The sequence below is a fragment of the Cellulosimicrobium sp. 22598 genome (genome assembly GCF_052044445.1).
Lineage (GTDB): Bacteria > Actinomycetota > Actinomycetes > Actinomycetales > Cellulomonadaceae > Cellulosimicrobium > Cellulosimicrobium cellulans_G.
Genome location: NZ_JBQEMZ010000003.1, coordinates 172229 through 229899, shown reverse-complemented (window position 1 = coordinate 229899; position 57671 = coordinate 172229). Strand labels below are relative to the sequence as shown.

Annotated in this window: 47 protein-coding genes (2 of these 47 running past the window's edge); 14 read left to right on the top strand and 33 right to left on the bottom strand. The window is 72.5% G+C overall.

From position 1 onward, the window contains the following. The 4 genes from ACTJIY_RS05285 to ACTJIY_RS05270 all read left to right on the top strand — a co-directional run. Positions 1–865, top strand: partial view of an MFS transporter gene (locus ACTJIY_RS05285; protein WP_440673800.1) — the 3' portion only. 518 nt of this gene lie to the left of the window's left edge; the window shows 865 of its 1383 coding nt (coding positions 519–1383); the start codon falls outside the window, past its left edge; it ends in the stop codon at positions 863–865. Between the two features lie 217 nt (positions 866–1082). Then, positions 1083–2030, top strand: coding sequence for an ATP-binding cassette domain-containing protein (locus ACTJIY_RS05280; RefSeq protein ID WP_353708572.1), 948 nt, complete (start codon positions 1083–1085; stop codon positions 2028–2030). Beyond that, positions 2027–2854, top strand: a complete 828-nt coding sequence (locus ACTJIY_RS05275) for an ABC transporter permease (protein WP_253052869.1) — start codon at positions 2027–2029, stop codon at positions 2852–2854. Before ACTJIY_RS05280 ends, ACTJIY_RS05275 begins: the two co-directional genes overlap by 4 nt. Before the next feature lie 136 nt (positions 2855–2990). Then, positions 2991–4010, top strand: coding sequence for a TetR/AcrR family transcriptional regulator (locus tag ACTJIY_RS05270; protein WP_440673799.1), 1020 nt, complete (start codon positions 2991–2993; stop codon positions 4008–4010). Between the two features lie 111 nt (positions 4011–4121). Here ACTJIY_RS05270 and ACTJIY_RS05265 read toward each other — a convergent pair whose 3' ends face one another. After that, the gene (locus ACTJIY_RS05265; protein ID WP_440673798.1) at positions 4122–4724 is read right to left on the bottom strand and encodes an NADPH-dependent F420 reductase; all 603 of its coding nucleotides are present in this window, start codon (positions 4722–4724) and stop codon (positions 4122–4124) included. A 118-nt stretch (positions 4725–4842) separates the two neighbouring features. Here ACTJIY_RS05265 and ACTJIY_RS05260 point away from each other — a divergent pair, with 118 nt between their 5' ends. Beyond that, on the top strand, positions 4843–5328 hold the full coding sequence (locus tag ACTJIY_RS05260; RefSeq protein WP_253052863.1) for a MarR family winged helix-turn-helix transcriptional regulator: 486 nt from the start codon (positions 4843–4845) through the stop codon (positions 5326–5328). Between the two features lie 19 nt (positions 5329–5347). On the opposite strand, the gene ACTJIY_RS05255 is transcribed toward ACTJIY_RS05260, so the two are convergent. Next, entirely contained in the window at positions 5348–7222 is a 1875-nt protein-coding gene (locus ACTJIY_RS05255) for an ABC-F family ATP-binding cassette domain-containing protein (protein WP_440673797.1), read from the bottom strand. A gap of 130 nt (positions 7223–7352) precedes the next feature. On the opposite strand from ACTJIY_RS05255, the gene ACTJIY_RS05250 reads away from it, so the two are divergent. Further along, positions 7353–8525 (top strand): WXG100 family type VII secretion target, encoded by a 1173-nt coding sequence (locus ACTJIY_RS05250; RefSeq protein WP_253052859.1) that lies wholly within the window; start codon positions 7353–7355, stop codon positions 8523–8525. A gap of 10 nt (positions 8526–8535) precedes the next feature. On the opposite strand, the gene ACTJIY_RS05245 is transcribed toward ACTJIY_RS05250, so the two are convergent. The 6 genes from ACTJIY_RS05245 to ACTJIY_RS05220 all read right to left on the bottom strand — a co-directional run bounded on the left by ACTJIY_RS05245 (position 8536) and on the right by ACTJIY_RS05220 (position 16806). Next, positions 8536–9507, bottom strand: a complete 972-nt coding sequence (locus ACTJIY_RS05245) for a carbohydrate ABC transporter permease (RefSeq protein ID WP_253052857.1) — start codon at positions 9505–9507, stop codon at positions 8536–8538. Beyond that, on the bottom strand, positions 9497–10384 hold the full coding sequence (locus ACTJIY_RS05240) for a carbohydrate ABC transporter permease (protein ID WP_253052855.1): 888 nt from the start codon (positions 10382–10384) through the stop codon (positions 9497–9499). Before ACTJIY_RS05240 ends, ACTJIY_RS05245 begins: the two co-directional genes overlap by 11 nt. A 2-nt stretch (positions 10385–10386) precedes the next feature. Continuing rightward, entirely contained in the window at positions 10387–11733 is a 1347-nt protein-coding gene (locus ACTJIY_RS05235) for an ABC transporter substrate-binding protein (RefSeq protein WP_440673796.1), read from the bottom strand. A 51-nt stretch (positions 11734–11784) separates the two neighbouring features. Next, on the bottom strand, positions 11785–13416 hold the full coding sequence (locus ACTJIY_RS05230) for an FAD-dependent oxidoreductase (protein WP_439159094.1): 1632 nt from the start codon (positions 13414–13416) through the stop codon (positions 11785–11787). Further along, positions 13413–14555, bottom strand: a complete 1143-nt coding sequence (locus ACTJIY_RS05225) for a LacI family DNA-binding transcriptional regulator (protein ID WP_253052849.1) — start codon at positions 14553–14555, stop codon at positions 13413–13415. Before ACTJIY_RS05225 ends, ACTJIY_RS05230 begins: the two co-directional genes overlap by 4 nt. Positions 14556–14814: 259 nt before the next feature. Continuing rightward, a complete protein-coding gene (locus tag ACTJIY_RS05220; RefSeq protein ID WP_439159093.1) occupies positions 14815–16806 on the bottom strand; it encodes a DUF1349 domain-containing protein in 1992 nt (663 codons plus the stop codon). A 258-nt stretch (positions 16807–17064) separates the two neighbouring features. Here ACTJIY_RS05220 and ACTJIY_RS05215 point away from each other — a divergent pair, with 258 nt between their 5' ends. Then, a complete protein-coding gene (locus ACTJIY_RS05215; RefSeq protein ID WP_439159092.1) occupies positions 17065–18087 on the top strand; it encodes an acetylxylan esterase in 1023 nt (340 codons plus the stop codon). On the opposite strand, the gene ACTJIY_RS05210 is transcribed toward ACTJIY_RS05215, so the two are convergent. From ACTJIY_RS05210 to ACTJIY_RS05190, 5 genes are all read right to left on the bottom strand, one after another. Further along, entirely contained in the window at positions 18084–18497 is a 414-nt protein-coding gene (locus ACTJIY_RS05210; RefSeq protein WP_439159091.1) for a hypothetical protein, read from the bottom strand. The two genes, ACTJIY_RS05215 and ACTJIY_RS05210, sit on opposite strands and share 4 nt — an antisense overlap. Before the next feature lie 60 nt (positions 18498–18557). Next, a complete protein-coding gene (locus ACTJIY_RS05205; RefSeq protein ID WP_353708561.1) occupies positions 18558–19508 on the bottom strand; it encodes a 4-(cytidine 5'-diphospho)-2-C-methyl-D-erythritol kinase in 951 nt (316 codons plus the stop codon). After that, positions 19505–20443, bottom strand: coding sequence for a 16S rRNA (adenine(1518)-N(6)/adenine(1519)-N(6))-dimethyltransferase RsmA (gene rsmA, locus ACTJIY_RS05200; protein WP_253052839.1), 939 nt, complete (start codon positions 20441–20443; stop codon positions 19505–19507). Before rsmA ends, ACTJIY_RS05205 begins: the two co-directional genes overlap by 4 nt. Before the next feature lie 115 nt (positions 20444–20558). Next, entirely contained in the window at positions 20559–21968 is a 1410-nt protein-coding gene (locus tag ACTJIY_RS05195) for a transglycosylase family protein (protein WP_353708560.1), read from the bottom strand. Between the two features lie 332 nt (positions 21969–22300). Continuing rightward, positions 22301–23311 (bottom strand): helix-turn-helix transcriptional regulator, encoded by a 1011-nt coding sequence (locus ACTJIY_RS05190; protein WP_253052837.1) that lies wholly within the window; start codon positions 23309–23311, stop codon positions 22301–22303. Between the two features lie 142 nt (positions 23312–23453). Here ACTJIY_RS05190 and ACTJIY_RS05185 point away from each other — a divergent pair, with 142 nt between their 5' ends. Next, positions 23454–23840, top strand: coding sequence for a VOC family protein (locus ACTJIY_RS05185; RefSeq protein WP_253052835.1), 387 nt, complete (start codon positions 23454–23456; stop codon positions 23838–23840). 65 nt (positions 23841–23905) lie between these two features. Here ACTJIY_RS05185 and ACTJIY_RS05180 read toward each other — a convergent pair whose 3' ends face one another. The 6 genes from ACTJIY_RS05180 to ACTJIY_RS05155 form a co-directional block, all read right to left on the bottom strand. After that, positions 23906–25072 carry a ubiquitin-like domain-containing protein gene (locus tag ACTJIY_RS05180; RefSeq protein ID WP_353708558.1) on the bottom strand — a complete coding sequence of 389 codons (1167 nt, stop codon included), beginning with the start codon at positions 25070–25072 and terminating at the stop codon, positions 23906–23908. Between the two features lie 186 nt (positions 25073–25258). Beyond that, positions 25259–26320 (bottom strand): TatD family hydrolase, encoded by a 1062-nt coding sequence (locus ACTJIY_RS05175; RefSeq protein WP_440673795.1) that lies wholly within the window; start codon positions 26318–26320, stop codon positions 25259–25261. A 2-nt stretch (positions 26321–26322) separates the two neighbouring features. After that, a complete protein-coding gene (gene metG, locus ACTJIY_RS05170; protein WP_440673794.1) occupies positions 26323–28116 on the bottom strand; it encodes a methionine--tRNA ligase in 1794 nt (597 codons plus the stop codon). 95 nt (positions 28117–28211) lie between these two features. Then, entirely contained in the window at positions 28212–28748 is a 537-nt protein-coding gene (locus ACTJIY_RS05165) for a hypothetical protein (protein ID WP_440673793.1), read from the bottom strand. A 135-nt stretch (positions 28749–28883) separates the two neighbouring features. Further along, positions 28884–30155 carry a G5 domain-containing protein gene (locus ACTJIY_RS05160; RefSeq protein WP_440673792.1) on the bottom strand — a complete coding sequence of 424 codons (1272 nt, stop codon included), beginning with the start codon at positions 30153–30155 and terminating at the stop codon, positions 28884–28886. Between the two features lie 372 nt (positions 30156–30527). Next, on the bottom strand, positions 30528–31796 hold the full coding sequence (locus tag ACTJIY_RS05155) for a PQQ-dependent sugar dehydrogenase (protein ID WP_440673791.1): 1269 nt from the start codon (positions 31794–31796) through the stop codon (positions 30528–30530). 276 nt (positions 31797–32072) lie between these two features. Here ACTJIY_RS05155 and ACTJIY_RS05150 point away from each other — a divergent pair, with 276 nt between their 5' ends. Then, positions 32073–32882, top strand: coding sequence for an SDR family oxidoreductase (locus ACTJIY_RS05150; RefSeq protein ID WP_253052821.1), 810 nt, complete (start codon positions 32073–32075; stop codon positions 32880–32882). Here the strand turns inward: ACTJIY_RS05150 and ACTJIY_RS05145 are convergent. From ACTJIY_RS05145 to ACTJIY_RS05120, 6 genes are all read right to left on the bottom strand, one after another. Next, entirely contained in the window at positions 32866–34050 is a 1185-nt protein-coding gene (locus ACTJIY_RS05145) for an aminotransferase class I/II-fold pyridoxal phosphate-dependent enzyme (RefSeq protein WP_047232459.1), read from the bottom strand. The genes ACTJIY_RS05150 and ACTJIY_RS05145 overlap by 17 nt on opposite strands. Positions 34051–34188: 138 nt before the next feature. After that, positions 34189–34653: a MarR family winged helix-turn-helix transcriptional regulator gene (locus tag ACTJIY_RS05140; RefSeq protein ID WP_440673790.1), complete on the bottom strand. Its 465-nt coding sequence runs from the start codon at positions 34651–34653 to the stop codon at positions 34189–34191. A gap of 78 nt (positions 34654–34731) precedes the next feature. Further along, positions 34732–35358 (bottom strand): ScbR family autoregulator-binding transcription factor, encoded by a 627-nt coding sequence (locus tag ACTJIY_RS05135; protein ID WP_440673789.1) that lies wholly within the window; start codon positions 35356–35358, stop codon positions 34732–34734. 68 nt (positions 35359–35426) lie between these two features. Next, on the bottom strand, positions 35427–36104 hold the full coding sequence (locus ACTJIY_RS05130) for an ATP-binding cassette domain-containing protein (RefSeq protein ID WP_440673788.1): 678 nt from the start codon (positions 36102–36104) through the stop codon (positions 35427–35429). 2 nt (positions 36105–36106) lie between these two features. After that, positions 36107–38164: a hypothetical protein gene (locus ACTJIY_RS05125; RefSeq protein WP_440673787.1), complete on the bottom strand. Its 2058-nt coding sequence runs from the start codon at positions 38162–38164 to the stop codon at positions 36107–36109. A gap of 101 nt (positions 38165–38265) precedes the next feature. Next, positions 38266–38646 (bottom strand): lactococcin 972 family bacteriocin, encoded by a 381-nt coding sequence (locus ACTJIY_RS05120; RefSeq protein ID WP_440673786.1) that lies wholly within the window; start codon positions 38644–38646, stop codon positions 38266–38268. 131 nt (positions 38647–38777) lie between these two features. On the opposite strand from ACTJIY_RS05120, the gene ACTJIY_RS05115 reads away from it, so the two are divergent. Next, on the top strand, positions 38778–39377 hold the full coding sequence (locus ACTJIY_RS05115) for an isochorismatase family protein (RefSeq protein WP_253052809.1): 600 nt from the start codon (positions 38778–38780) through the stop codon (positions 39375–39377). 19 nt (positions 39378–39396) lie between these two features. On the opposite strand, the gene rsmI is transcribed toward ACTJIY_RS05115, so the two are convergent. Beyond that, the gene (gene rsmI, locus ACTJIY_RS05110) at positions 39397–40287 is read right to left on the bottom strand and encodes a 16S rRNA (cytidine(1402)-2'-O)-methyltransferase (protein WP_440673785.1); all 891 of its coding nucleotides are present in this window, start codon (positions 40285–40287) and stop codon (positions 39397–39399) included. Between the two features lie 34 nt (positions 40288–40321). Between rsmI and ACTJIY_RS05105 the strand changes: the two genes are divergently transcribed. Continuing rightward, positions 40322–42124 carry a phospholipid carrier-dependent glycosyltransferase gene (locus ACTJIY_RS05105; protein ID WP_440673784.1) on the top strand — a complete coding sequence of 601 codons (1803 nt, stop codon included), beginning with the start codon at positions 40322–40324 and terminating at the stop codon, positions 42122–42124. A gap of 4 nt (positions 42125–42128) precedes the next feature. Here the strand turns inward: ACTJIY_RS05105 and ACTJIY_RS05100 are convergent, their stop codons facing one another. After that, positions 42129–43649, bottom strand: a complete 1521-nt coding sequence (locus ACTJIY_RS05100) for a family 20 glycosylhydrolase (protein WP_440673783.1) — start codon at positions 43647–43649, stop codon at positions 42129–42131. 109 nt (positions 43650–43758) lie between these two features. Continuing rightward, entirely contained in the window at positions 43759–45387 is a 1629-nt protein-coding gene (locus ACTJIY_RS05095; protein WP_353708545.1) for a hypothetical protein, read from the bottom strand. A 189-nt stretch (positions 45388–45576) separates the two neighbouring features. On the opposite strand from ACTJIY_RS05095, the gene ACTJIY_RS05090 reads away from it, so the two are divergent. Beyond that, positions 45577–46074 (top strand): DUF4190 domain-containing protein, encoded by a 498-nt coding sequence (locus ACTJIY_RS05090; protein ID WP_440673782.1) that lies wholly within the window; start codon positions 45577–45579, stop codon positions 46072–46074. 82 nt (positions 46075–46156) lie between these two features. On the opposite strand, the gene ACTJIY_RS05085 is transcribed toward ACTJIY_RS05090, so the two are convergent. After that, the gene (locus tag ACTJIY_RS05085; protein ID WP_440673805.1) at positions 46157–47014 is read right to left on the bottom strand and encodes a formylglycine-generating enzyme family protein; all 858 of its coding nucleotides are present in this window, start codon (positions 47012–47014) and stop codon (positions 46157–46159) included. A gap of 70 nt (positions 47015–47084) precedes the next feature. On the opposite strand from ACTJIY_RS05085, the gene ACTJIY_RS05080 reads away from it, so the two are divergent. Both ACTJIY_RS05080 and ACTJIY_RS05075 read left to right on the top strand, forming a co-directional pair. Beyond that, positions 47085–47315, top strand: coding sequence for a DUF4253 domain-containing protein (locus ACTJIY_RS05080; RefSeq protein ID WP_440673781.1), 231 nt, complete (start codon positions 47085–47087; stop codon positions 47313–47315). A gap of 1293 nt (positions 47316–48608) precedes the next feature. Further along, on the top strand, positions 48609–50681 hold the full coding sequence (locus ACTJIY_RS05075) for an ATP-binding protein (RefSeq protein ID WP_440673780.1): 2073 nt from the start codon (positions 48609–48611) through the stop codon (positions 50679–50681). On the opposite strand, the gene ACTJIY_RS05070 is transcribed toward ACTJIY_RS05075, so the two are convergent. The 4 genes from ACTJIY_RS05070 to ACTJIY_RS05055 all read right to left on the bottom strand — a co-directional run. Beyond that, positions 50678–52087, bottom strand: a complete 1410-nt coding sequence (locus ACTJIY_RS05070; RefSeq protein WP_440673779.1) for a DNA cytosine methyltransferase — start codon at positions 52085–52087, stop codon at positions 50678–50680. The genes ACTJIY_RS05075 and ACTJIY_RS05070 overlap by 4 nt on opposite strands. Before the next feature lie 474 nt (positions 52088–52561). Continuing rightward, positions 52562–53365 carry an HNH endonuclease gene (locus ACTJIY_RS05065; protein ID WP_440673778.1) on the bottom strand — a complete coding sequence of 268 codons (804 nt, stop codon included), beginning with the start codon at positions 53363–53365 and terminating at the stop codon, positions 52562–52564. After that, positions 53331–53600 (bottom strand): hypothetical protein, encoded by a 270-nt coding sequence (locus ACTJIY_RS05060; RefSeq protein WP_440673777.1) that lies wholly within the window; start codon positions 53598–53600, stop codon positions 53331–53333. Before ACTJIY_RS05060 ends, ACTJIY_RS05065 begins: the two co-directional genes overlap by 35 nt. Positions 53601–53686: 86 nt before the next feature. Beyond that, positions 53687–57671, bottom strand: partial view of a DEAD/DEAH box helicase gene (locus ACTJIY_RS05055; RefSeq protein WP_440673776.1) — the 3' portion only. 1385 nt of this gene lie beyond the right edge of the window; the window shows 3985 of its 5370 coding nt (coding positions 1386–5370); its start codon lies off the right edge, out of view — the gene reads right to left on this strand; it ends in the stop codon at positions 53687–53689.

The following is a 57671-nucleotide window of genomic DNA, read 5'->3' as shown; positions in this document are numbered from 1 at the left end:
GGCCGACGCCGTCGGGTGGCGCTGGGCGCTCGCGTCCTGGTCCGTCCTCGCGGTCGTCGCGCTCGCGTGGTGGCTGCGCGCGGTCCCGCGCGAACCGAGCGGGCCCGGGCGGGCGACGACCACCCCGGCGAGCCGGCCGGCGTCGGGCACGACGGCACCCGACCCCGGAGAGCGGCCCGCACCGCACGACGCGGGTGGTGGGGACGACGGCGCCTCCCCCGACCCGGGCAGGCTCGCCTCCGCGGCCGCGGAGGGCGTCACGGGCACCGACCCCGCCGCCGCCCGCGAGCGCCACGTCCTCGCGACGCCGTTCACGTGGTGGCTGTGCGCGATGTTCGCGCTCCAGTCGTCGAGCTTCTACGCGCTCACGGCGTGGCTGCCGCTCATCCTGGAGGACCTGGCGGGGATCCCCCGCGCGGCGTCGGGCGGGGCGGCGTCGCTGTTCCAGGGGTTCGCGATCGTCGGCGGGCTCGCCGTGCCGCTCGCGGTGCGGCGATGGTCGTTGCGTCAGAGCTTCGCCGTGATCGCGGTGCTGTGGCTGACGCTGCCGGTCGGTCTGCTCGTCGCGCCGGACCTGTGGGCGGTGTGGGCGTCGATGGCCGGGATCGCACAGGCGGCGAACTTCGTGGTCATCTTCACGCTCGTCGCGCAACGCTTCCCGACCGTCCGCCGGGGACGTCAGGCCTCGGCGACGGTGCAGTCGGTGGGCTACTGCCTCGCGGCGGTCGCCCCGACCCTGGCCGGGGCCCTGCACACGGCGACCGGGACGTGGACGACGCCGGTCGCCGTCGTGCTCGGCGCGCTCGTGCTCATGACGGGGATCGGACTCGCCCTCACGGGATCCCCCCGCTCTCACGCGAGGTAGCCACCACCGCTCCACCTCGGGAGACCACGGCTCCACCCCGCGCGACCACGGGTCTACCTCGCGCGACCAGGGCTCTACCTCGTGCCCCGCCCCTCGGCGGGCACCCCGCCCTTGACCCGCGCGTCGAGGCGTGTTTATGGTGTACACGTCGTTTATGCCATACACGCCTGTGTGCGCCGCACACCGGCCAGCACGTCCGACCGAGAAGGAGAAGGCGATGACCGAACCGATGATCGCCGTGCAGGGGCTCGAGAAGTCCTACGGCGACCACGCCGTGCTGCGCGGCGTCGACCTGACCGTGCGCCGCGGCGAGATCTTCGCGCTGCTCGGGCCCAACGGCGCCGGCAAGACCACGACCGTCAACATCCTCACGACCCTCGTCCGCCCCGACGGCGGCACGGCCCGCGTCGCGGGGGCCGACGTCGTGCACGACGCGGCGCGCGTGCGCGAGACCATCGCGCTCACGGGCCAGTACGCGTCGGTGGACGAGTTCCAGACGGGCCGCGAGAACCTCGTCATGATGGGCGAGCTCGCCCACCTGCCCCGGCGCTCGGTGCGTCGACGCGCGGACGAGCTCCTCGCCCGCTTCGACCTCGCCGACGCCGCCGACCGCCGCGTCGGGACGTACTCGGGCGGCATGCGCCGCCGCCTCGACCTCGCGATCAGCCTCGTCGCCGACCCGGCCGTCCTCGTCCTGGACGAGCCGACGACGGGGCTCGACCCCGCCTCGCGCGCCCAGCTCTGGGACGTGGTGCGCGGCCTGGCGGCCGACGGCACGACGGTCCTGCTCACGACCCAGTACCTGGAGGAGGCCGACCGCCTCGCCGACACGATCGCCGTCCTGCACGACGGCCGCGTCGCCGCGCGCGGCACGGCCGCCGAGCTCAAGGCGCTCGTCGCCGGCGACCACGTCCGGGTCGCGTTCGACGACCCCGCGAGCCTCGCGGCCGCCGTCGGGCTCGCGCCGGCGCTGGGGCTCGCCCGCACGACCACGGACGACAAGGACCTGTCGCTCACCGCGCCGAGCGACGACCCCGTCCGCACGATCCGCGACGTCCTCGCCGCGGCCGACTCCCACGACCTCGCCGTCGTCGGGGTCAGCGTCGTCAAGCCCACGCTCGACGACGTCTTCCTCGCTCTGACCCGGAAGGAGGGCGCCCGATGAGCGCCACCACGCCCACGCTCGCGACGTCGCCCGCGCGCCCGCCGCGCACCGCCGCACGCGCCCGGCAGACACCCGCGACCGCCGCGCGCGACGTGCGGACGATGGTCGCGCGCGAGACGCGCCGCCAGCTCCGCAGCGTCGACGGCCTCATCACCGCGTTCGTGCTGCCCGTGATGATCATGCTGGTCTTCGTCGTCATCTTCGGCGGCGCGATCGGTGGGGACGACTACATCGACTACGTCGTCCCAGGCGTGCTCGTCATGTGCCTCGGGTTCGGCTCGGCGACGGCCGCCGTGGGGGTCGCGCAGGACATGACCTCGGGCACGATCGACCGGTTCAAGACGCTGCCGATCTTCGGGCCGTCCGCGCTGTGGGGGCACGTCGTGGCGAGCGTGGCGCGCAACCTCGCGTCCGCGGTCGTCGTCGTGGCCGTCGCGCTCGCGCTGGGCTTCCGGCCCGACGCCGGGCTCGGCGACTGGCTGGGCCTCGTCGCGTTCGCCGTGCTCGCGGTGCTCACGTTCACGTGGCTGAGCGTCGCGCTCGGGCTGGTGCTGAGCGTCGAGGCGTCGCAGTCGGTGAACTTCCTGTTCCTGTTCGTGCCCTACCTCAGCTCGGGCTTCGTCGAGATCGACACGATGCCCTCGTGGCTGCACGGCTTCGCCGAGAACCAGCCGTTCACGCCGATCATCGAGACCTTCCGCGGCCTCCTCGCGGGGTCGCCCGACGCGACGACGGTCCTCACGGCCGTAGCGTGGCTCGTGGGCTTCCTGGTCGTGAGCTGCGCCGCCGGCTCCGTCCTCTACCGCCGCCGAACGGCCCGCTGACCCCCTCCGCCGAGCAGGTGGTCCTGGCACGTCCAGCCGACCCGGACGAGCCAGGACCACCTGCTCGCGGCACCGGGACGGCCTGGTCGGCCACCGGTACGCACTGGTTCGGCACCGGTCGGGGGAGGATGAACCCATGACGGACGCACCCGACCTCCCGCCCCGGCTCGCGCTCGCGTGGGGCGTCGCCGAACGGCCCGAGCGCACGCCCAAGCGCGAGCTGAGCATCGAGCGGATCGTCGACACCGCCATCGAGATCGCGGACGCCGACGGGCTCGGCGCGGTCTCCATGGCGAAGGTCGCGCAGAGCCTCGGCTTCACGACGATGTCGCTCTACCGGTACGTGACGAGCAAGGACGACCTGCTGCTGCTCATGCAGGAGGCGGCGCTCGACGTCGAGTACCCGCCCGCGCACGAGCCCGCGGACTGGCGCGCGGAGCTGCGCGAGTGGGCGCAGTTCACCATGGCGGTGTTCGCGTCCCACCCGTGGTTCCTCGACATCCCGGTGACCGGCGCGCCGCTCACGCCGAACAACCTGCGCGGGGCCGACAGCGCCCTGCGCGCCCTGCGCTCCACGCCGCTCGACGACGAGGAGAAGATGTCGGTCATCCTGCTCGTGAGCGGCTATGCGCGGAACGCCGCCCGACTGCAGTCGGACCTGGCCCGCGCGGTCACCGAGGCCGGGGCCGACGAGACCGTCCTGGGCGGCGGCTGGGGCGGCGCGTTGCGCGACCTCGTCGACGAGGTGCGCTTCCCCTACCTGCGCCCGCTCGTGGAGGCGGGGACGTACGCCGAGGAGGGCGCGATCGACGACACCGCGTGGGGCCTCGAGCGCGTGCTCGACGGGATCGCGGTCTACGTGGACGCCCGCGCGGCCGGAGCCCCGGGCGCGGGGCGCCGCGCCCCGGCGTCCGACGACCCGCCGGCCCCGGCGGAGGCCGCGGGGACCGACCCGCGCGACGCCGTCGCCCCGGTCGAGATGGCCGTGCACGTCAAGGACCCGAAGGTGAAGAAGGCGACGCTCAAGCGGCGCGACGCCGAGCGCCGCGTCCGCGAGGCGCAGAAGAAGGTGCGCGAGCTCGAGAAGGCGCTGCGCGAGGCGGAGAAGGCCGAGCGCGAGACGGCGCGGGCTGCGGTGGAGAAGGCACGCGGCTGACCCAGGGGCGACACCGCCGCCTCCGCGAGAAAGCGACGCACCGCCGCGATCGCGCCCCCTGGGAACCAGAGGGCGTTCTCGCGGCGGTGCGTCGCTCTCTCGGCGACGAGCTCACTCGGCGAGCGCGAAGCCCGTCGTCCAGGACGTCTTCTCCGCCGCGGCGAGCGTGAGCTGCAGGAAGCCGAGGGCCTCGAGCTCGTGCGCGCGCTTCAGCGACCCCGCGTCGACCACGCGGACGCCGGCGACGGCGCCGGCGAGCGCCGCCTTGGCCTCCGCGTCGTCGCCCGCGACGAGGACCGTCGTCGGGAGCGGGCCGACCTGCCCGGAGGCGAGGGTCGCGGCGAAGTTGGTGTTGAACGCCTTGAGCACGCGCGCGCCGGGAACGCGCTGCTGGAGCTGCGCCGCGGCCGACGAGCCGTCGGGCACGACGAGGGAGTCGAAGGTGGCGAAGTCGAGCGGGTTGGTGATGTCGACGACGACCTTGCCGTCGAGGCGGTCGGCGTAGAGGTCGACGACCTCCGCCACGGCCCCGTACGGGAGGGCGAGGACAACGACGTCGCCGGTGAGCTCGTCGCCGATCGTGCCGGCCGCGACCCGGGGGTCGAGGTCGGTCGCCTCGCGCGTGAGGACCTGCACCGCGCTGCCCGCGGCGAGCGCGAGACCGGCGATCGCCGAGCCCATGGTGCCGGCTCCGATGATGGTGATGCTGCTCATGGTGGCTTCCTTCCTCTGCCGGCCGCCCGGTCGGCTCTTAGTTGTTGCTACAACCATCACCGTACGGGGCTAAACTTGTAGCGTCAACTATTACGATGGTCACACCGGAGGAGGCACCATGACGACAGAACCCCGCTGGCTCGACGACCGGCAGCTCGACGCGTGGAAGCGGCTCGTGGCCGTGGTCGAGCTGCTCCCGGGCGTCCTGGACTCCCAGCTCCGGCGCGACGCCGACCTGAGCCACTTCGAGTACTACGTGCTCGCCATGCTCTCCGAGGCACGCGACCGCACCCTGCGCATGACCGACCTCGCGGGGGCCACCAACGCGACCCTCCCCCGGCTCTCCCACGTCGTGGCCCGGCTCGAGAAGCGCGGGCTCGTCGAGCGCGTCCCGTGCCCCGAGGACCGGCGCGCCACCAACGCGCACCTCACCGACGCCGGGTGGACCAAGCTCGTCGCGACGGCGCCGGGCCACGTCGCGACCGTCCGCGACCACGTGATCGACGCGCTCACGCCCGACCAGGTCGAGCAGCTCGACGCCATCGCGGGCGCGATCCTCCAGCGCGTGGACCCCGACGACCGCATGGGCTTCCTGCGCCGCTGACCGCGGGCGCCCGGACTCGTCAGCCCGCGACCTCCGCCGCCTCGAGCCAGGCCGCCTCCAGCTCGTCCTTCTCGGCCGCGAGCGCGCGCAGCTCGGCGTCGAGCTCCGCGACCGCGGTGAAGTCCGTCGCGTTCGCGGCGATCTTCTCGTGCAGGCGGCCCTCGGCCTCGGCGATCTTCGACAGCCTCCGCTCGATGCGGTTGATCTCCTTCTTCGCGGCCCGGACCTCGGCGGCGCTCGGACCGGCCAGGTCGGGCGCGTCCTGCGCGCCGTCCGCGCCGCCGTCGGCCCCGGCGCCCGCCGCGGGCGCGAAGCCGCTCGACGACGCTCCCGCCCCCGCGAGCGCCGCGCGCCGCAGCTCGAGGTACTGCTCGACGCCGCCCGGCAGGTCCCGCACCTTGCCGTCCCCGAGCAGCGCGACCTGGCGGTCCGCGACGCGCTCCAGCAGGTAGCGGTCGTGCGAGACGACGATCAGCGTGCCGGGCCAGCCGTCGAGCAGGTCCTCGAGCGCGGCGAGCGTGTCGGTGTCGAGGTCGTTCGTCGGCTCGTCGAGCAGGAGCACGTTGGGCTCGGCGACGAGCAGTCGCAGGAGCTGGAGGCGGCGGCGCTCGCCGCCCGAGAGGTCGCGCACGAGGGTCTGCGACCGCTCGCGCGTGAACCCGAGCCGCTCGACGAGCTGGGACGCCGTGAGCTCCTTGCCGTCCACGACGACCGACCGCTTCTCGTCCTCGATCACCTGGATCACGCGGGACCCGGCGATGTCGTCGAGCTCGCCGACGTCCTGGGACAGCTCGGCGACGTGGACCGTCTTGCCGCGCTTGACGCGGCCCGCGTCGGGCTCGCGCCGCCCGGCGAGCAGGGCGAGGAGCGTCGTCTTGCCCGCGCCGTTGACCCCGACGACGCCGTACCGGTCGCCGGGCCCGAGGCGCCACGTGACGTCGTCGAGCAGCACGCGCTCGCCCGCGTCCTCTCCGGGCGCACCGCGCCGCGGGACCGCGACGGTGACGTCCTCCAGGTCGAGCACGTCCTTGCCGAGCCGCTTGGTCGCGGTGCGCGTGAGCTCGAGCGTGTCGCGCGGGGGCGGCACGTCGGCGATGAGCGCCGCGGCCGCGTCGAGGCGGAACTTGGGCTTCGACGTGCGCGCGGGCGCCCCGCGGCGCAGCCACGCGAGCTCCTTGCGCAGCAGGTTGTCGCGCTTCTCCGCCGCGACGGCGGCGGTCCGCTGGCGCTCGGCGCGCGCGAGCACGTAGGCGGCGTACCCGCCCTCGTAGCCCTCCACCGCGCCGGAGCCGTCGCCACGCACCTCCCACATGCGCGAGCAGACGGCGTCGAGGAACCAGCGGTCGTGGGTCACCACGACGAGCGCGCCCTTCGCGCCCGGGCGCGCGAACCGGTCGCCCAGGTGCGCGGCGAGCCACGCGACGCCCTCGACGTCGAGGTGGTTCGTGGGCTCGTCGAGGAACAGCACGTCGTGGTCGGCGACGAGGAGGGCCGCGAGCGCGACGCGGCGCCGCTGCCCGCCCGACAGCGTGTCCGCGGGAGCGTCGAGGTCGAGGTCGGCCAGCAGGCCGGCGTGAACGGTGCGGACGCTCGCGTCCGACGCCCACGCGTGCGTCGCGGCGTCGCCGTGCACGAGGTCGCGGATCGTCGCGCCGGTGCCGACGTCGTCGCGCTGGTCGAGCAGGCCCACCCGCAGCCCGCCCACCCGGGTGACCCGGCCGACGTCGGGCTGCTGCGTGCCCGCGAGCAGGCGCAGGAGCGTGGACTTGCCGGCGCCGTTGGGGCCGACGATGCCGACGCGGTCGCCGTCGTCGAGGCCGAGCGAGACGTCGTCGAGCAGGGTGCGGGTGCCGACGGTCAGCGAGATGCCGTCGGCGCCGAGAAGGTGAGCCACGCCGTCGAGGGTAGTCGGACGGGCGACCGCGTCGTGCCCGCGCCGGCGATGGGGACCCCTCCCCCTTGCCGCGGCGGTCGAGGTGTCCGAGGGTGGCTGGAGCATCCGTCTCGTCCGACCAAGGGATCCCATGTCGTTCTACGGCGCCGACGTCGCCGCGCTCCGCGGTCTCGCGAACACCTTCCAGGACCGCGCGGCGGCGCTGGACGCCCTGACGGCGTCGCTGCGTGCCGCCGTGACCGCGACCCCGTGGGCCGGTCCGGACGCGGACGCCCTGCGCGCACGCTGGCACGGCGAGATGGAGGCGGCCCTGCGCTCGGCGTCCGGCCTGCTCGACGACGGCGCGCAGCGGCTGCGCACCCAGGCCGAGCAGCAGGAGGGCGCGAGCGCCGCGGACGGCGGGTTCTCCGGCGGTGGCGGCTCCGGGGGCGCCGGCGGCGGCCGCACCGACCCGCCGTGGATCCCCAGCCTTCCCGGCATCCCTCGACCGCCGACGCTGCAGGAGCCGCCGCCCACGATCGTGGCGACGGAGCACGTCGTGTACGAGCAGGGCGGCGGCGTCGGTCCGTTCGAGGGGACCGCGGGCGTCGAGTACCGCATCGACGAGCTCTCCGACGGGACGTTCCGGGTCACGCAGCTCGCCGGCATGACCGGCGGCGTCGGCGCGGGCACTCCGACCCCGTACGTCGAGGCCCACGCGAACGAGCACGACGTGAACCTGGGCGGCCAGGCGAGCGCGTCCGGGGGCGCCGTGCTCAACGTGGGGACCGAGTACACCTTCCAGTCCCAGGACGAGGTCGACGAGTTCCTCGCCTACCAGCGGCGTCAGACGATGCACTACATGGGCCCGCAGCTCGGGTCGTACGAGCCCCCCGCCCCCGACGCCACGATCGTCGAGGGCGGTGCCTACGCGACCGGCTCGGGCGGGGCGGCGATCGTGCCCATGGCCGGTGGCAGCGCCGAGGTACCCGTCGAGGGCCTCGTCGGGACGCGCGTCGAGCACGGCACGGGTCTCACGACCGTCTACGTCCGCGGCGAGGCGGGCGCGAGCATCGAGGGGACCGGGATGATCCCGGGCAGCCAGGACGTCGGAGGGCCCGGGGTCTACGCGGTCACGTACGACGCGCAGGGGAACGTCGTGCCCAACCCGCCGAGCTCCCTCGTCACGACGCCCCCCGGCGGGACGGTCGTGAAGGAGGAGCGCCTCGGGTTCTCCGCCGGCACGCCCCTGCCCGTCGTCGGCGGCGGGAGCGTCACGGCGGGCGGGACGCGCACCCGCACCGAGTACCCCGGCCAGGGCTGATCGGCGGCCCCTACTTCAGTCCCGTGTGTGCCAGGCCCTGGACGAACTGCTTCTGGGCGACGAGGAACACCGCGAGGACCGGCAGGACCGTGAGCGTCGTCGCGGCGAGCTGGACGTTCCACATCGGGCCGCCGTAGGCGTCGACGTACTGCGTGAGCGCCTGCGGGAGCGTGAACCGGTCCTTGCTGGACAGGTACACGATCGGCTCGAGGTACAGGTTCCACGACTTGAGGAACGTGAAGATCGCGACGGCCGAGATCGCCGAGCGCGACAGCGGGAACGCGATGCGCCAGAAGATCCCCCACCGCCCGAGGCCGTCCATGCGCCCCGCCTCCTCGAGCTCGCCGGGGAGCCCGAGGAAGAACTGGCGCATGATGAACGTCGCGAGGACGCTGGGTGCCCCGAGGATCGGGATGACCACGAGCGGCCAGTGCGTGTCGATGAGCCCGAGCGAGTTGACCATCCGGAACAGCGGGACGATCGTCACCTCGGAGGGCACGAGCAGCCCGACGAGCACGAGCAGGAACAGCGCGTTCGCCCCGGGGAACCGGATCCGCGCGAACGCGTACCCGGCCATCGAGGACACGAGGATGGTCCCGACCGTGACGAGCGCCGCGATGTAGAGGCTGTTCCAGTACTGCTGCGCGAACGGCTGCAGCCGGAACACGTCCCCGTACGCCGCGAACGACGGGTCCTGCGGCCACAGCGTCGGCACGGCCCGCAGGATCTCGCTCATCGGCTTGAGGCTCGACGTCGCCATCCACCACGTGGGGAACACGAAGGGGATGCTCAGCACGACCAGCAGCGCCACGAGCGCCCAGCGTCCCCACCGGCGCCGCGAGCGCGCGGCGCGGTCGCGGCGCGCGGGGGCGTGCCGCCCCCCGTCCGGGCCCTCGCCGCCCCGGCCCGATGCCGCGGGCCGGGCAGCGTCGGCGTCCGCACCCGGGAGCGTGGCCGGGCCGGGCATCACGTCAGACTTCATGGAAGACCCACCTCTTGCGCGTCTGCCACTGCACGAGTGTCAGGACGAGGACGATGACGAACAGCAGGACGGAGATCGCGCTCGCGTAGCCGAAGTCGTTGAAGCGGAACGCCTGCTGATACAGGTAGTAGACGAGCACCGTGGTCGAGTTGCCGGGCCCGCCGCCCGTGAGCACGGCGATCTGGGCGAACACCTCGAGCGAGCCGACGATCGTGAGGATCGAGACGAGCAGCACGGTCGGGCTGATGAGCGGGAGCGTGATCGACCGGAAGCGCCGCCACGCGCCCGCGCCGTCGAGGCGCGCGGCCTCCTGGACCTCCTCCGGCACCCCCTGCAGCGCCGCGAGGAACAGGATCATGTTGAGGCCGACGTTCTTGAACACCTGGACGACGATCACCGAGATCATGGCCGTCGTCTCGCCGCGCAGCCAGTTCGGTCCCTCGATGCCGAGCAGCGACAGGAACCCGTTGATCCCGCCGTCCGCCTGGAGCAGGAAGCTCCACACGATCGTCCACGCGACGAGCGACACGACCACGGGCGAGAAGAAGAAGGTGCGGAACGTCGTCGTGCCCGGGAGCTTCTGGTTGAGCAGCACCGCGAGGAGCAGCGCGAGCGAGATGTTGAGGACCACGAGCCCGACCGAGAACCACAGGCTCGCGAGGAGCGAGTCGCGCAGGCCGGGGTCGGAGAGCATGCGCTCGTAGTTGTCGGCGCCCGCGAACGTGAACGTGTTCGCGAGGACGTTCCACTCGTGCAGCGAGTACCAGACGACGGCGACCAACGGCGCGACGACGAACGCGAGCGCGCCGAGCACGGCGGGCGCGACCATGGTGTACCCCACGGCCGCGTCCCGTCGTGCGAGTGCGGAGGACGCCACGCTCAGTCCTCGAGCAGGGGCTGGATCGCCGCGCACGTGTCGGCGAGCACGCCCTCGACGTCGGCGTCCGCGGTCCACAGCGCGTCGAGCTGGGCCCGCACCGTGTCCTGCAGCTTGGCGAAGTTCTGGTGCGACGGCTTGGTCACGGCGCCCTGGATGCCGTCGACGACGACCGCCTGGAGCTGGGTCTCGCTGAGCTTCGGGTTCGCCGCGCCGAGCGTCTCCGCGTTCAGGAGCGACTCGCGCGGGGGCGGGAAGTACGCGGCGAGCGTCTCGGCGTTCTCGGGGTTGGTGAACCACGCCAGGAAGTCGGCGGCGACGTCCGGGTGCTCGCCCGCCGCGAAGACGCCGATGCCCGCCTGGCCGATGACGTTCTGCTGACCCGCGGGACCGGCCGGGAGCGGCACGACGTCCCACGCGAACGAGTCGTCGAGCGCGGACGCGCGGCTGATCTGCGTGATCGTCATCACGGAGTCGCCCGCGAAGAAGTCGGCCGTCGTGCCCGGGCCGGGCATCGCCTTGTCGACGAACGTCGCGTCGTGGATCCACGTGAGCGCGTCGACCATCTCGGGGTCGGTGAACGTGCACTGCGTGCCGTCCTCGCTCCACGGCGCCGCGTCCCAGCCGTCCCAGATCGTCGACAGGTTCTCCCACACCTTGAAGTCGAAGTCGCGCACGACGAGCCCCTGCTTGCCCGAGGTCGCGGCGGCGGCCGCGGAGATGTCGCGGGCCTGGTCGTAGGTCCACTCGCCCGACGCGACGAGGTCGGCCGGGTTCGGCTGGCCCGCGGCGGCGACCTGGTCGGTGTTGACGAACATCGCGAACGGCGAGTTGGAGAACGGATAGGCGTAGAGGCCGCCGTCCTTCTCCCACAGCGCGAGCGAGGAGTCCAGGAGGTCGTCGAACTCGTACCCCTCGGTCTCCTGGAGCTTCGGGGCGACGTCCACGAGGGCGCCGCTCGCGACGAACTCGGGCGCGTAGCTCTCGAGGATCCATGCGAGGTCGGGGGCGTTGCCGCCCGCGAGCTGCGTCGTGAGGGACGTCGTGTAGTCCTCGAACGGGATCGTCTCGAACGTCACGCCCGAGACGAGGTCGGGGTTCTCGGCGACGTACGCGTCGGCGATCTCCTGGAACTGCGCGAGCTGTGTCTCGTCGGCCGTCCAGACCGTCATGCGCAGCTCGACGGGCTCGCTCGGCGTGCTCGGCTCGCCCGCGACGTCGTCGCCGCCGCCGGAGCACGCGGTGAGGACGAGGGCGAGCGCGACGCCGCCTGCGGCCAGGGGTGCGCTCACGAGGCGGTGTCGGGGGCGGGCCGGGCGGGGTGCACGGCGCGGGGTCAGGGGGGTCATCAGTTCTCCTTCGGACTGAGGTGGGCGTGTCGGGTGCGGGCGGGGCCCGCGTCAGTAGGGGTGCGCCTCGGCGGGCCAGCGCAGCTCGACGCCGGCCCGGACGAGCTCGTCCTGGTAGTCGGCGAGCAGGTCGGCCTTGGACTGGACGGCGTGCGGCGTGCGCCCGGTCGCGAGGCAGTGGGCCGCGAGGTGGCCGGCGGCCTCGCCGATGTTCCACTCGACCGGGTGCAGGCGGTAGCAGCCGTTGGTGATGTGCGTCGTGCCGATGTTCTTGTTGGCCGCGAGCAGGTTGGTCACGCGCTGCGGCAGCAGCGCGCCGAGCGGGATCTCGAACGGCGTCGAGGCGACGTCGATGTACGTGTCGCCGCCCGTGGAGGGGTGCAGGTCGATCCGGTACATGCCGACGCCGACCGAGTCGTCGTAGCGCGTCGCGCCCCGGTCGCCGCGCACGGCGTACGAGACGTCGTTCTCCGTCACCGTCGTCACCGCGCGCAGGCGGCGCGACTCGCGGTGGTAGGCCGCCTGCGCGAGGCCGTCGGCCGAGCCCATGACGTCGGGCCGCAGGCGCAGTCCGGGGAACCCCGTCCCGCCGTCGGGGCGGGGTGCCTCGGTCTGCATCCAGTACAGCATCGACAGACTGAGCTGACGGGCGTCGGCGATCCGCGCCTCCTCGACGTCGCGCGGCACGTCGAGCACCGGCGCGAGGAAGTAGTCGATGCTCGGCCAGTTCACGAGGCACAGGTCGCTCGCGTAGTGGCCGGGCGCGAACAGGTCGCGCGCCGCGATGCGCCGGAAGGTCCACAGGTTGCCGTCGCCCGGGTTCTTCGACTGGTCGGCGTCGACGGCCCGTGCGTCGTCGCCCGGGTTCGGCGTGAAGGACCGCACGTCCATCGCGAGCGTGCGCGGGTTCGGCGCCTCCCACGACAGCATGCGCCGCCCGTTCCACGGGCCCGGGGTGTACGTGCTCCAGAAGTCGTAGCGCTCGGGGCGGTCGATCGTGTGGTCGCCGTCCACGTGCTCGACGGCGAAGCACACGCTCAGCGCCTGCACGTTGTCGGGCTGCGCCTCGTCCGGCGCGCTCGGCTCCCCGGTCTCGCGGTTCGACTCGAACCCCGTGACGTACTCCGTGCCCGTGAGCGGCAGGAGCTCGCCCGTCTCGGTCGCGTCGACGACGAACGCCGCGTGCACCGTCACGGTCGCGCCCGCGGCGTCGGCGGTGACCGGGGCGAGCGTCACGGAGGTGACGCGGTCGCCGTCGGTGGTCGCCGCCGTCGGGCGCACGCGCTCCAGGAGACGGATACGGCCCGCGGACCGCCACGGGGCGAGCATCTCCTCGAGCACCCCGACCGCGACGCGCGGCTCGTGGCACAGCTTGGAGACCCAGCCCGCGCCGGGGTTGAGGGCGTCCCACGAGCGCGCGGCGTCCGTGAGCGGGTACGAGCGGCGGTACACGTCGCGGATGCCGTCGCGCAGCGCGCGGTAGCGCGCGGTCACGCCGAAGCGCTCGACCCACGCGCTCTCGTCCGGCGGCACCGCCTGGGACGTGAGCTGCCCGCCGATCCACGGGTGCTCCTCGGTGAGGACGACGCGGGCGCCCCGCTCCGCGGCCGCGAGCGCGGCGGCGACGCCGCCGAGCCCGCCGCCGACGACGAGGACGTCTGCCTGGAGGTCTGGATGGGTCACGCTGGTTCCGTTTCTCTGGTGCTCGGGTGCTCTGAGGTCGGCAAGGACGATCTGGCCCCGGGGGGCGGCGCGGGCGGTGGCGCGGCGACGGTCTCGCCGTCGACGTCGACGCACTCGAGGAGCTGGTGCAGCTCGTCCTCGGGGACCCGGGCGGCGCGCGCGGACCTGCGGTCGGAACGGCCCGAGCCGGACTCGGCGACGAGACGCGAGAGCAGGACGAGGGCGCGTGCCCCCATCTCCTCGCGCGGGATCGAGAACCCGGACCACCGGCGACCGCCCGGACGCCCGTGGTGGGGCTGGCCCAGGAGGAGGAAGGAGACGTCGTCGGGCACGCGGACCCCGCGCCCCTCGAGCTCGTCGACGAGCTCCTCGGGGTAGTTCTCGGGGGCGACGACGACGGCCGTGAGGCGCTGGTCGACGATCTCCGCGGCCGTGGCCGGGACGTCGTCGAGCTCGACGAAGCGCACGGTGAGCCCGTGCGCCTTCATCGTGGCGCGGTAGGCGTCGACGCGGTCGAGCGTCGGCTGGTCGGTGCCGCGCGGCCCGACGTAGCCGATGCGCTCGTGGCCGAGCGTGACGAGGCGCTCGACCTGGCGCGCCGTCGCCGCGACGTAGTCGGCGCCGACGTAGGGCAGGCGCCCGCCGTCGCTCCCGCGCTTGCCGATGAAGACGAACGGGTAGTTGGTGTCGAGCAGGTGCTGGAGCTCGCCCCGGTCCTCGTGCTGGCCGAGCAGCAGACAGCCGTCGGCGATCCCGAGGCGCTGCCAGCCGTCGCGCGTGAGCCGGCGCCGGCCGTCGACGACGCGCGCGCTCGTGAACAGCAGGATGTCGATGCCCAGCTTCTCGGCCGCGTGCTCGATGCCGACCAGGAACGGGCCGTAGAAGTCACGGCCGGCGCGCGGGAACGTCGCCTCGTAGGTGAAGACGCCCAGGATCTGGTTGTGCCCGCCCGCGAGGCGCTGGGCCACGGGGTTCGCCGAGTAGCCGGTGATGCGGATCGCGTCGAGCACGCGCTGACGGGTCTCCTCGCTGATCCGCACCCCGGCGGGCGTGCTGTCGTTCAGCACGAACGAGACCGTCGCCTGGCTGACGCCGGCCATGGCGGCGACGTCGGCCTGGGTGATGCGGTGCCTCGGCATGGATCCTCCTCGATCACGTCGTCGATGACGTGCGAGGAGTCTCGCCAGAGCGGCGCGTGCGGGTCAACGCAGTAATACGCATTATTACGTCGCGAACGCTGGCACTCCGGGCCTCGGTCCGTCGCCGGTGATCCGCATAATCGGAGGCGCGACGGTCGCCGCCGCCCCGGCGGGCGTCCGCCGGAGGATGCACGACGGGCCCAGGGACGCACCTCCGAGGTGCATCCCTGGGCCCGCTGTGCGGTGCTCGTCGGCCGCGCTACCCGCAGGTCAGCGCGTCGTAGGTCGCCGAGGTCGAGCCACGCCCGACGCCGTCCGGCCCGGCGACGTCGACCCTCGCCTCCCCGGCCGCGACCGACGTCGAGCGCGTCGCGAAGGACTGGTAGGCGCTGCGCCCGGGCGCGACGTCGGCCACGGTGCGCTCGCCGAACGGCGTCACGAGCCGGACCGTCGCCGCGGCGTCCCCCTCGTTGCGCGCGGTCACCGCGACGTACGCGCGGCCCGCGAGGCAGCGCGTCACGGCCTGCACCTCGACGGCGGGCGCGTCGTCGTCGCACGCGGCCGCCTCCTCGGCGGTCGGGGTCCACCGGAACCAGTCGAACGACGCGACGATCTCCGGCGGCGTCGCGGAGCCGCGCATCGCGAACGGCCCGACGCCCGTCGCACCGAGCGCCGCGACGTCCACGGTGCGGCCCCAGGGCGCGAACTCGACGCCGTCGACCGACACCGACGCCTGCACGGCGCTCCCGTCGCTCGTGAGGCGCAGCCAGAAGGTCTCGCCGAGCCCTGCCGGCGGGACGACCGAGTCGAACCCCGTGTTGCGGTCGGTGCCGTTCTGGCGCCAGATGAACTCGAGGCGCGGGCCGAGCGAGCCGTGCACGAGGTCGAGCTTCGCGTAGTTCGCGTCGTCGCGGTACAGGAGCAGCCCGCCCTGCTGGAAGCGCTCGGTCGGGGAGACGGAGACGGCCGTCGTGACCTCCCACGGCCCGTCCGGGACCGCCTGCAGCGGCAGCGACGCGCCCGCGACGCCGGTCGGGTAGGTCGGGACGCGCAGCGCGCCGTCCACGAGCTCGTGGCGAGCGGTGCCCGCCCGGACGACCGACCAGAGCGCCGGGTCGAGGGACTCGCCGTCGAACTCGTCGGACGCGGCGCCGCTGCACTGCTCGCGCAGCGGGTCGGGGTCCTGGCCTGGCTCGGGCGGGCGGACGGCGTCGGGGTCGCGCTGCGCCCACGCGATCGTCGCGCCCAGCCGGTCGCCGGACTCGTAGAAGAGGTAGGTCTCGTCGCCGTCGGTCACGATCTCGGGCGCAGCCACCCGCCCGGTGTCGTCACCGACGCCGCTGGCCCGGTGCAGCTCCCAGCGCGGCCCGACCTCGGTCATCGTCGGGTCGAGCGTGCGGGCGAACGTGATGCCCGTGGACCCGTGGTAGACCACGTAGAGCTGGCCCTCCCACTCCCACAGGTTGCCGCCGGACACGTTCGTGCCGGTCGCGGCGTCGGGCACGACGAGCGGGTCGGGCCGCACGTCCCAGGTCTTGCCGTCGACCGACTCGGCCACCTTGATGCGCCGGATGTTGTCGGTCCGGTTCTGCATGTACGTCATGGCGAACCGGTAGCCGGACGACGGGTCCGGGTGCTCGACGACGCGCGCGTACGACGTCTCGGTGGTCCCGGCACCGCCGTCGGCGTTGGTGACCGCGATCCCGGAGTCGTCGAACGTCACGCCGTCGGGCGACGTCGCCCACCGCGTCGTCGAGTTCTCGCCGTGGAAGTACAGCAGCACCTCGTCGGCCGCGTCGTCCCACAGGACGTCGGGCGACGAGACGTGCGAGACCCGCTCGTAGAAGGGCAGCCACTCGTTCGCGACGATCGGGTTGTGCGCGTACTCCGTCCACGGGCCCTCGAGCGAGTCGGCGTACATGAGCGAGATCCCGCCCGGGGAGTCGTGCGGGGCGTAGTAGAGGTACCACTCCCCCAGCGGGTCGTCGAGGTACGCGCCCGCGTGGAAGACGCTCGGGAAGATGAACTCGTCCGTCGGGTTGTAGATCATCGACTCCTTGTCGGTGACCACGCCGCGGTACTCGAACACGGGCAGGTCGGACGCGGACGGGCCGTCGGCCGTCGCCCCGGTCGTCGCCCCGGTCGTGGTGACGGCCGTGACCGCGGGCGGCGGTCCCGCGGCGAGGGCCGCCGCGGGGACGACCGCCCCGGCGGCGAGGACCGCCGTCAGGGTGGCGACCGCCGTCGCCACGGCGCGCGGTCTGCGGCGTGGTGCTGCTGCTCGGGTTCTCACAGGGGACCTCCGTCGGTTCCTCGCCGGCGGCGTCGTCGCCGCCGGGCGCCACGTGGAGACGTGGGCTGCTGGCAGTGTCGCCGGACGGGCACGGCGCAGGTCAAAGGGATGATGCGCATTATTAGCGTCCTCACGGTGCGCCGGGCCTCGACGCTAGAGTCGTCCCGACCGCACCTGAATGTCGGACATCAGACGTATTGACCGGAGGATCGCCCCGTGCCGCTCTTCGACCTGCCCCTCGCCGAGCTCGAGACCTACGCCCCCGTGCTCGACGAGCCCGCCGACCTCGACGCCTTCTGGGCGCGGACCCTCGCGGAGTCGCGCGAGGCGGGCGGGGACCCGGCCGGGACGGTGCGGCTGGAGCGCGTGGAGACCGGCCTCGACCTGGTCGTCGTCGACGACGTGACGTTCCCCGGGTTCGCCGGCCAGCCCGTCAAGGCGTGGCTCGTGCGGCCCGCCGAGGCCGCCCGCGCCGCCGCGGCCGGCGACGACGCCCCGCTGCCCGCGGTCGTCGAGTTCCTCGGGTACGGCGGCGGTCGCGGGCTGCCCCACGAGCACCTCGCGTGGGCGAACGCCGGGTACGCGCACCTCGTCGTCGACACGCGCGGGCAGGGCAGCCAGTGGGGCAGCGGCGGCGGCACGCCCGACCCGGCCGGGTCGGGGCCCGCCGTCCCGGGCGTCCTCACGCGCGGCATCGAGGACCCGCACGACCACTACTACCGCCGCGTCTTCACCGACGGCGTGCGGGCGGTCGACGCCGTGCGCTCGGTGCCCGGCGTCGACCCCGAGCGCGTCGCCGTGCACGGCGTGAGCCAGGGCGGCGGCATCGCCATCGCCGTCGCGGGCCTCGCCGACGGGCTCGTCGCGGCCCTCCCGGACGTCCCGTTCCTGTGCCACTACCGCCGCGCCGTCGAGATCACCGACCGCGACCCGTACCGCGAGCTGACGCGCTACCTCGCCGTCCACCGCGACGCGGAGGAGACCGTGTTCCGCACGCTGTCCTACCTCGACGGGGCGGTGCTCGGCCGCCGCGCCACCGCGCCGGCGCTGTTCTCCGTCGCGCTCATGGACCAGGTCTGCCCGCCGTCCACCGTCTACGCGGCGTACAACGGCTGGGGCGCGGCCGCCGGGGCGGCGCCCGAGGCCGAGCGCGCGATCGACGTCTACCGCTACAACGAGCACGAGGGCGGCCAGGGCTACCGCTTCGCCCGTCAGCTCGCCTGGCTGCGCGACCGCTAGACCGCCGGGCCGGGCGACTGCGCGGACGCGCCGCCCGGGGCGGCGCCCAACCGGCGCAGCGCGACGGCCTGGGAGCCCGCGAACAGCCCGACGTCCGCCGCGACCGCGAGGACCGCGAGCAGCACGAGGACGCCCGCCGTCGTCGCCGAGAACGCGGCGACGGCAGCGGCGGCGACGACGTTCGCGACCATGACCGTGCGGAGGGCGACGCGCAGCCGCAGCCGCGCAGCCATCCAGGCGACGGCGGCCGCCCAGACCACCACCGCGACCCCGATCCCCGCGACGACCGGCACCGGCACTCCCAGCGCCGGCGCCCACGACGGAGCGAGTGCGGCGACCGCGCCGCCGAGCACGAGGCAGTACGCGGCGTCGAGCCGCAGGCTGCGCAGTCCGAGCCTGTCCCCTGACATGACGGCGACACTACGCGAACGCCCCGTCCGGCGCGTGGCGGGCCTCGCGTCGGCGGGCGGTCAGTGGGCGACGACGCGGGCGCCGGCGGCGGGCGCGGTGGTGCACCAGACGGTGTCGCACGCGTCGTTCGCGGTCCACGACGCGGCGATCGCGAGCGCGTGCTGGCGGCTGCGCGCGAGGGCGGCGACCGTCGGGCCGGAGCCGGAGACGATCGCGCCGAGCGCGCCGGCCTCGGTCGCGACGTCGAGGGTCCGCTGCAGCTCGGGGCGCAGGGCGAGCGCGGGGCCCTGGAGGTCGTTGCGCAGCACCTGCCCGAGCCCGACCGCGTCCCCGGCACGCAGGGCCTGCATGAGCGCGGTGTCCTCGGCGAGGTCGAGCTCGGCCGGGCCGCCGACGGTCTCGTCGAACGTGCGGTACACCTCCGGCGTGGAGAGTCCGTCGGCCTGGACGGCGAAGACCCAGTGGAACTCGCCGCGCGTCATCGCGGGCGTGAGCACGTCGCCGCGCCCCGTCCCGACGGCGGTGTGCCCGACCAGACCGAACGCGACGTCCGCACCGAGCCCCGCGGCGAGGCGGACGAGGTCGGCGCGGGGCACGCCCGTCTCCCAGAGCGCGTCGCACGCGACGAGCGCGGCGGCCGCGTCGGCGGAGCCGCCCGCCATGCCGCCCGCGACGGGGACCTCCTTGTGGATCTCGAGCCGCACGTCGGGGTCGACGCCCACGTGCTCGGCGAGCGCGACGGCGGCCCGCCACGCGAGGTTCGTCTCGTCGGTCGGCACCACGTCGGCCTGGAGCCCGGTCACGCCGAGCGAGACGCCCGAGCCCGGCGGCACGTGGTGGGCGACGACGTCCTCGCTCAGCCCGACGGCCTGGAAGATCGTCACGAGCGGGTGGTAGCCGTCGTCCTGCAGCGCCCCGACCCGGAGCGAGAGGTTGACCTTGCCGGGTGCGCGCACGCGGACGGACGGGGGTGGCGCGAGGGCGATGCGCGGCGGTCGCGGGGGTGTCACGCGTCCACTGTGCCAGGTCGTCCGGTGCGACGCTCCGCGGGTGCGGCGCCACGGGCGGGGCGCTCGCCGAGGCCGCCGCGCAGGACGAGCTGCTCGGCGACGCGCGCGAAGGCCGCGACGTCCAGCACCTCGCCGCGCGCCTGCGGGTCGACGTCGGCGGCCTCGAGCACCTCGGCGGCCACGCTCGCCGAGCCCGCGAGGCCGGACAGCGCGGAGCGCAGCATCTTGCGCCGCTGCGCGAAGGCCGCGTCGACGACGGCGAACACCTGCTCCCGGGTCGCGGTCGTGGTCGGCGGCTCGCGGCGGTCGAGGGCGACGAGCGCGGAGTCGACGTTCGGCACCGGCCAGAACACGCTGCGGCCGATCGTCCCGGCGCGGCGGGCGTCGGCGTACCAGGCGGCCTTGACCGAGGGGACGCCGTACGTGCGCGACCCGGGCGGGGCGGCGAGCCGGTCCGCGACCTCGGCCTGCACCATGACGAGCACGCGCTCGAGCGAGTCGAACCGCTCGAGGAACGTGAGCAGCACGGGCACCGCCACGTTGTACGGCAGGTTGGCGACCAGCGCCGTCGGGGGCTCCCCGGGCAGCGTCGTCACCTCCAGGGCGTCCGCGCCGACCACCTCGAGGCGGTCGCCGAGGTCGGGCACGTGCGCGGCGACCGTCGTCGGGAGCTGCTGCGCGAGGACCGGGTCGATCTCGACCGCGACGACGCTCGCGCCCGCCTCGAGCAGCCCCAAGGTCAGCGAGCCCAGCCCGGGCCCGACCTCGACGACGCGCTCCCCCGGGCGCACGTCCGCGGCTCGCACGATCTTGCGGACGGTGCCGCCGTCGTGCACGAAGTTCTGGCCGAGGGTCTTGGTGGGGCGGACGCCGAGGCGACCCGCCAGGTCACGGATCTCGGCCGGACCCAGCAGGGCACCGCGGGTGTCGCTCATGACAGGCAAGCCTACCGACCGGGGCGGGGACGGTCCGGACGTCGCGGGGACGACGGGAGGGCGGGGCGCCGTGCGCCCCGCCCTCCCTGGTGCGGCCGTGAGTCGTGCTACCCGGTCAGAGAAGACCCAGCTTGCGGGCGCACGCGGGCCACTGGCCCCAGCCCGAGCGTGCCTGGAGCGCCTGGGCGCGCTGCGTCTGCTCGGCGGCCGAGGCCTCCGACGGGAGGCCGGAGCCGCCCATCGCCTGCCACGTCGAGAGCGAGAACTGGTAGAGGCCGTAGTAGCCGTTGCCCGTGTTCGTCGCGGGGTTGCCGCCGGACTCGCACTGCGCGAGCGCGCCCCAGACACCGCCGGGGGCGGAGCCGAGGTCGGCGGCCGGCGCGGACGAGCCGCCCGACGACGGGGTCGACGAGCGCTGCTGCGTCGTCGCCTTCGGCTCGGGCTTGGGGCGCTCCTTGGTGCCCTGCACGAGGATCTTGTTCACCGGCGGCGTGGTGACGCCCTCGGAGACGAGCTCGCGCGACTCCTCGACGCCGTCGACCGTGGTGACACGGTGCACGGTCGTGTGGACGCCCTCGACGCCCTCCTGCTTGACGACCGGGTCGAGGTCCTTGAAGCGGTTCGCGTCCTCCTCGGTGACCGTCTCGAACGGGACGGCCGCCGTGGTGGGCACCTCCTCGACCTTCACGCGCTGCACGACGAGCGAGACCGGCGCGGCGTCGGCCGCCGCCTCGGCGTCCTCGGTCGCGGCGGCGGTGGCCTCGGCGGGTGCCGCCTCGGCAGCGGCGTCGGCCTGAGCCGCGGCGATCTGCTCGGACTTCTCCACGTGGACGCGGTCGAGCTCGCCGAGCTGGATGCCCTGCTGGTCGAGGATCGCGTCGATGCCGATGCTGCCGTCGGGCGCGACCTTGGTCTCGCCGTCCGCGACGACGTTCACGGGGCCGTCCGCGTCGAGGCGGATCGGGAGCGACACGCGCTCGCCGGAGCGGGAGGCCACGAGGCGCACGTCGCTGCCGCGCGAGGCGAGGGTCGTCAGGGCCTCGTCCGCGTCGAGCGCGGTCAGCCAGACGGAGGACTGGGAGCCGTCGACCTGGACGGGCACCTCGCGCCCGTAGCGCACGACGACGTCGCCGCCGCCGCGCAGGGCGGAGTCGACGTCGGGCACGACGAGGTCGCGGTCGCCCACGGCGACGTCCTGCTCGGCGAGCAGGCCCTCGACGGACCCGGCGAACGTCGTGACGGTGGTGATCTGGCCGTCGACGTCGAGCTGGACGGTCTTGCGCGCGTTGCCGTAGGCGACGGCGCCGGTCGCGAGCAGGACGACGGCGGTGGCGCCGGCCACGAGGGGCCAGCGGCGGCGACGGCGGGCGGTGGTCGCGGGGCTCTGGGGGCTCTCCGCGGGGCCGTCGGTGAGGGTCGGGGGGTTCTGGAGGGTCGTGTCGGCGCTCTCGGGGGCGCCGGCCGCGTCAGCGGTCCGGTGGAAGGGGTTCTTCACTCGGGTCCAGTCGTCGGGGGTCCCGGGCACGGCGGCTCGACGGCGCGTGCGCGCCACCCGCGGCCCGCGGCGGACGTGCGTCCTCCGCGGCGGGCGCACACGTGCGTCCGCGGGTCTCGAGCGGCCGATCCGGCTGCCGGCGCCAACCCCGGCGCCCCTTCCCCAGGGCCCGACGACGGCGCACCGCCCGCGAGGTCCGGGCACGTCTCCCGCGGTCCGGACGGACCGCGGGGCATGCCGTTCGCACGCGAGCGACGTTCGACCGTAACCGATCCGTTATCCAAGTCCAACCCCTGCGCCGCTAGACTGGGAGGTTCTGTCCGGTTTTCATCATGTATGTCATGGGCACCTCCACGCGCTTCTCACCCGGCGTCACCGACGCCGCCACGCGCGAGGACGTCGTCCACCGCGCCCGACGTCGCACGCCCTGATCGCGCGGCCCGCTCCCCGACCCGAGCCAGCGTCGCCGCCAGCTCGGGCGGGTCGAGCACCGTCAGGTCGACGTCGAGGCCCAGCAGGAACCCGGCGAGCCGGGCGAGCGACGTCCCCCCGGTCTCGAGCACGCACGCGTCCGGCCCGTCGTCGACGAGCACGCCGGCGCCCGGCTCCATCCGGTCGGCCACCGTGCTCGCCGGCGCGTGCAGGCGCACGCGCGCGGGGTGCGCCCACGCCACCGAGCCGACGCCGCGGACGACGTGGGCGACCGCGTCGCCGCCCGGCACGGGGCGGGACGTGAAGCGAGGCCCGCCGGGCGAGCGCAGGCGCAGCCGGTCGACGCGGAAGGTGCGCCAGTCGTCGCGGCCCAGGTCGAACGCCAGGAGGTACCACCGCCGCCCGACGTGCACGAGCCGGTACGGCTCGACCGCCCGGGACGTCGTCGTCCCGTCGTGGGCCCGGTACTCGATCCGGAGGCCCGTGCGGGCGGCGACGGCCGCCGCGATGTCGGCGAGCACGCGGGCGTCGACCGCCGGCCCGCCCACCGGCGCGCTCGCGACCGCGGCGCGCAGCGCGTCGGCCCGGGCGCGCAGCCGCGCGGGCAGCACCGTGTCGAGCTTGACGAGCGCGCGCCGCGCGGCGTCCTCGACCCCTGTGATCGACCCCGTCGCAGCGGCTCGCAGCGACACCGCCACGACCGCGGCCTCCTCGTCGTCGAGCAGGAGCGGGGGCAGCGCGGTCCCGGACCCGAGCCGGTAGCCGCCCGCCGTCCCCGGCGCCGACCGCACCTCGTACCCGAGGAGCCGCAGCCGCTCCACGTCGTTGCGGACCGTGCGGGTCGTGACGCCGAGCCGCTCCGCCAGCTCGGGCCCCGACCACGTCGGGCGCGTCGGGAGGAGCGCGAGCAGGCGCAGGAGTCGTACCGAGGTGTCGAGCACGGATCCATCCTCTCGCACCATGCGGAACCGCACGTTCCGCATGAGGTCCTACTGTCGTGGTGTCGGTCCCGCCGGGTCGACGACCGCGGTCCCCGGGACGGAACCGGGGACGACGACGAGGGAGACGAGCATGCTGCGTGGGATGGCGACGCTGAACCTGTGGGCCGACGACCTGGAGGCCGCGTCCGCGTGGTACTCGGAGGTCCTGGGGACGGACCCGTACTACGTCGTGCCCGGCGGGTACGTGGAGTTCCGCATCGGCGACCGCCAGGACGAGCTCGGCATCATCGCCCGGTCCTGGTCCCCGCGGCCCCAGCCGGAGACCCCCGGGGGCGCGATCGTGAACTGGCACGTCGACGACGTGCGCGACGCGTTCGCCCGGCTCCTCGCGCTCGGCGCGACCGAGTACGAGGGGGTCGTCGAGCGCGGCGAGGGCACCGGCTTCGTGACGGCGTCGGTGGTCGACCCGTTCGGCAACGTGCTGGGGATCATGCAGAACCCGCACTACCTCGAGATGCTCGAGCGCTAGCCCGGGCGCCCGCGGACCGCGGGCGCCTTACCGGCGCCGGCACCGCACCGGCGCCGCGACGGGCCTCAGTACCAGCCCTTGGCCACCGAGTGCGACCAGGCCGCGCACGGCGTGCCGTAGCGGCCCTCGATGTAGCCGAGGCCCCACGTGATCTGCGTCGCCGGGTTGGTCCGCCAGTCGGCGCCCGCGCTCGACATCTTGGACCCGGGCAGCGCCTGCGGGATCCCGTACGCGCTCGAGCTCGGGTTGTCGGCGTCGACCCGCCAGTTGCTCTCCTTGGTCCACAGCTTGTCGAGGCACGTGAACTCGTCGTCGCCCCACCCGCGCTGGGCCGCGAGCGAGCGGCCGATCGCCCGCGCCGAGCCGGGGTCCACCGAGACCGAGACGTCCATCGTCCCGACCTTGATGATCTCGTTGCGCGGCTCCGTCGTGACCGTGCGCGTGAGGACCGTGCGCGACACCTCGGCACCGCCGAGGGTCTGGACGGCGTACGTCGTGGTCGCCTCGCCCACGCGGCCGGACTGGACGACGACCCGGTGCCCCTTCGGCAGGTTCGGGTCCTCGACCTCCTCCGTGGTGAAGGGCAGCACCTCGGTGACGGTCGTGGCCGACGCCGCGGCGCGGCTCACGAGGACGAGCATGCCGTCGACCGCGGCCGCGTCGAGCGGCGCGGACGTGCTGTCGCCCTCGGCCAGCACGATGCCCGCCGTCGCGAGGACGCCGCGCACCGTGGGCTCCGCCGTCGTGATGGGCATGACCGCGCCGTCGACGGCGACGTGGACGGTCTTGAGCGTGGAGACCCGGATCGGGTCGCGACCGAGCGCCTGGGTGCGCGAGACCTCGGTGACGGCGCCCTCGGCGCGCGGGCCGAGGTACGTGAGGAGCTCGCCGACGGTGCGCGCCGTCGTGGAGATCGTCTGGACCTGGCCGTCGATCTCGATCGTCACGTCGTGGCTCGTCCGGACGACGATCGTGCCGCCGTCGTGCGCGGAGTCCGTCAGGCCCGGCTCGACGAGGTCCTCGGCGCCGACCGTGACGTCCTGGTAGTCGAGCACCTCGGCGACCGTCCGCCCGTACGCGGAGACGTCGTACAGCTCGCCGTCCACGTCGAGCGTGACGCTCTTCTGGAGCGAGGCGAACGCACCGGTGACGACCACGAGGCTCGCGACGACGACGCCCTGGGCCGCCAGCCGTTGCAGGCGTCGGCGACCGGTTCCGTCAGGTGCGAGCACGCGCACGGTCCCTTCTGGGGAGCGGCCCTCGGCGAGCGCCGAGAGCGAGGTGGGGCACGTCGTCGGCGCACGGCGCGCGACGCACGGACCTGACCGTAGCCGAAACGTGACCCTGGACGAAACCTCCGGTTCGCCCCGGAACGGACGGTGCCGCGCGGTGCCGGCTCCCCCTCCGTCGTGCCCGCCTCACCAGGGCCCGTAGACCGCGACCGACGTCGCGGCGAGCCGCGCGCAGACGTCCGCGAGCGGCAGGCCCGCCACCTCGGCGACGGTACGGACCGTCGTCGGCAGCACGTACGGGGCGTTGGGACGGCCCCGGTACGGGTGCGGCGTGAGGTACGGCGCGTCCGTCTCGACGAGGACCTGCCCGAGCGGCACCTCTCGCAGGGCGGCCCGCAGCTCGTCGTTCGCGCGGAACGTCACCGGGCCCGCGAAGGACAGGTACCAGCCCTGCTCCGCGCAGAACCGGGCCATCGCGGCGTCGCCCGAGTAGCAGTGGAAGACCGTCCGCTCCGGCGCGCCGTCGCGCGCGAGGACGTCGAGCACCTGCGCGTGGGCGTCGCGGTCGTGGATCTGGAGCGCGAGGCCGAGCTCCTTCGCGAGCGCCACGTGCGCCCGGAACGCCTCTCGCTGTACAGCCTCGCCCTGCGGTCCGGTACGGAACAGGTCCATCCCCGTCTCACCGATCGCCCGCACGCGGTCGTTCGCGCGCGCGATCGCCGCGATCTCGGCGACGGCGTCGTCGAGCGGGACGTCGTGGTGCGCCTGCGGGTCGGGCGCGAGCCCGTCCGGCCCGACCTCCCGCACCCCACCGTGCAGCACGGCCTCGTTCGGATGGATGGCCACGGCCCCGAGCACCCGCCCCACCCCCGTCCCCCCACGGCCGACCAGGTGATCGTGGCTCGTCCCGGCGCCGGGACGCGCCGGATCCGCCTGCTCGACCCCCCAGACCGCCTGGTCGCCGCGCAGCAGGGCGTCGGTCCAGCGGGCCGACGGCAGGTCGCAGCCGACCTGCACCACGCGGTCCACCCCCGCGGCCGCCGCCCGGGCCAGGTGGTCCGTGACGGTCGGGGCGGGGACGTCGCCCCACCCCCACGAGTCGTCCTCGCTCCGCTGCGGGGACTCGCGGGGGCCCCGGGGATCGGGGAGGACGTGAGGGATCGAGTCGAGGTGGGTGTGGTTGTCCACCACCGGGACCGGAAGCGGCTCCGGGTCCGGCGGCCACCCGCGCTCGCGCTGCTTCGCCACCGTCAGGCGGTCTCGCGCAGGCGGTCGAGCTCCTCCTCGACGATCGAGTCGTCGAGCTTGGTGAACACCGGCGTCGGCTTGCCGACCGGCGTGCCCGGCACGACGGCCTTCGGCTCCCACGTCGCCAGGCCCTCGGCGCGGTAGTCGCCCGTGATGACCGGGTAGTGGCGCGAGTCGTCGTCGAGGTCGGTCACCTCGGCGATGCGCGGCTGGGCGGCGAACGTGCCCGTGCCGCCGAACGCCTCGTGCACCTGCTGCGCCGAGTGGGGCAGGAACGGCGACAGGATCGTGTTGAGGTCGCTCACGGCCTGGGTCACGGTGTGCAGCACGGTCGCGAGCCGGTCCGGGTCGGTCTTGAGCTTCCACGGCTCGGTGTCCGACACGTACTTGTTCACCTCGCCGACCGTCTTCATGGCCTCGGCGACGGCGGCGCGCTGGCGGTGCGTCGCGATGAGCTCGCCCACGCGGCCGAACGCGGTCGTCGTCGTCGCGAGGACGCCCTCGTCGATCGGCTGGCGCTGCCCCGGCTCCGGGATCGCGCCGAAGTTCTTGTGCACGAGGTTCGCCGTGCGGTTGACGAGGTTGCCCCAGCCGGCCACGAGCTCGTCGTTCGTGCGGCGCTGGAAGTCCGCCCACGTGAAGTCGACGTCCTGCGTCTCCGGACCGGCCGACGCCACGTAGTACCGGAACGCGTCCGGCTGGTAGCGGGCGAGCATGTCGCGCACATAGATGACGACGCCGCGCGAGGAGGAGAACTTCTGGCCCTCGACGTTGAGGAACTCGCTCGACACGACCTCCGTCGGGAGCTGGAGGTTCCCGTACGGGCCCGGCGCCCCGCCCTTGCTCCCGCGGCCGTCGTAGCCGAGCAGCTCGGCCGGCCAGATCTGGGAGTGGAACGTGATGTTGTCCTTGCCCATGAAGTAGTACGACCGCGCCTCGGGGTCGTTCCAGAACGCGCGCCACGCGTCCGGGTCGCCGCTGCGCCGCGCCCACTCGATCGATGCCGAGAGGTACCCGATCACCGCGTCGAACCACACGTACAGGCGCTTGCTCGAGTTCTCCTCCCACCCGGGCAGCGGGACCGGGATGCCCCAGTCGATGTCGCGCGTCATGGCGCGCGGGCGCACGTCGTCGAGCAGGTTGAGCGAGAACTTCAGGACGTTCGGGCGCCACGCGGTGCGCGTGCGCAGCCAGTCCCCCAGCGCGTCGACGAACGCGGGCAGGTCCAGGAAGAAGTGGTTCGACTCGACGAACTTCGGCGTCTCGCCGTTGATGCGGCTGTGCGGGTTGATGAGGTCGATCGCGTCGAGCTGGTTGCCGCAGTTGTCGCACTGGTCGCCGCGCGCGCCGTCGTAGCCGCAGATGGGGCACGTGCCCTCGATGTAGCGGTCGGGCAGCGTGCGGCCCGTGGACGGCGAGATCGCGCCCATGGTCGTCTGCTCGACCATGTACCCGTTCTTGTGGACCGTGCGGAACATCTCCTGCACGACGGCGTAGTGGTTGCGCGTCGTGGTGCGCGTGAAGAGGTCGTACGACAGCCCGAGCTGGTGCAGGTCCTCGACGATGACGCGGTTGTACCGGTCCGCGAGCTCCTGCGGGCTCACGCCCTCCTTGTCGGCCTGGACGAGGATCGGCGTGCCGTGTTCGTCGGTGCCCGAGACCATGAGGACGTCGTGACCCGCCATGCGCATGTGCCGGCTGAAGACGTCCGACGGGACACCGAAACCTGCGACGTGGCCGATGTGGCGCGGCCCGTTGGCATACGGCCACGCCACGGCCGAGAGGATGTGGGTCATGGTGCCCGATCTTAGTCGGGCCGCAGCGCGCTCTGCGGGGGCGTCTCGGGACCCTGGACTCCCGCCGTGCTGCCACCGGGCCGGGCCGTCCGTCGTCAGCCGTCGCTGGCACCACCACGGGGGTCGACGAAGGCCTCCTTCAGCGCTGCCGTCGTCTCGGCAGCCTGGGCGACCTCTCGACAGCCGACGCCCACCGCGACGTCGGCGCGCTCCAGACGGAACGAGACGTCGAAGCCGTGGACGCTCGCGGCGTTCGTCGCGCCGCAGATCCGCTCGCCCAGAGAGTCGGCGTCCGCGTCGGTCAGCGTCTCCGCGACGGTGACCACCACGGGGACACGTACGACCCGGTCGAGGAGCCCACGGCGGATCGGTGGGGGCTCCGCCACGTCGTCCACACCAGGCCAGGACTCGACGTCAGCGACCAGGTCGGCGACGTACCGCTCGTCGTCCTCGTCCACCCCGCGCCACGCGCGCCACCCGTCCTCGACAGCCGGCACGGAGCGGTCGAGCACGCGTCCCAGCAGCACGCCGCCGATCGCCGCCACCGACACGACGAGAAGGAGGAGCGCCGTCGCGGGCACGAGCACCGCGCGCGCCCGCCGGTCGCTCGCGCGCCGTCCTCGTCGCCCCACGCCCGGACGGTATCGGGCCAGGCGCTCGCCCGGTGGCGGCGACGTGCAGAACCTGCCGAGGAACCGGGGACGACGACGGGCCCGCGACCTGGGGGTCGCGGGCCCGTGCGGAGCCGGGTCGGCTCGGTACGTCCGTCAGTACCAGTTGACCGCCTGCGAGTGGGACCACGCGCCGCACGGCGAGCCGTACGAGCCCGCGATGTAGTCCAGGCCCCACGCGATCTGCGTCGCGGGGTTGGTCGCCCAGTCGGCGCCCTTGCTCGCCATCTTCGAGCCGGGAAGGGACTGCGGGATGCCGTAGGCGCTCGACGTCGGGTTGTCCGCCGTCGGGTTCCAGTTGGACTCCTTGGTCCAGAGCTTCTCCAGGCACGTCCACTGCGCACCGGTCCAGCCGCGCGCGGCGGCCATCGTCTGCCCGATCGCGCGCGGGTCCTTCGGGCGCTCCTGCGTGCCGGTGACGACGACCTCGTCCACGGGCGCGGTCGTGACCTCCTGCGAGAGCTGCTCGCGCGACTCCTCGACGCCGTCCACGAGCGTGACCTCGAACGTCGTCGTGGTCACGCCGTCGGCCCCGGCCTGGGCGACGGCGGACTCGTCGGTGTACTTCGAGTCGTCGGGCTGCTGGACGGTCCCGTGCGGGACGGGCGTCGTCGTCTGCTGCTGCTCGACGACGACGCGCTGGACGACGAGCGAGACCGTGGGCGCGCCGGGCTCGGGCGCGTCGACGCGCTGCACGCTCACGCGGTCGAGCTCACCGAGCTCGATGCCCTGCTGGTCGAGGATGGCGGGGATGCCGATGCTGCCGTCCGGGGCGACCGTCGTCGTGCCGTCGGCGACGACGTTCACCGGGCCGTCGGTGTCGAGGCGCAGGTCGAGCGACGCGCGCTCGCCGGACCGGGACGCGACGAGGCGCACGTCGCCGCCGCGCTCGGCGAGGGTCTGCAGCGCCTCGTCCGCGTCGAGCGCGGTGAGCCAGACGTCGGACTGCTCGCCGTCGGTCTGGACGGTGACCTTCTTGCCGAGGCGCACCACGACCTCGTCGCCGTCGTCGAGGGCCGACCCGGGGTCGGGCGCGACCTGGTCGCGCGCGCCGACCTCGACGCCGGCGGCGTCGAGCGCGCCCGAGACCGAGCCGGCGAGCGTGCTCACGGTCGTCAGCTCGCCGTCGACGTCGATCGTCACGGTCTTGCTGGCCTCGCCGTAGGCGACGGCGCCCGAGCCGACGAGCACGACGGCGGTCGCCGCGCCGACGACGGACCAGCGGCGCCGACGTGTCGCGCGCAGGGTCCGCGCGGAGCGGGCGGCGCGACGGCTGGGCGTCTGGGCGGTCTCGGTGGGGGCGACGTCCGGGGCGTCGGTCTCGACGTCACGGTGGCGGGGCGCGCGGAAGCGGAAGGGGTTGTGCACTCTGGTCCAAGTCGTCGGGGGTCCCGGGCACGGGGGTCGACGGCGCACGCGCGCCCCGGGGCGCTCCGCACCGCTGCGCGGGCGACACCCGGTTCGACCAGCCGATCCGGCCGTCCTGCGGACCCCCGGCACCCTGGGTGCTCGACGGAGACCGCGTCCCACGGCCGGCCCTTACACCTGTCCCCGGTGAGCGGCAACGCGAGACACTCGACCGTAACCGATTCGTTATCACGCTCCAAACCACCTGCTCAGCCCGCACGTCCGCCGAGATCGACCCCGCCGTCGCGAGGTCGGCCTCCCGAGGGTCGATCTCGGACGCTCGGGCCGATCTCGCGACGGCGATCCCCGACAACCCGCGGACGCGCGGCGGCCTCACCCCGCGGGCGTCACCGTGACCCGCAGCAGCCGGTCGTCGCCGTCGCGCGGGTCCCCGCGTCCGTCGGTGTTGTTGGTCAGCACGTACAGCACGGCGCTCCCGTCGCCGCCGAGCGGCGTCGCGGGGTCCACCAGGACGGCGCGCAGCCGACCCCGGTCCGTGAGCACGGCCTGGGGCGGGCCGAACGCGTCGGCCGACCCTCCGCCGTCGGGCGTCGCGAACGGCACGCGCCACAACGTCTGCCCCCGCAGCCCCGCCAGGTACGCGCCCTCACGAGTCACGGCCAGCCCGCTCGGCGAGGCCTCCGCCGTCGACCACGTCGCCACCGGGTCCACGAACCCCGACGCCGCGCCGCCCACTCCCTCGACCTCCGGCCAGCCGTAGTTCCCGCCCGGCACGACGACGTTGAGCTCGTCGAACGTGTCCTGGCCGAACTCCGACGCGAGCATGCGGCCCGTCACGTCCCACGCGATCCCCTGGACGTTGCGGTGCCCCAGACTCCATACCGGCGAGGCCGGGTCCGGGTTCCCCGGCGCGGGCGCGCCGTCCACCGTCAGGCGCAGGATCTTGCCGTTGAGCGCACCCGCGACCTGCGCCGCGCCGCGCTGCTGCGCGTCCCCCGTCGTCACGTACAGGAAGCCGTCCGGCCCGAACGCGAGCCGGCCGCCGTCGTGCGTCGACGCCGCCGGGACACCCTGCAGGACCGGGGTGAGGCTCGACAGCTCGCGACCGGCGAGCGTCCCCCGCAGCACCTCGTTGCCGCCGTCGGCAGTCCGGTAGACGAACACCTCCCCCGGGGCCGCACCGCCCTCGGGCCCGACCGCGACCCCGAGCACGCCCGCCTCGCCCGTCGCGACCGTGCCGTCGCGCAGGTCGTCCGCCCCCGGGCCCGTGACGGGCTCGACGGCGCCCGTCGCCGGGTCGACGACGACCAGGCCGCGCTCGTCGCGCAGGGAGACGAGCAGCGTCCCGTCCGCGAGCGCCGCGAGCCCCCACGGCGCGGAGAGCCCGGCCGCCACCTCGGTCACGTCCACGCGCACCTCGGGCACGACGACGAGGGCGGGCGCGGGCACCGGCGCGGTCGTCTCGACGCCGCCGGTCTCGGGGGCGTTCGTGACCGACGGACCCGGTGCGGTCGTCGTGACCGACGGACCCGGTGCGGGTTCCGGACCGTCGTCGGGCGTGCACGCCGCCAACAGCACGACGGCGGCCCCCACCACGACCGCGGGCCACGCCCGGGGCACGGACGACCGGTCGGCAGGCATGCGCCCATCGTCGCGCGCCGCGCGCGCCGCCGCACGAGCCGGGCTCGGCGCGGTCGCGCTCCCCACCGTGCCGACCACTCTCCTGCACCTGCTCGTGGTGCGCCTGCTCGGCAAGCACCTCCGCGCCTGGACGGGGGCATCGTCAGCGTGCCCGGGCTCGGGACCTCCGGCCCGCCTGCGCGGCCCTTCGGCGGCCGCACGCCCGCCCGCGGCGAGGCACGCTGGTACCGGGAGCTCCTCCGAGGCCCGGAGGAGCCGGCGAGGAGGTCGGTACGCATGTCGCGGACGTACGTGGTCACGGGTTCGGCGTCGGGGGTCGGGGCGTCCACCGCCGCGCTGCTGCGCGACCGGGGAGACCGGGTGATCGGTGTCGACCTGCGCGACGCCGAGGTCGAGGCCGACCTGAGCGTCCCCGACGGCCGGGCGCAGGCCGCCGACCGCGTCATGACGCTCGCCGACGGGCGCGTCGACGCCGTGATCGCGTGCGCGGGCATCGCCGCCCCGGTGCCGAAGACCGTCGCGGTGAACTTCTTCGGCGTCGCACGGCTCCTCACCGCGCTGCTCCCGGCGCTCGAACGGTCGGACGCGCCGCGCGCCGCCGTCGTGTCGTCGATGGCGACCCTGCAGCCGGTGTCCGACGAGCTCGTCGCGGCGTGCCTCGCGGACGACGAGGACACGGCGCTGCGCGTCGCCGCGGCGCTCGCGGACGAGGGGCCCGAGGTCGGCTACCTCAGCTACCCGTCGTCCAAGCGGGCGCTCTCGCGGTGGGTGCGGCGCGAGAGCGTCACCCCCGCGTGGGCGGGCCGCGGGATCCCGCTCAACGCCGTCGCCCCGGGGACGGTGCTCACGCCCATGACGACCGCGCTGCTCGCGACCCCGGAGTCCGCCGCGATGGTCGACGCCGCCGTCCCGATGCCCCTGCACGGGCACCAGTCCCCCGAGTCGGTCGCGAGCCTGCTGCTGTGGCTCACCGACCCGGTGAACACCCACGTCACCGGGCAGACGATCTACGACGACGGCGGCGCCGACGCCGTGCTGCGCGGGGACGACGTGTGGACGGGGACGACGCCTACGCCAGCCGGGTGAGCCCGCGCTTGAGTCCCCGGATCGCCTGACCGATGCGGTGCTCGTTCTCGATGAGCGCGAACCGCACGAACTCGTCGCCGCCGGGGCCGAACCCGACGCCCGGGGACACCGCGACGTCGCACTCCTCGACGAGGTGCGTCGCGAACTCGATCGAGCCCATGTCGCGGTACGGCTCGGGGATGCGGGCCCACGCGAACATCGTCCCGCCGGGCTTGTGGATGTCCCAGCCGATGCGCTGCAGGCCGTCGTACAGCGCGTCGCGGCGCGACGCGTAGACGGACGAGATCTCCTGCGGGAACTCCGTCGCCTCGTTGAGCGTGACGGTCGCGGCGATCTGGATGGGCTGGAACGTGCCGTAGTCGAGGTAGCTCTTGAGCTTCGCGAGCGCCCCGACGACGTCGCGGCGGCCCACGAGGAACGCGACGCGCCAGCCCGCCATGGAGAACGACTTCGTCATGGAGTACAGCTCGACCGCGACCTCGCGCGCGCCCTCGCACTCCATGATCGACGGCGGCTCGAACCCGTCGAACGTCATGTCGGCGTACGCGAGGTCGTGCACGAGCACGACGTCCTTGTCCCGCGCCCAGTCGACGAGGCGCTGGAGGTCCTCCTTGGTCGCCACCGTCGTCGTCGGGTTGTGCGGGAACGACAGCACGACGACGCGCGGCTTGGGCCAGCCGAGCTCCCACGCCTCGATGATGCGGTCGATGTAGCCCGCGGCGTCGGTCCCGTCGCCGATGGGGACCTGGCGCGCGTCGGCGCCCGCGAAGTAGGGGCCCCAGATGTGGATGGGATAGCTCGGGGTGGGGACGAGCGCGACGTCGCCCGGCTGCAGCAGCACCCACATGAGGTGGCTGAAGCCCTCCTTGGCACCGATGGTCGAGATGATCTCGGTGTCCGGGTCGAGGCTCACGCCGAACCGGCGCTGGTACAGGCCCGCGACGGCCTCGCGGAGCTTGGGGATGCCGCGCGACGCGGAGTAGCGGTGGTTGCGCGAGTTCTGCGCGGCCTCGGCGAGCTTGTCGACGGCGACCTGCGGGCTGGGCAGGTCCGGGTTGCCGAATCCGAGGTCGACGACGTCGCGGCCCGCTCGGCGTGCCTCGATCTTGAGCCCGTCGATGATGGTGAAGACGTAGGGCGGCAGACCGGGGATCCGGCGGAACTCCATCGCAGTGCTCCAGCTCTGTGCGGCGCTCCCGGGCGCGGGGTGCGCGCGGGTCGCGGGTCTCGCAGGGTACGCCTGCTGCCGGACGCCGCGCGTCCCGTCTCGTCGCGACGGCGCGCGCCGGCTCCTCGGGGGAGCGGCTCAGCCGTCCCAGCCGAGGTTGCGCGCCATGCGCTCGAGCGTCGCGACCGTCTGCGCGTACTCCGCGCGGCTGATGCCGTCAGCGACCCGCTCGCGCGAGACCGACACCGCGTCGAGCAGGTCGTGGTAGGCGTGGTTGCCCGCGACGGTCACGGACAGGCTGCCCGAGCCGTCGCGCGCGACCCAGCCGCGGCGGACGAGGTCGTCGATCTCCGCCGTCACGGCGCTCGCCCCGTGCCCGGGCCCGGGCGCCGCCCCCGTGAAGGGCGAGAGGACGCCGTCGACGCTCGTCTCCTCGCTCACGCCGTCCCGGATGGTGTTGAGCACCTGCCAGTGCCGGCGCGTGAGCCCGGAGTGCTGGAACACGTCGTCGAAGCTCTCGTCGATGAGCCGGTCGACGAGCTTGAGCCAGTACCCGATCGGGCGCTCCGGCGGACCGGACGGTGTCGACTCCTGGTCGCTCACGGGAGACCTCCGTGCTCGTCGTCGGCGGGTCCGTCCACTGTCGCACCGCGACCTCCCACCCGCCACGTCACGCGACGCTCAGTCCTCCCGCGCGCCGAGCACACCCTCCGGGTCGCGTGCGACGGCGCGCAGGAGGATCCGCCACATGCCGTCGACCCGGTCCGTGAGGTCGTCCAGGTGCGTGAGGTGGGTCGACACCGTCTGCACCCCGTCGAACCAGGCGACGACGTGCCACGCGGCCTCGTCGACGTCGACGCCCTCGACGAGCTCGCCGTCGGCGGCCGCCTGGGCGAGGTACGTCCGCGCCAGGTCGATCCAGCCGACGAACGGGACGGGGAGGTCCGCGTCGATGTTCTCGGCCTCGAGCCGCAGCCGGGAGGCCGCGCGGAACACGGCGCTCTCCCGGTAGACGGTCGCTACCTGGCGCGACGCGTCGACGAGCGCGGCCAGGCCCCGGATCCCTCGTTCCTCGTGCGCCGCGCGCAGCGGGACCCACTGCTCGGCGACGTCCTCGGAGATCGCGCGGGCGAGCTCCGCCTTGGAGCTGAAGTGGAAGAAGATCGTGCCCTTGGTGAGGCCGAGCGCCGCGGAGAGGTCGTTCAACGACGTCGCGGCGTAGCCCTTCGCGGCGAAGTGCGCCGCGGCGACCTCGAGGATCCTCCGGCGGGTCGCCGCCTTCTGCTCGCTGCGGGTCGTCGGGGGCACGGCACCTCTTCACGTCGTCCTGGATCGCTCCCCCTGCGTCAGGGTACGAGATGACGTGGCCGCGCGCGTCACGCGCCGATCGAGGTCGTCAAGCCGCCCGCGCGGATCCCGTCGAGGTCGATGCGACGGTCGCACGCCGAGGCCACCTGCTCGGAGTGGGTCGCGATGACGACGGTCGCGCCGCCCTCGGCGAACGACCGGAGCGACGACACGACCATCTCGGCGTTGTCGTGGTCGAGGGCGCCGGTGGGCTCGTCGGCGAGCACGACGGACGGGTCCTTGACGACCAGCCGTGCGAGCGCGACCCGCTGCTGCTCCCCGCCGCTGAGCTGGTACACCGGCTCCCCGCCGCGACCGGCGAGCCCGACCTGCTCGAGCGCAGCCTCGAACGTCGTCCGCCGGCTCGCCCTGCGTCCGCGGGCGGCGATGGCGAGGTTCTCGTCGACGGACGCGTTGTCGACCAGTGCGTAGTTCTGGAAGAGGTACCCCAGCGCGTCCCGGCGGAAGTGCCGGGTACGACGGCGCCCGAGCCTGGTCAGGTCGGTGCCGTCCACGACGATCCGTCCCGCGGTCACGGGCTCGAGCAGACCGATGCAGTTGAGGAGCGTCGACTTGCCCGACCCGCTGCGGCCCGTGAGCGCCACCATGCTCCCGGGCTCCACGGTGAACGAGAGGCCCTCCCACAGGGTGCGGCGGCCGAAGGCCTTGCTGAGCTCGTCGACCACGAGGGTCGTCGGTCCGGTCATGGTCAGGCCTCCGAGGATCGGGTGCGGACGAAGCGGCGGCCGAGGACCGCGAGCGCGCCGACGAGCGCGGCCAGGCTCACCGCGACGACGGCGGCGAGGAGCACCGGCTGCCAGGGGCCGAGGACGACGAGCGCCTGCGAGGTCGTCGGGTCCGCCCCGGGGCGGACGGTCGCGGTGAGCCCCGCCACCGTGGTCCACACCGACCACGTCACGACGGCCAGCGCCAGCGCGAGCTCGGCCCCCAGCAGGCCGCGGTGCGTGCGGACGAAGCCCCACCCGCTGATGTGCCGGGCGAAGATCGACTGGGCGTTCTTGCGCGTCGAGACCTGCGCGACCGCGACGGAGGTGCCGAGCAGCACCGCGAGCGCGGCGACGGCGTTGAACACCTGGAGGCGGGTGTCGTTCACGAGCGCCGCGTGCTCCTGCGCCGCGGCGAGCGCGACCGGCTGGTACGCCATCGCGATCTCCTGCGCACCCACCGAGGCCAGCCCGTCACGCGCCGTCGCGGCGTCGGTGAGGACGAGCCCCCGTCTCGTCCCCAGCGAGGTGAGGTCGTCGGGCACGAAGACCCCGGACCCCCCGTTCACGACGACCCCGAGGGCGTCGCGCAGCAGGGCCGGCTCGTTCGGACGGGTGGCGGCCCCGTACGTGAACAGCTCCTGTCCCGGCGCGAGCACACGGGTGCGGACCTCCACGTCCTGGGCGCCCCGCGAGAACCCGTCGAGCCAGGACCGCACGTCGTCGACGATCGAGGCGGCCGCGTCCTCGTAGCGGCTCGGGACCAGGACCGTCACCACGTCCTCGGGAAGCTCGACGACCCGTTCGCCGTCCGCGTCACGCACGTCCTGCTGCGCGAGGTAGGCGTTGTTGACCAGAAGGGAGTCGCGCCGCCCCGGCAGCCCCCGCCCCCAGGAGACCTCGCCCTGACCCGCGAGGACGACGTCGCCGTCACCCTCCGCCGCCAGCAACCACTCGCCCGCGGGGACGGCGAGCGCGTCGAACTCCTCCTGGGAGAGGTTTGGCGAGAAGAGGACGTGGACCCCGTCCCCCGCGGTCGCCCAGCGTTCGCTCGCCTCGACCTGCCCGGCGAGCTGGACCGCGGCGACGCTCGACGCGACGACGGCCGCGATCGTGACGACGAGGGCGGGGACGCGCACGAGGTACACCGCGACGCCTGTCGCGAGCGCCGGCAGCCTGCCCTTGAGCGCCTCGAGGACGGGCCGCTCGCCCGCGAGCGCGAGCGCGAGCGCGTGCGTGACGAGCGCGAGGAGCACGAAGGCGGCGGTCAGGACTCCCGCCGCGGCGGCAAACGTACGCCACTGCGCCCCGCCGTTGTACAGGGCGAGCAGCCCGGCGTCCACGAGCGCGACGGTGCCGAGCGTGACGGCCAGCGCCGGGAACGACCGGCTCAGGTCGCGGCCGAGGATCAGGGCCGGCGGCACGCCGTGCAGCCGCTGGACCGCGTAGCCGCGGACGTTCGTCAGCACGCTCGTGGCCACGACCACGACCACGAGCAGCGCGGCGACGAGCGCGCTGAGCGCCAGCGGCTGCGTCACGAGCCACCCCAGGATCTGCGGGGGCGCGTAGTAGGTCCGGGTCTCGACGACGTACCCCTGCTCGCGCAGAGCCTCCGCGAGGAACGGCGTCGCGGCGTGGTCGCCGAACGTGAAGTAGTGCCCGCGCGGGTCCACGTCCGCGCGCTCCGCCAGGGGGTGCACGGCCGTGCGCACGTCCTGGCTGAACGCCGGGTACCCGTCCTCGAGCCACGAGCCCGAGGCGAGCCCGGGGTTGCCGACCGTGAGATACAGGTGCCGGGACCGGGCCGGGTCGTGCAGGTCCTCGACGAAGCGCACGACGTTCACGCGCCGCTGCGCGGCGACCTGCTCGATCGTCTCGACCACGTGGGCGCTCGACGACGTCGGCGCCTCCCCGCTCACGACGAGGATGTCGGTGGCACCGAGCGGCCCCAGGTCGTCCATCGCGCGCAGGAACAGGAACGCCGCGAGCGACGCGTACACCGCCAGGATCGCGTACGCGAGCCGGATCCCTCGACTCCTCACCCCATGCGCTCCTCAGCTCGTGCCGTGCTCGGGCAGCCGTCCGGTCCCGGCCCCGACGCGTGCGCGACCGGGACCGGGACCGGGTTCGTTCGCCGCAGCGCTCAGCAGTGGCGCCAGTACGCCTTGTCGATGCGGAACGGGTTGCTGTCCCACGCGCTGGCGGTCGACCAGCTCCCGCCGCCACGGCACAGCGAGCGCACGAGGCCCGAGTCACCCGTCACGCTCGATCCGTGCACGCGCGACGAGTGGTAGTAGTCCGACCAGTTGTAGCTCGCGGCGAGGCTCGTGACGCCGTAGTCCCAGGTCCCGCCGCCGGCCGAGACCCGCGTCGCGTACGCGGCGGTCGCACCGGCCGCGACGAGCCCGAGGCTCAGCGTCGCGCCGACGAGCGCCCTGCGGACGCGGCCCTGCCTCGGGCGACGCGCCCTCGTGTGCTCGATCTCGTGCGCGCCGCGCCGGACGTCGCTCGTCATGACTGACATGTCTCTCCTCTCGTCATCGTGAGGTGAGGCTGCTGCCCCCCACGGAGACCTTATTGATCGGTCGGTCGGTCAGTCAACTCTCCCGGCCGCCACCCCGCCGTCTCTCGTCTCCGCCGTGGCAGAGTGGGCGTATGAGCGAGAGCACCTCCGCACCGCGCCGCGCGCTGATCGTCGTCGACGTCCAGCCCACGTTCTGCGAGGGCGGCGAGCTGGGGGTCGAGGGCGGGAACGCCGTCGCGCAGCGCATCGCCGACCACGCGCGCGACCACCGCGACGCCTACGACCTCGTCGTCACGACCCAGGACTGGCACGTGGACCCGGGCGAGCACTGGAGCCCGGAGCCGGACTTCGTCGACACGTGGCCCCCGCACGGGATCGCGGGCACGCCGAACGCCGAGCTCCACCCCGCGCTGGCCGACCTCGCGCCCGACGCCGGGGTCAAGAAGGGCGAGTACCAGGCCGCCTACTCCGGGTTCGAGGGGGTCGACGTCGGCGGCCGGCCGCTCGCGGACGTCCTGCGCGACGCGGGGATCGAGGCCGTCGACGTCGTCGGCATCGCCGAGTCGCACTGCGTGCGCGCGACGGCGCTCGACGCCCACGCGCTCGGCCTCGCCACCCGGGTCCTCACCGACCTCACCGTGCCGGTCACGCCCGAGCTGGGCGCCGCGGCGCGCGAGGAGCTCGCGGCGGCCGGGGTCGCGCTCGAGCCGAGCACCGCCGTCGGGCGCTGACGACCCGGCCCGCGCGGTCTCAGCGGCGGCGCGCCTCCAGCGCGGCCGCGTAGAGGTCGCGCTTCGCGACCCCCGCGTCCTGGGCGACGTCCGCGACGACCTCCTTGAGCCGCTCGCCGCCGTCCACGCGCGCCAGCACGCCCGGGACGAGCTCGGCGAGCGGGACCGGCCCGCGCGGCGGCGCGCCCCCCACCACGACGCAGATCTCCCCCCGGAGCTGCTCCTCGGCGGCGCGCTCCGCGAGCTCGGCGAGGGGCCCGCGCAGCACCTCCTCGTAGGTCTTGGTGAGCTCGCGCGCGACGGCGGCCGGCCGGTCTGCGCCGAACGCCTCGGCCATCGCGGCGAGCGTCTCCGCCACGCGGTGCGGCGCCTCGAAGAACACGAGCGTGCGCGGCTCGTCGACGAGCGCCGCGAGCGTGCGCGTGCGGTCGCCCGCCTTGCGCGGCAGGAACCCCTCGAAGCAGAAGCGGTCCGTCGGGAGCCCGGAGAGCGCGAGCGCCGTGAGCACCGCGCTCGGCCCGGGCGCCGTGGTCACGGGGACCCCGCGCTCGACCGCGCGCGCGACGACGCGGAAGCCGGGGTCGGACACGCTCGGCATCCCCGCGTCCGAGACGACGAGGACCGTCCCGCCGCCGTCGACGACGTCGAGCAGGTCGTCCGCGCGGTCGGTCTCGTTGTGCTCGTGGAGACTGAGGACACGACCGCCGACCTGCACGCCCAGCCGGCCCGCGAGCGCGTGCAGGCGGCGTGTGTCCTCGGCCGCGACGACGTCGGCCTCCGCGAGCAGGCGCCGCAGGCGCGGGCTCGCGTCCTCCGCGTTGCCGATGGGGGTGCCGCCGAGCACCAGGTGCCCGGCCTCCCGCGGGGTCGTGGGCCGGTCGGCGTCGGGCACGTCGGTCGAGGAGGACATGGCTCCCAGGGTTCCACACCCGTGTGCCCCTACGATGGCCAGCGTGTCCCAGCCGCCCGCCGACGCGCACCCCGGGCCCCGTCCCGCGTCCGACGCTCCCGACGACCGCTCGGACGACACCGGGACCCGGCCGCCGCCCGACGCCGAGGCGTCCGACCCGTCGGACGACCCGGCCGCCGAGTCGCCGGGCGCGTCACCGGGCGAGTCGCCGGGTGAGCGGGCCGACGAGGCCGCGGGCGTCGCGCACGACGCCGCGTCCGACCTGACGCACCGCGAGCGGCTCCTGCTCGCGCTGCTCGGGCCGCGCCGTCTGGCCCTCGGAGCGACCGCGCACGACCGGCTGTGGGGGTGGCTCGGGGTCGCGATCGTCGCCGCCGTCGCCGCGGTGCTGCGGCTGTGGAACCTCGGCCGCCCCGGCACGCTCGTGTTCGACGAGACGTACTACGTCAAGCAGGCGTGGACGCTGCTCCAGGTCGGGTACGAGGCCGACTGGCCCGAGGAGCCCAACCCGGCGTTCGAGGCCGGGGACGTGAACTCGTTCCTCCCGACCGCCGACTACGTGGTCCACCCCCCGCTCGGCAAGTGGATGATCGCGCTCGGGATGAGGTTCTTCGGCGGGGCGGAGAACCCGTGGTCGTGGCGGATCGCGTCGGCGGTCGTCGGGGTGGTCGCCGTCGTGCTCGTGGCGCGGATCGCGCGGCGGCTGTTCGCCTCGACGGCGATGGGGATCGTCGCGGGCGCGCTCATGGCGGTGGACGGCGAGGCGATCGTGCACTCCCGCACGGGTCTGCTCGACAACATGCTCATGATCTGGGTGCTCGTCGCCTTCGGGTGCCTGCTGCTCGACCGCGAGCAAGCCCGACGGCGGCTCGCCGACCGCTGCGGCGCGATCCTCGACGCCGGCGGACGGATCGGACGCTACGGGCCCGGCCTCGGGTGGCGGTGGTGGCGCTTCGCGGCGGCCGTCGCGCTGGGTCTCGCGTGCGGGGTCAAGTGGTCGGGGCTGTACTTCCTCGCGGTCTTCGCCGTCGTGTCGGTGCTGTGGGACGCGACGGCGCGGCGCGCGGCGGGCATCGGGCGCTGGTGGGAGGACGCGCTCGTGCGCGACGCGATCCCCGCCGCGCTGGTCATGCTCCCGACCGCGGCGCTCGCCTACCTCGGCGCGTGGACGTCGTGGTTCCGCACCCCCGGGGCGTACATGCGCCAGTGGGCGCTCGAGCACCCCGGCGAGGGTGTCCCGTGGCTCCCGCCCGCGCTGCGGTCGCTGTGGGAGTACCACCTCAAGATGTGGGACTTCCACAACGGGCTCACGTCCGAGCACACGTACGAGGCCCACCCGCTCGGGTGGATCGTCCAGTGGCGCCCCACGTCGTTCTACTGGCGCTCCTACGACCCCGGCGAGGCGGGGTGCGAGGTCGAGCGGTGCGCCCGGGCGATCACGTCGCTCGGCAACCCCGTGATCTGGTGGACGGCGGCGCTCGCGATCCTCGTCGCGCTCTGGGCGCTCGTCCGCCTCAAGGACTGGCGGGCGCTCGCCGTCCTCAGCGGGATCGTCGCCGGGTGGGCTCCGTGGTTCCTCTACGCCGAGCGGACCATCTTCACGTTCTACTCGATCGTGTTCACCCCGTGGGTCGTGCTCACGCTCGTGTACGCGATGACGCTCGCGCTCGAACGCACCGAGCACCGCCCGGTCGCGCGGGCGCGCGTGCGGGTGGGGCTCACGGTCCTGCTCACGACGATCGGCGCCGTCAGCGTGTTCTTCTACCCGATCTGGACGGCGTGGCAGGTGCCGTACTGGTTCTGGCGCCTGCACATGTGGCTGCCCACCTGGATCTGACGCGTCACCAGTCGACCTGCGCCGACTCGTGGAAGGCGATCCCCGCGCGGCGCCAGGCGTGCGCCTCGCGGGCGACGCGGCGACGGAAGCCGTCCCAGTCCTTGCGTTCCGGCGCGGTCCAGCCCACCTCCGCGACGGCGCTCAGGCGCGGCAGGAGCATGGCGAACAGCGCGTCGAGCGTCGGGATGCGCTCGGTCCACACCGCAGCCTCGACGCCCTCGATCGTGTCGGCCGGCAGACCGGGCACGACCTCCTCGGGCTCCCAGTCGTAGGAGTCGCGCACCTCGACGAGGCCGGCCCAGTCCTGACCCAGCGCGGGATCGAAGTCCGCCGTGTACCGCATGTCGAGATAGACGCGGTTCGCCGGCGACAGGAGGATGCGCGCCCCGGCCTTCGCGGCGTCGACCAGGTACGTGAGGTCCATGGGGTGCGTGTCCCAGTACTGCACGAGCGTGCCCGGGCGCAGCGGCGCCTTGGCCGCCTCCTGCCACGCGACCGGCTTCTTGCCGGCGTCGAGGATCAGACGCTCGCACAGCTCGACGAACCGCGCGTACTCCGCGGGCTCCATCTTCAGCACCTCGTCGCCGCCGAGGTGCACGTGCTCGCCGTCGGTCGCGTGCGCCAGGTCGGTGAACACGTCGCGCAGGAACGGCTCGGTCGCGGGCAGGTCGAACGTGAGGCGCGAGAAGCCGACCTCGATGCCGGCGTACGCCTCCGTCGCGACGCCGTCGGGCATGAGGTCGCCGTACACGTGCGTCGCCGCGTTGATGTGGCCGGGGACGTCGATCTCCGGCACGACGCGCACGAAGCGCTCCGCCGCGTGGTCCTGCAGCGTCCGGAAGTCCGCGAGGGACAGGTGCCCGCCCTTCCCGCCGGACGTGTCGCTCCCCGAGGAGAGCTTGGCGAGCTCGGGCCGGGACGGCGACTCGATGCGCCAGCCCTGGTCGTCCGTGAGGTGCAGGTGGAGCACGTTGAGCTTGTACGCCGCGGCGACGTCGATCACGGCGCGCAGCGCGTCGAGGCCGAAGAACGTCCGCGCGACGTCGACGGACAGGCCGCGCCAGGGGTAGCGCGGCGCGTCGTGCACGACGACGTGCGGCACCCGCGCAGGCACGTCGCCCGGGCCGGGGGTCTCGACGAGCTGCCGGAGCGTCTGCACCGCGTGGAACAGGCCGGCCGGCTCGGCCGCGGTCGCGGTCACGCCGCCGTCGTCGACGACGAGGCTGTACCGCTCCGGGCTCGTCGAGCCCGCGGGACCCGCCTCCGCGTCGATCCGGAGCACGACGGCGGTGGGGGCCGCGGGGCCCGTCACCGCACCCGCCGCGGCCGACGGGCCGGTGCCGCCGGACGCCGGGTCCTCGTGCGTCGCGACGACGCCGTCGAGTCCGCTCAGGAGCGTGGCGGTCAGGTCCCCGAGCCAGGGCGCGGTCCGCTCGACGCCGAGCGTGTGGACCTCCAGCGCGGAGACGGGGACGTGGCCCGCGCCGGGCTCGACCTGCAGGGGCTGGGGGATGATCGAGACCATCGGGTACCTCGTCGTCTGGGGCTGGGATCGAATCGATTCGGCTTTTGCGAGCACCACACCCTAACCCGGGCCTCCTGCCCCGACCAACCGCCTCGGGGCGCACCTCGGGTCAGCGCGAGGGAGCGACGTAGCGCGGGCTCGGGTCGAGCGAGAGCACGCCCTCGACGTCGCGCGCCGGGTCGGAGGACCCGGTGGTCCACCCGCCGACCAGCCCCTGCGGCAGGCCGTCGAGCAGCACGCCCCAGTCGCGGACGCGCGCGCCGTAGCCGTCGCCGGAGGTGGACTGCAGCACGACCGCCGTCTCGCCGGACCCGAGGTCGAGGCCGGCCGCGTCGCGGATGGCGTCCGCGTCCGAGCGCTGCAGCACGACGAGCTTCTGCGGGAGCCCCGCCGTGCGCACGACCTCCCCCACCGCGTCGATCGCCGCGCCCAGCTCGGTCGCGTCGACCGTGCCGGTCGGCACGCCCCCGCCGGCGCGACGGGCGTCGACGTCGAGGGCGACCCCCACGGTCGGGCGTGCGAGGACGTCCGCGTACTCGGCCACCTGCTCGTCGAAGGTCGCGCGCCCCGGCTCGAACCGCAGGACGACGAGCACCCCCGCCGTCGCGGCGGCGTCCACGAGCGGCAGCAGCTCGTCCGCCGGGAGCTCCGTCGAGTAGTCCCGGTCCGTCCCCGCGCTCGACGACGCCCGGGTCGCGGGGACCTCGAGCACCGGGACCACGACGTCGCCCGGGGCCGCCTCGGCGTACGAGGCCGCCGCGTCCTGTGCGCGCGAGACGGCGTCGGACACCGCCCGGTCCCCCACCGCCACGAGCCCCGAGGTCACCGCGTCCGCCTCGACCGCCACGTACCGCACCCCGTCGGCGAGCACGAGCTGCGACCCGCTCGGGAGCAGGATGCCCGCCTCGGCCGTGCGCAGCCGCCACGCCAGGTCGTCCGCGGACCCGAAGCTCGCCCCGATGCCCACGACGGCGAGCGCCTTCGCCGCCGCGAGCGCGTCGACGACCTCCGCCGAGGACCGCGGGTCACCCTGCGGCACCTCGAGCGGCACCGCCCCGGCCGCGCGCGCCGTCGCGATCGCCGCGGACTGCGGGCCGCCCGCGGCGTCGAGGCTCCCCGGCTCGGTGAGCGCGAGGACCTCCGTGAGCGTCTCCGGCTCGCCGCGCTCGGGGAGCGCGTCGCGGACGTCGTCGAGGTCGTGCTGGTCGAGCGACCCGTCCGCACCGAGCGCGCCCACGTCGAGCAGGACGCGCTCGACGCCCTCGACGTCGCCCAGCGTCGCGCGCTCGGGGACCTCGCCCGCGTCGTCCTGCCCCGGGGGCGCGTCCGCCTCGCCGACCTCGACGACGGCGACCGTGCCGAGCCGGGCGAGCTCCGTGCGCAGCCCGCCGTCGGAGATGGCACCACCGACCAGGAGCACGGGCGCCGCGAGCTCGACCGCGGCGGCGGCCGCCGTGGCCCGCGCGGCCTCGTCGTCGGCGACGGCGAGGACGACCACGGGGGCGGACGTGAAGAAGGCCTGGCTGCTCGTCAGCGCGAGCTCCGCCGGGTCGACCGAGTCGAGCACGAGCACGCCGTCGCTCGGCTCCGCCGCGCGTGCGACGAGCCCGGTCTCGGCCGCGGACGGCCCGTCGGCCTTCGCGCTCTCCGCGGCACAGCCGCCGAGCGCCGTGACGGCACCGAGGCTGAGGACGACGGGGAGGGCGACAGGGACGAATCGGACCTTCCGAGAGTTCACGCCCCCATCATCGCGCATGCCCCACGCCCCGCCGACACACGGATGTGTGGGACTCGTGACGGTCGGCCCGTCGGGTGGACGGCGGACGAACCGGCGACCCGTGTTCGGGACGCGCCGCGGGTGCGCGGGACGCCGAGCGGCCTCGACCGGCATACTGGCCGGGCCCGAACCCATCGCCGAGGAGATCGCATGTCGACCCCCGACCAGCCCGACCAGAACCCGCAGCCCGGCGGGACGCCGTCCGGACCGCCCGCGTACGGCGCGCCGCAGCCCGGCCAGCCCCAGCAGCCGCCGCAGGCCCCGCAGTACGGCGCCCCGCAGGCACCCCAGTACGGCGCGCCGCAGGCACCGCAGTACAACGCTCCGCAGGGCGGCACCCCCGGGTACTCCGCCCCGGCCCAGGACCCCGGCAAGACGATGGGCATCGTCGGCCTCGTGCTGTCGTTCCTCGGCTGCCTGTCGATCGTGGGCCTGATCCTCAGCATCGTCGCCTTCAACAAGTCGAAGAAGGCCGGCTACAAGAACGGCGTCGCCCTCGCGGGCATCATCGTCGGCGCCGTCATGCTGGTGATCTCGATCGTCGTCGGCATCATCATCGGCGTCACCACCTCCGCGGTCCTCGAGAAGTGCGCCGAGCTCGGTCCGGGCACGCACTTCGAGGACGGCGTCACGTACACCTGCGGCTGACGTTCACGCTGTTCGGAGGGCCCTGTCTGCTCTCCCTGCACGACGAAGGCCCCCGCCGTCCGGCGGGGGCCTTCGTCGTCCGTCAGGCGGCGTCGACGTCGACGGCGCAGCGGAACCCGAGGTGCGTCGTCGCGCTGTCGTCCGACTGCGGCGACCGGGCAGCCGGCCGGTACCGGCGGCAGTACTCGGGCGCGCACAGGTGGGATCCGCCCTTGGTGACGCGCATGACCTGCGGCGACGTCGTCGGCGCCAGGAGGTTCGGCCGTGCCCCGGCGTCCGGCCCGCGCATGCCGGGGACGACGTGGCGCGGCGCGAACGTGTCGACCGTCCACTCCCACGTGTTGCCGATCAGGTCGAGCAGCCCGTACGCGTTCGGCTCGTACGACCCGACCGGTGACGTCCCGCCCCAGCCCTCGTTGAGATAGGGGAAACGGCCGAGCCACGTGTTCGCCATCGGCCGCCCTCCCGGCGCGAGCTCGTCGCCCCACGCGTACTCGGCCCCCTCCATCCCGCCGCGAGCGGCCCGCTCCCACTCGGCCTCCGTCGGCAGACGGCGCCCCGCCCACGCCGCGTAGGCCGACGCGTCCTCGAACGCGACGAGCACGACCGGGTGGTCCGGACGGTCGGCGACGTCGGACCCCGGCCCCTGCGGCGAGCGCCACGACGCCCCGGGCTGCCACCGCCACCACTGCCGCCAGTCGCGCAGGTCCACCGGGCCCGCCGTCGGGGTGAACACGAGACCCCCGGGCACGAGGTCCGCCGGGTCCGCTCCCGGGAAGTCGGCCGGGTCGAGCGGGCGCTCCGCGACCGTGACGTACCCCGTGTCCGCGACGAACGCCGCGTACTGCGCGTTCGTCACCGCGTGCCGCTCCAGCAGGAACGGCTCGACCGCGCGGTCGTGCGCCGGCCCCTCCTCGGGGTAGTGCCGGTCGGAACCCATGCGGAACGTCCCACCAGGGACGGGGACGAGCTCGGTGAGGGTCACGCGGCCAGCATAGGGTCGCGCCCCCGTGCCGGTGGGACGCCGTACGTCGCGCGCGGCGACACCTCCCGGCTTCGCCTCGCTGCCCGACGACCTCCCGCCCGGGCGGCTCGTGCTCGCCGACGCGGGCGACGGGCACCGCCCGAGGTCCACGGCACGCCGTCTCCCCGACAACGTCTGGCAGGGCGCCCACGACACGTTCGACGAGTACGCACACGCGCTCGTCGGCACCCACGCCTGGTCGTTCTGGTGGGGCTGAGACGGTCCTGAGCAGCAGAAAGGGCCGCTGACGGTGTCAGCGGCCCTTCCGAGGGTGGAGCTAGGGGGATTCGAACCCCCGACCTTCTCCTGGCGGGTCACAAGCCCGGGGACTCCCGAAGTCCGTTGCTACCGTCGCGCGCCAATGCCGCTTCGACCACCAGAAACGGCGGAACCGCAACGATCACCGGATTGCGAGAACCAGGTTCGCACCGACCGCCGACCGGGGTCAAACACCGGCAACCATCTTGCGCCCATGCGCGTAGTTCGCGTGGATCCGAACGCTTCGCGTGGAACTCGCGTGGAACGGACCGACGACGTCATCCGATTGGCCGGAATCTTTCGGCTAGGCTTCACCGACGGTGCGCGCGGACCGGAAGGTACCCAAGGTCACCGATCTGAAATGCCTCTGCTGCATCGAGGGGCACGCCTGGGGTGAGCGGCGCTCCAACGAAGCCCAGCAACTCACGGCCGCCGAGCCTCAGCGAGCTCAAGAATACGTCCCATCGACCGACGATGTCGCGCCCTCGGTTTGCCGACGCGGAAGCACTAGATGTACCCGGACAGGAAGTTGGTTACAACTAGGGCTGCGCCTTCTCGGCCGAGGTCAGCCCTGACCCGATCCCCCCTGACGCCGTACTGGGCCAAGTACCAGCAGATCTTCAGCGCGGGCCATCTCGCGGCTGCCGACCCGCAGGACCTGAAGGACTTCGCCAACGCGAACTCGGTGCGAACCCTGGGAACATATTGGTCTTCAACATCGCGTGGAACGACATGGGTCACAGAGGTAGGCTCCCCAGAGGTCCGCCGATCCATCGACCACCTGCTACGTGGGCCGCAGAGGACGCCACTCGAACACAGAGCAACACGCTGCTACGCGCCTCGTCAGTGACGGTAACGTTTTCCAGACCTAGGAACACGTCACAGCATCCCACGGCGGGCACAGGACCAGCCTTTCGACACGGCCCCGCCCAGTGACGACCCCAGGGCGCGAGTGAGCGCGTGCATGCGGCCAACTGGTTGCCCTGCAGTGTCCGGTCTAGCTCATTCCTCGGTGGCGGTCACAGTTGCCTTCCGCTCGGCCGAAATTGCGGTATTCTGCCCCGCGGGGGAGCGCCCGAACTTCTCAATGTCGACATGCAACAGTTCGCCGGGTATTGGGCGGCCTCGTTGCGGAGCGGGCCCGGCGCGCGCAGGCAGACCCGCGCTCTGGTCGAGTGGGCCAACAACGACACCGGAACAGTGGGCAGAGAGACCTCGCCAGTTGCACCGCTGATGCCCTAATGTCTGACAGGTGACGACAGACGCCGAGAGTGCTCAGCCACCGACCACGCCGCAGCCCTACACGATGAGGCTCTCGCGACTCACCGTTGACAAGCTCGGTGTCAAACTCTACGACAAGGCCAGCGCGGTTGTAGCCGAATTGATCGCCAACGCCTATGACGCCGACGCCGAGAACGTAACCGTCACCATCCCGCTTGGAACCGCTCTCGCCTCAAAGGCCGGCGACGGACTAGTTGCAGACTCAGGCTACTCGGTCTCGGTGTCCGACGACGGGCATGGCATGACCCCGGATGAGGCCCAGAAGTACTTCCTCTTCGTTGGCGCAGATCGCCGGACACGCAAATCCGATGGAGCGAGGTCGCGCGAGAAGGAGCGCCCAGTCATGGGCCGCAAAGGCATCGGGAAACTCGCACCTTTCGGAATCTGTCGAAAAATCGAGGTAAGATCCGCCGGCGGACCCATGACCGAGGATGGATTCCTCGTCAGCCACTTCATGCTTGATTTCCGCGCTATTGTCACCGACGAAGAGGGCGAGGTTCCGATTGCCGCTGGGGCAGATGACCGCACTTGGTCAACCCATCGCGGGACGACGGTTGTTCTCTCGGACTTTCTACCGAAACGGGTCCCCGATAAAGCCACGTTCACTCGACAGGTCGCGCGGCGATTCGCGCTGGCAAAAGACGACTTCACGATTCATGTTGAAAACAATCGGGACGACCCCAAACTCAGTCAGGGCGAACGCGAGTTCGACATCCCCAAGTTCCAGGTCGACGTGAACGAATCCACAAGAATCGATCTAGATGACCGACCCGTACCGTTCGGCGACAAGTTCTTGCCCGTCGAGGGATGGCTTGCATTCGGCAAGACCGCGATTAGAGATGAAGAGGAAGCGGGAGTCAGGATCTATGCGCGAGGAAAGATTGTAGCGACCACTCGCGACTTCGAGCAGCCCGCCGGGTTCACGGGCGAGTTCACCATGCGGTCCTATCTCGTCGGCGAGGTACATGCCGAGTGGCTCGATAACGATGACGACGAGGACCTCGTCCGGACCGACAGACAAGGAATTCTCTGGGACTCGGATCCTGGGGAAGCACTTAGAACTTGGGGGGCGTCACTCGTCAAGGAGATTGCCAAGAACTCCGCTGGCCCGCGCCGTAAATCAAAGGTTGCGACGTTCCTTAGCAACTCGCGCCTGGAATCGCGCGCAACCGAGCGCTATGGCGACAACAAGGCCGTCGTCGACGCCGTTCTCGACTTCGGCAAGAAGATCGGAGGAATGGCGCACGAAGACGAACTGGAGGATCAGGAATATGTCGACGAACTCGTTGATCTCGTCCTCATGGTCGGACCGCATCAGGCCCTGATCCGATCGTTCCAAGCAATATCGAAACTCGATGACAAGTCGATTGACGAACTGGTGCCACTGTTCACCCACACGCGCACTGCGGAACTCGCAAGCTACGCTCAGATTGCACATCAGCGCGTCGAAGCCATCGAGGAACTCAGTTCCGTAATCGACAGTCCGGGCGTAGTTGAAGGCGATCTGCAGAACCTCATCGCCCGTGCGCCATGGCTAATTCGGCCGGACTGGTCCGTTATTAGTGAAAACCAGTCGCTGAAAACGTTTCGGGACCGCTTCACGAGATTCGTGAAGGACGAGTACGACTTCGACGTCGAGATCGCGATCGCCTACGAGACGAAGCGCCCAGATTTCACCGCCGTACATCTCGGTCGACAACTGCACATTGTCGAAATCAAGAAGCCGAAGCACAAGTTCTCAGACGCTGATTACGAACGCCTGCAGAACTACATCATTGCCTTCGACGAATTCTTCGAGAAGCACCAGGAGATTGGGGCATTCTTCCCAGATGGATGGATGATCGACCTAATCGCTGACAGCGTAGGCATCAAGGACCCGACGAAGAAGATCGCGTACAAGGCGGCAACAAAGGAGCGTCAAGTCGTCCAGAAGTCCTGGTATGACTTCATCGCGACGGCGCGAAATGCGCATGCTGAATTCCTGGACGTCCACGATCAGGCACGAGGAGCCACAAGCGCCGATGCCGGCACCGATCACTCCTAGGGCGATGCCACCGAATGGGCCAAGTCTCCGATTGAGATCGCACGGGAGCGGGCTTGAGAGAGGAGGGCTTCAGCCTTCGAGATGCGCGGATCATCTGCTGGTATTAAATGCGCATCGCCGCGACCCTCAAGAATCGTTCGAATTGCAGTTCCATGCATTCGCGTGAATCGCGGAGGCACCGCCTCCCCAATCATCTCACGGACGCTGGTGTGTCCGAGTTGACGGAGCGCATCACCCCATTCGAAGTCTGATGGCAGCGTTTGAATGTGAGCGCACTCGTAGGGGCTCAGCAGCCTGTTTTCTGAGGGGTGTATCGTCTTGTCACTTCCGACGCGGCCGCTCGCCGTTGTTATAGTGGATGCCGGGGCGTCGGCTTTCATTCGCGTATAACTACTTGTGCGGAACCCCTTGATCAGGCGCCAGGTTCCGTCCTCGTTCTGTACTACAGGGCGCAGCAACGGCGCCCCACACTCGCCGCAAATCGCGGCCTCTGGATCAAGTGTCAGGCTTGAACATGATGAGCACTGTGCATTCACCCAGGCGCTTGCTCCCGAGGCCTTCGGAATTGAAGCTACCATCCGGTAACGCCGATCGTCCCACACCGGCACAAAATGCATTTCATTGTCGGGGTCTGTGGCGCTAGTCTTGTTTGCCGCATCCAGCGACTTGGCGCCAAGAAGGTCGAGCGCCTCCGTAATCGTGACTTGCTTCTTTCCACGATCGGGTGCGTGCGTTGGTTCGGGAAACGGTGCCCACTCAGCCCGACTCTGCATTCCAGATTCGTCTCGCCGAATCAAGGTTATGAATGCCCTTTTCCTTGTCTGAGGAACGCCCCAGTCTGCAAGGTCGGCCACCATGGCAAATACATCATAGTCGTCGGAGAGGGCCTCGATGAGCAGCAGTGCGGCACTTATCGGGCCGCCAGTTTCTGGGTGTGGCACTACACGCGTCAGGAATGCTGGGACGTTCTCGACCACGATCGCACGCGGCTTCAGTTCCCTGGCCACGGACTCAATAACGGTTACAAGGAGATTTCGTGGATCCTTCATGCCAGCTTCAAGGTCGTCGTGCCGACCAAGCCCGCCGCGAGCGCTACTCATCCCCTGGCAAGGGGGGCAGGCAGCGAGCAGGTCGGGTCGTCTATCGCCATCGCTCGTTCGCCATTGCTGAACGACGTCCATCCAGGTTTCTCGAAGGTCGCCCTCGACCCCAACAGAACCTGGGTGGTTGGCGAGCGCGACTCTCATTCGACTGGGGTTGAGTTCCGCCATGACGCGGAAATCAAATCCCGCCTGCCGGTAGCCGACGTCGCCAGCGCCGCAGTTTGAGAACAGACTCAGTGCTCTGAGCGGCTGGTCACCGTCTGCGTGCATGTCGGGTGCGGCAGCACTCAGTCTCGCGGTCATGAGGAAGAGCGTAGTCACAGGCTGCGACACCCGACGCCACCAGTGGACATGGCGCGTCCCGTCTTGGGAATCGCGGGCGGGACGTCATCGGTGGCCACGTCGCCTCTGACGGCGGTCTGCGAGGCGTCGGACGGCGCAGGCCTCAGGAGGGCGAGTTGGGGTGCGGGCTCTCCCCTGGTCTGATGGAGCCGCACAGAGGCAAGACACACCAACTCTGGCTGCATATTGCCGTTGTCTAGTGCTACGGGACGTGCTCGCGCGCCGTGACCACTGTCCCGTGTTCCCGTTGTGATGAGTTGCATGGTTCGCCTGCGGCCCGCGCCGAGGAGGTCGAGCGCAGCGAGTCCACGGTGATCGTGTCCGCGCCGTGGCGGCTAGTGAGCGCCCGGACTGCGGGGTCATGCCGCGGCCGGGCCCGATGCCTACGGACGCTACTCACCGTCGAAGGACTCAGACACCGACCCGACCAGATCGTCAACGGACCGGACAACCTACCTGCTCGCGATCAGGGGCGACGAAGGCACCCCGCTGTCGAAGACGAATTTGCGATGCCAGTCCAGGTAGTTCATCGCCACCGGTACAGACATCGCGGTGAGCGGCACGCTCCGGCGAAGGCGTGCCGGCCCGAAAGTAGGCCACCGCAGCGGCGTTCGAATCGACGGCGTTCTGCAGGCGCTGGCCCAACCGCACAGTCAGGGTCGACGGCGTCGCATCGACGGTCATGAGCCCTGCGTCGAAGGCTGCGTCGTGTGGCGGGCACGCGGCGATGCCGTTGGCGACATCGAGGCGCTCGGACCCGACTGAGTCCTTCCACGGTTTGATATGTCCAGCGCGAAGAAGGGTCGGCCGCGCACCGTCACCGAGCGTGAAGCCGCAGAAGAGACAGGCGTGATGACAGTTGTGAAGCACTCCGTTCGCGAAGCGGCTCTGCGCCATACGGAGGTACTGCAGGAGGAGCTTCTCCGTCACTCCCACGGGTTGATCAGGAGTCCGCGCAAGCCACGCGGGGATCTCCTTCTCCATGACCGCCTCGACCGAAGCGCAGTCCAGTTCGTCCTGGCCCAGGAGGTGCAGGTCGCCGCCGCCCTCGATGTTCAGGAAGTCTGGAAGTTCAAGCGGGCCGATGCCCTGGACGCGGGCACCCGCGAGCACCAGCCGGTAGATCTCGCTCATGAGCGCTTGATCGACGGCCAGGGCGAGGCCGACCTCGAGGTCGTACTTCGCACCCCGCGGTCGCCGTCCATCAAGGTTGTTCATCTTCGCGACGATGCTGCTCACTGGGCGCCGAAAGAGTTGCGCCAGTTCTGGTGCAGGCGCGCCGGCTTTTGTGCATCGTCGAACTCCCGAGGCGGGAGTACTCGACGATGTGCATGGCCGCAGCGCACATGAGCGTCTCGAAAGGCAGGAACGTGGCCTGGCGCTGCCCATTGACCGACGGCACTCGAGTCAAGATCTGACGCCACTGCGCGGCCGCCTGGTCGACCGTGACCTCTAGGTAGTCGGCGACACCCATGAGTCCATCCTCACCGACGCTGTCCACCGGTGCGCGGCCGCTGGCTCGACGCGACACCACTGGTAGTCCGACCGAAAGCGGTCACCTCACGACCTCCCGGAACCCAGAAGGGGAGCCGCTACACGGCCTGGGCGGCGGATCAGGTTGAACGTAGAGTCCGTGAGCGGAGCGTCGTTGACGACCGTGAGAGTTGCTCTTCCTCGGATCGCGCTGATGCGTGGTGCGTCCCATTGCTCCAGTGGGTGAAGAAGCGCAAGACGCTTCGCTCCGTTGCCGGAGACCACGACGAGGACGTCATCGAGTTCCTCGACCGTGAACCCGAAGTCACGAGCAACGGCTCGCGCTGCGCGAAGGTCGCGCGCTCGGTGCCTTGCCGGCTCAAGCGCGTGGCCCTCCAAGAGGTCGAGCATGTCGATGGCGAGGCGCCAGTCGAGGAGCGGGTGCCAGCGGCTGTTTGAGTAGTCGCGGAGGCAGCGGTAGCAGGAGGAGTCGCAGGGGACTCCGGAGTTGTGCGTCTCCAGGTCATTAGCCAGCTCACGTGCCTTGAGCAGGAGAGTCTCGAACTGGTCGCCAAGTCGGCGCGCGTATCCGGCGCCGTTCGCAAGGCTGTCCGCCATGAACAGCTCGGCGGAAACGGTAGTGCCGTCACTGAGCGAGTTGATGCCGACCTCGATCTCGTCCGAGCCGACATCGAGCCATCGCACCGCGGCCGACTGGAGCAGGTAACCGAGCGAGGCCCATGCCGCCCTGCCGACGGGCTCGCGCGGGTCGATCCGGAGCCCGGCTGGCAGCTCGGAGAGTCCCACGGTCAGGACGTCTGTTCGGCGCCGGGCCGCGAGCGCGACCGGTTCCGGAGCAGCGGTCGGGTCTCCCTGACCCCAGAAGGACGCGGCTCTTGCGCGGTCTCGGTCTGTGAGGAAGGTCGTATCGATGAGTCCCGCCTCTGGCACGACTCGCCCATCGGGCAGCTTGTTGGAGGCGGGCGCGAACCGGTACATGCGGCCGTCGTTGTCGTTGACGACGACCACCTCTGCGTTCGCCGAGCGAAGTGCGGCATTCTTGACCGCCGGGAGCAGCTCGGCGTCGTTGACCGAGAGGCGGGGCTGCCCAGCTCGCGCTGTCGGCTCCGAGAGCTGCTCGTACTTCCTGTGTCGGAAGCTCGTCCTGTACCCGATCGGATGAGCGAGCTCGATGACTGCGTATTCGGGATTTTGCGCACCGCAGACAGGGCATGCCTCGGTCGTACCGTCGCTGACGGACACACATGCCTTGCAGAGACCAGCACTTCGCCGCTCCCCGAGGGGCTCGGCGCCTTGAGCCCACGAACCGTCGACCCGCTGGTAGAAGTCGACGACGCCGACAGCTGTGTGGATGGCCTTGTCCTTCACGAGCTCGGAACCGGGCGCGAACTCCGAGACCGCGATGGAACTGTCGCGATCCAGCGTGGATGCGTCCTTCCTCGGCGCTGGGCGGCGCGTGTGGAGCGTCTTGACCTGGGTGGGGAATCCGAACATCGGCAGAAGTCCAGCCTCTGCGAGTGCCTGCGAAAGCTCACTGTTCCGGTTCGACTCGGCGACACGCGTGATATCGCCGACGAGGTCACTGGTCACGTACGCAACGAGCCGCTCCCGCTCAACTGCCGACAGATGTGTGTAGCGCAACAGGCTGGCTGCGGCGTCGGCTATCTCCTGACGGTGTGCGCCGATCCATCCATCGATTTCGTTCCGAAGTGCGTGGTTCTCGAGCCAGCCGTCGCGCGAGCCGAACTGTCCGTGAACGGACCGGCCGGGTTCGAAGTCTTCGACAGTGCTGACGGCGTCGAAGGCGTGGGTGAGGATGTCCGCGACGAGTGCTCGGCGAGCGATCGGAGCGCTCGACGTGTCGAGGAAGGGCTGAGGCGGCTGGTCGCCCGTGATTGCCTCGGGGTGAGCGAAGTAGTACTCGTCGTGGCTCCGGGCGCCTCGGCAGACGGTCAAGGCGAGCGCGAGGTGTTCAGAGCGGCGTCCCGCCCGGCCCACGCGCTGCTGGTAATTGAATCGCTGGGGCGGCATGTTCGCCATGACGACCCCCTTCAGCGCGCCGATGTCGACACCCGCCTCCATCGTGGTCGTCACAGAGAGCACGTCGACCTGATCGGCCAGGGGCACCTCCGACTCGTCCAAGAAGACCTTCTGGAAACGCGCCTGGCGGGCCTGAGCGTCGAGCAGGTCCGTTTGTCCGGACAGCTCCTCGCAGTGGAGACGCGATAGTCCGCCGGCCTCGGTCGCGAGCCAGCGGTAGTAGTCGTCCACGACGCCTGCGACCAGTGGCTCGCTCGCGAGTTCGCCGCCGCAGGAGACACAGCAACCGGCACTCGCGTGGAGATGCCGAGTCCGGCAGGCCTTGCAACGCCAGACCTCGGCGTCGGCTACGTGACGCAGGCGGACCTGTTCGGGCTTGAGCAGGAAGCCCGAGGGCACGCCCACCTTGAGGCGTGCGCCGACGAGGTCGAGCAGGGCGTCGCCGTCGCCGTCGCCATGCCTCTGGGCAATCTTCGTGGCGTACTCGCGAACGTCTCCGGGCCAGTTCGTCTTGGCATCGGTGATGACAGACGTGATGCGCCGGCGTCGCAGCATGAGCCGCAGGAACGACGATACGAACTCGTCCGCTACGCCCTCGGGAAGGGCCGCAAGGGTGATCGGCTCGGCGGGAACCGCGTAGGCCAGGCCGAGCGACTCAACGTCACGGTCGCCGCCTGCGAACGCTGTTCGGACGATCTGCCGGCTCAACTCCTCACGGATGCCTCCGAGGAGCATCTTTGCGGGGGCGTCGAGCGCGGCTTCGTCCGCACGCGGCGGAGTCACGTTCCACTTGAAGCAGTCCGTCCAAGGCCGCCCACCGTCGGCACCGGGGCTGCCGGTGCTCTGGAGGAGTGCGTCCGGCCCAGCAGGGTTGACACCGAGCCCGAGCAGGCGAGGCTCGATAGCACCGGCGAGGTCAACCAGTGTCGGAGCCCCTCGGAGGTGCTGCTCGACGCGCTCGATGGACGCGACATCGCCAGCATCGAGGGGGATTCCGTATGTGCGCTTCATCAGCGCCGTGACGCCTTGAGGATCCCTTCCCTGAAGGTCGGCGAGCGCTGATGCCGCTTCGGGCGAGTCGTCCTCCTTCGCGATCGCGGCCTCGATGAGCTCGAGCCGCTGGCTTCCGCCAGTCAGCTCGTCGAGAACGAGCGCCCTGACGAGGTCGAGATAGTGCGCGAGCTCGAGGTTGGCCGCGACGCGGGCTGCTCCCTGCCTGCTGTCGGAGAAGACAACGAGACTCGAGTCGAGCAGGCGCCTGATCGCGCCCGTGAGAACCTGGTTCGCGCGATCGAAACCAACACCTTGCGTCCGGATCGGTGAGCGCGACCGTTCACGGCTTTCCGGTCCCAGGTGCTTGAGCCAGTCCAACTCTCGGTCGTCACCGCACGACGGGCACCGCGTAGGGAAACCGGGCATGCGGTCGGCCGCGTCGGCTACCCCGTCAGTGATGACCCGGAACCGCAGGCCGGTCTTCGTCCCGAGCGCGCTGATTTTCCCAGTGCCCGGGCTGAGGTTAACCTGCGTGAAGTCCATCTTGAACCTCGGTCGCGCGGGATCGGAGTCGAGCTGCTTGCCGAGTCGGCTCCAGTCGCCGGCGACCGACTTCCTGTCCGTCGGCCAGTAGACGCGGTAGTTCGCGGCGTTGCGCTCGTTCTTGGGTCGGTCCGGGAGCGATTCCAGGTCGGTTGCGGATGCAAGAAGATACTCCTTCTTCCCCTCCTTCACGGCGAAGCCGCCCAGCATCGACTCACCACAGGACTCGCAGTACAGCAGCTCGAGGACCCGAGAGCCGCACTCGCACGTGAACCGAGGTGCTGCGTAGATCTTTCCGATCCGGCGCTCGGCCGACCGGTACTCCGCGGCGACGGCGGTGCAGTCGGGGTCGGAGCATGCCCAGAGGCCCTGAATGGTACGGAACATGAGATGGGCGCGAAGTCGCGCCGCCGGGTTCTTCTCTGCGCCGAGTCGCTGGATGATCCGGTCGAACGCGAGCGCGGCGCTCTCTGCA

Excerpts from the sequence above, each read along its gene's own strand:
- ACTJIY_RS05280 (WP_353708572.1), top strand. The coding sequence starts at position 1,083 with ATGACCGAACCGATGATCGCCGTGCAGGGGCTCGAGAAGTCCTACGGC.
- ACTJIY_RS05275 (WP_253052869.1), top strand. The coding sequence starts at position 2,027 with ATGAGCGCCACCACGCCCACGCTCGCGACGTCGCCCGCGCGCCCGCCG.
- ACTJIY_RS05270 (WP_440673799.1), top strand. The coding sequence starts at position 2,991 with ATGACGGACGCACCCGACCTCCCGCCCCGGCTCGCGCTCGCGTGGGGC.
- ACTJIY_RS05265 (WP_440673798.1), bottom strand. The coding sequence starts at position 4,724 with ATGAGCAGCATCACCATCATCGGAGCCGGCACCATGGGCTCGGCGATC.
- ACTJIY_RS05260 (WP_253052863.1), top strand. The coding sequence starts at position 4,843 with ATGACGACAGAACCCCGCTGGCTCGACGACCGGCAGCTCGACGCGTGG.
- ACTJIY_RS05250 (WP_253052859.1), top strand. The coding sequence starts at position 7,353 with ATGTCGTTCTACGGCGCCGACGTCGCCGCGCTCCGCGGTCTCGCGAAC.
- ACTJIY_RS05245 (WP_253052857.1), bottom strand. The coding sequence starts at position 9,507 with ATGAAGTCTGACGTGATGCCCGGCCCGGCCACGCTCCCGGGTGCGGAC.
- ACTJIY_RS05235 (WP_440673796.1), bottom strand. The coding sequence starts at position 11,733 with ATGACCCCCCTGACCCCGCGCCGTGCACCCCGCCCGGCCCGCCCCCGA.
- ACTJIY_RS05225 (WP_253052849.1), bottom strand. The coding sequence starts at position 14,555 with ATGCCGAGGCACCGCATCACCCAGGCCGACGTCGCCGCCATGGCCGGC.
- ACTJIY_RS05210 (WP_439159091.1), bottom strand. The coding sequence starts at position 18,497 with ATGTCAGGGGACAGGCTCGGACTGCGCAGCCTGCGGCTCGACGCCGCG.
- rsmA (WP_253052839.1), bottom strand. The coding sequence starts at position 20,443 with ATGAGCGACACCCGCGGTGCCCTGCTGGGTCCGGCCGAGATCCGTGAC.
- ACTJIY_RS05185 (WP_253052835.1), top strand. The coding sequence starts at position 23,454 with ATGGCGACGCTGAACCTGTGGGCCGACGACCTGGAGGCCGCGTCCGCG.
- metG (WP_440673794.1), bottom strand. The coding sequence starts at position 28,116 with ATGACCCACATCCTCTCGGCCGTGGCGTGGCCGTATGCCAACGGGCCG.
- ACTJIY_RS05155 (WP_440673791.1), bottom strand. The coding sequence starts at position 31,796 with ATGCCTGCCGACCGGTCGTCCGTGCCCCGGGCGTGGCCCGCGGTCGTG.
- ACTJIY_RS05150 (WP_253052821.1), top strand. The coding sequence starts at position 32,073 with ATGTCGCGGACGTACGTGGTCACGGGTTCGGCGTCGGGGGTCGGGGCG.
- ACTJIY_RS05145 (WP_047232459.1), bottom strand. The coding sequence starts at position 34,050 with ATGGAGTTCCGCCGGATCCCCGGTCTGCCGCCCTACGTCTTCACCATC.
- ACTJIY_RS05130 (WP_440673788.1), bottom strand. The coding sequence starts at position 36,104 with ATGACCGGACCGACGACCCTCGTGGTCGACGAGCTCAGCAAGGCCTTC.
- ACTJIY_RS05120 (WP_440673786.1), bottom strand. The coding sequence starts at position 38,646 with ATGTCAGTCATGACGAGCGACGTCCGGCGCGGCGCGCACGAGATCGAG.
- ACTJIY_RS05115 (WP_253052809.1), top strand. The coding sequence starts at position 38,778 with ATGAGCGAGAGCACCTCCGCACCGCGCCGCGCGCTGATCGTCGTCGAC.
- rsmI (WP_440673785.1), bottom strand. The coding sequence starts at position 40,287 with ATGTCCTCCTCGACCGACGTGCCCGACGCCGACCGGCCCACGACCCCG.
- ACTJIY_RS05105 (WP_440673784.1), top strand. The coding sequence starts at position 40,322 with ATGGCCAGCGTGTCCCAGCCGCCCGCCGACGCGCACCCCGGGCCCCGT.
- ACTJIY_RS05100 (WP_440673783.1), bottom strand. The coding sequence starts at position 43,649 with ATGGTCTCGATCATCCCCCAGCCCCTGCAGGTCGAGCCCGGCGCGGGC.
- ACTJIY_RS05090 (WP_440673782.1), top strand. The coding sequence starts at position 45,577 with ATGTCGACCCCCGACCAGCCCGACCAGAACCCGCAGCCCGGCGGGACG.
- ACTJIY_RS05085 (WP_440673805.1), bottom strand. The coding sequence starts at position 47,014 with ATGGGTTCCGACCGGCACTACCCCGAGGAGGGGCCGGCGCACGACCGC.
- ACTJIY_RS05070 (WP_440673779.1), bottom strand. The coding sequence starts at position 52,087 with ATGACCGCGAGACTGAGTGCTGCCGCACCCGACATGCACGCAGACGGT.
- ACTJIY_RS05060 (WP_440673777.1), bottom strand. The coding sequence starts at position 53,600 with ATGGGTGTCGCCGACTACCTAGAGGTCACGGTCGACCAGGCGGCCGCG.